Here is a 57,671-nt window from a genome sequence, read left to right on the forward strand (position 1 = left end):
ATTAAAGGTGATAACATCTTTAAACGACAAGCCTTCTTCTTTGTGTAAGCGTACCAGTTCGGCATAAACACGGATGGGGGTAACACCTGTTGCCAGGCCAAGCACTGCCTGCTCGCCTTTTGCCTGCTTATCGCGGATAAGTTTAGCTATCCTGCCTGCTACGGCAATGGATGCCTCCTGCTGGTTGCCATAAACGCTTACCGGCAGCTTCTCGTACCGGGTCTCTTCCAATAAATTTAATCGGGCCATAATTTTCTAAAGAACCTTTGTTATATATATGTTGAATTAAAAAAAGCGTATTAAAAAAAATCCCCGCCGAAACGAGGATTTTATCAAACCAATTAACAAAACTGTTTTAACCTCACCGACATAAGGCTAAAAAGAATTCTATTTAATAACAAGTTGTGCATTACTGGTACAAACATAATAAAACTTATTTTCAATAAAAAGAACTTTTTAAATTATTTTAATAAGTTATTTTTATGTTGCCTGTAGGTTAATATAAAACAAGAAAAGAGCTCCTGATGGGCAGGAACTCTGATCTAACCAATTATAAAACATAAATATGAGAAGAGAAGAGATGCAGGGGATGGGGTCGAACCATCCGCTTGCTGCCAGCCAGCGCCTGCGTTGTAGCTATTAAAAGCACCCTTTTATAAACTATCTGCCGCAAATATATAATTAATTCTATATTGTCTATGTATTTAGTAGAATAAAATAAGAATTTTTTTAATTCCATAACTGGTACAGTGTTTTTGCCTTTATTTTTTAAATCACTATCTTTATATCATGACTACAATGACATTACAGGTTCCCGATGCCCTTGAAAAAGAACATGACGAAACCGTACGGTTCCTTGCTGCCAAGTTGTATGAATCGGGTAAATTAACTTTAGGCCAGGCGGCAGAAATGTGCGGTATGCAGAAATGGGATTATGCCGAGATTTTGGTGAATTATGGTGTGCATTTTTTTGACGCAAGTGCAGCGGATGCTATAAATGATGCCAAAGGGATATAGCGTAATTATTACTGATACAAGTTGCTTTAGTTTATTGCAAAAGTTGGATGCGCTCGATTTGTTACATCAGCTATTCCCGGTTGTAATAACAACGCCTCAAATAGCCAGCGAGTTTAGATATCCCTTACCCGATTGGGTTATTATTAGGCCGGTGGTTAATGTTGCTCTGCAAAATGAATTCCTAAATTTTGTGGATTATGGAGAAGCAAGTGCAATAGCTTTGGCATCCGAAATAACCTTCGATTTTTTAATTATTGATGATGGCAATGCCCGGAGGTTTGCGGAAAAGCTTGGAATGCTGGTTAAAGGAACTATTGGCTTATTGGTAATCGCAAAAAGTAAAGGCCTTATTCCTGCATTGAGGCCTTATTTTGAACAAATACAGCAAACCAATTTTAGGATAGCAAAATCACTGATCGATTCTGTTTTACGGGAGACTGGTGAATAATAAAATCACCAATTTTCAATTGCTAACAAAAAAGGTGGCCTTATCACCGGCCACCTCTTTATAGGCTAACTAATATAAAGCTGCAATCAAACCAAATCAAACCTATCAAGGTTCATAATCTTGGTCCAGGCGGCAATAAAATCCTTAACAAACTTTTCGCCGCCGTCTGCACAGGCATAAACTTCGGCAATTGCCCTTAGTTCGGAGTTAGAACCGAAGATCAGGTCGACACGGGTACCGGTCCATTTAATTTCTCCTGTAGCCCTGTCCGATCCGGTAAACACCAGGCCGGCATCTGATGTCGGTTTCCATGTTGTCGATAAATCAAGCAGGTTTACAAAAAAATCGTTGGTAAGTGTTTCCGTGCGGTTGGTTAACACGCCATGCTGAGATCCGTTAAAATTGGTGCCCAGCACGCGCATACCACCAATCAAAACCGTTAGTTCCGGCGCGGTTAATGTCAGCAGCTGTGCCTTATCAACCAGCATTGCTTCGGCGGCGCTGGAATGCTGCGGGTTAAAATAGTTGCGGAAACCATCGGCACCGGGTTCAAGGTATTCAAATGATTCTACGTCGGTTTGTTCTTGTGATGCATCGGCCCGGCCCGGCGTAAAAGGAACGTTGATATCAAAACCAGCAGTTTTAGCCGCTTTCTCGATACCTGCGGATCCGGCTAAAACAATCAGGTCGGCAATAGAAACACTTTTACCATTGGTTTGCGCGCTGTTAAATTCACGTTGGATACCTTCAAGCGTTGATAAAACCTGCGCCAGTTGCGCTGGGTTATTTACTTCCCAATCCTTTTGTGGGGCAAGGCGAACACGTGCACCGTTGGCACCACCACGCTTATCAGAACCGCGGAATGTTGATGCCGATGCCCATGCGGTTGATACCAATTGCGACACAGGCAATCCCGAATCAAGAATTTTGCCTTTAAACGCAGCTATGTCACTATCATCAATTAGCTGATGGGTAACTGCAGGGATAGGGTCCTGCCATATCAATACTTCGGCAGGTACATCCGGGCCAAGGTAGCGGGCACGCGGGCCCATATCGCGGTGAGTAAGCTTAAACCAGGCGCGCGAAAACGCATCGGCAAACTCGCCGGGGTTTTCGTAAAAATGCCTTGAAACTTTCTCATATGCAGGGTCAACTTTTAAAGCGATATCTGATGTAAGCATAAATGGCGCGTGGCGTTTTGCCGGGTCATGCGCATCGGGTATTAAACCCGCGCCTGCATCGTCCTTAGGTTTCCATTGGTGTGCACCGCCCGAGCCTTTAGTTAGCTCCCATTCGTAGCCAAACAGGTTTTCAAAATAGTTGTTGCTCCATTGCGTAGGTGTGGTGGTCCATGCTCCCTCTAAACCGCTGGTAATCGTGTAACTTGCATTACCGCTGCCAAAACTATTTTTCCAGCCAAGTCCCTGCTCTTCAATAGCAGCGCCTGCGGGTTCTTTGCCTACGTATTGGCCCGGATCGGCAGCGCCATGCGTTTTGCCAAAGGTATGGCCGCCGGCTATAAGGGCAACTGTTTCTTCGTCATTCATCGCCATACGGCCAAAAGTTTCGCGAATGTCGCGTGCAGATGCAAGCGGATCGGGGTTTCCATTAGGGCCTTCGGGGTTTACATAAATTAAACCCATTTGTACGGCAGCAAGCGGGTTTTCCAGTTCGCGATCGGCTGTATAGCGGGCGTCGCCCAGCCATTCTTTTTCAGATCCCCAGTAAACATCCTCGGCCGGTTCCCAAACATCGGCACGGCCGCCGCCAAAACCAAAAGGTTTTAACCCCATCGACTCGAGGGCACAGTTGCCGGTAAGTATCATCAGATCGGCCCATGACAATTTTTTGCCATATTTTTGTTTTATCGGCCAAAGTAGTAAGCGTGCTTTGTCCAAATTAGCATTATCGGGCCAGCTGTTGAGCGGTGCAAAGCGCTGGGTGCCAAAACCTGCACCGCCACGCCCGTCAGAAACCCGGTATGTACCGGCGCTGTGCCAGGCCATGCGGATAAAGAAGGGACCATAATGGCCATAATCGGCCGGCCACCAATCCTGCGATGTAGTCATCAACTCAAAAATATCTTGTTTAACAGCATCCAGGTCCAGGCTTTTAAATTCTTCGGCATAATTGAATGCCTCGCCCATCGGGTTTGAAAGGAGCGAATTTTGGCGAAGAATGTTCAGTTTTAGCTGGTTAGGCCACCAGTCGCGGTTCCTGGTTCCGCTACCGGCGCTTTGCTTTAGGGCTCCGTTTAAAAACGGGCATTTGGCTGCAGCGCTGGGGCTGTTAACATCGCTTAGTTTGCTGTTATCTGCGTGGTTTTCCATAATTAATAGGTTGTATAAGTTTATGTTTAAAATTAAGAAAATCTAATTTGAGATATCTACTTAACGTTCATAAATAAGTAATCTTTTCTGCAAACAGCGATAGTATGCCTAACTGGTATGGCAACTGCGCCCCTGTCGCCGTCTCTTTGTTTTACAGCTTCGTCGATAAAAAAGTGCTCTATGTCGATGCACGCTTTGGTAGCTGCAATTTAAGCTGAAAATTTACCGTTAACCAGGTAATTAATTAAAGGTTTAAACATCAGCCTGTTTTACGTTTAACAAACTATTAATTTATGATCATACTACTTTGTGGCCTGTCGGGTGCCGGGAAAACAACCCTCGCCAAAAAAATGAAGGAAAATCTTAACCGGGTGGAAATCCAAACGGAGGTAATAGATGCCGATGAATACCGGCAGCAATTATTCCCCGATCTTAAATATTCAAGGGAAGACCGCTTTGAAAACATAAGGCGGTTGGGTTTTATAGCCAGCAAGTTTAGCAACCAGGGCATAGTTACTGTCATTAGCGCCATAATGCCCTATGAGGCCATGCGGAGCCAACTGATTAACGATTACGATGATGTTAAAGTAGTTCATATTGACTGCCCATTACCCATTTTAAAAGCAAGAGATACCAAAGGACTTTATCACAAAGCGCAGCTGCCTGCCGGCCACCCGGAACGGGTAGGCAATTTAACAGGCGTGAATGATCCGTTTGAAGCACCGGCAACGCCTCACCTTTATATTAACACCTATGCCCATGACATTACAGAATGTACGGTGATGCTGCTGGCTTTTATACAGCAAGAGCGTCATTTATTAAACCGGCAGTACATCGCCTGTTAAATATCTTAAAAATATAAACTCATAAATTAATACTCATGCAACATCAAACTTTAATCATCACCGGGATGCACCGTTCCGGAACGTCGTTGATAACAAACTGGCTTAACCGCTGTGGATTGCAAATTGGCGAAAGCCTGGTAGCCGCCGGCAATGGCAATGTTGAGGGGCATTTTGAGGATGTAGAATTTTTGAAGCTGCATGAGGAGATTTTAAATAACAACAGCCTTGATATATCGGGGCTGGTAGATGCCAAAAAGATAGAACTATCACCTTATCAGCTGGCTAAATTACAAGGCGTTATCAACATAAAACAGCAGCTGTATGAACAATGGGGGTGGAAAGATCCGCGTACCTGCCTGTTCCTGGATACTTACAGTAAGCTGCTACCCGAAGCCAAATACCTGGTAATCATGCGCGATTACAATGCTGTTATCAGTTCGCTTATAAAACGGGAGTTTGCAAACGTCGACAAAAAATATAAGGGTCGTAATTATCTTCAACAGATGATTTGGAAGTGTTGGCGCCGCAGCCGCCGCGAGGAAAGCTTTTATATGGAGCATGCCGAAACCTATTTAAAGGTGTGGATAAACTATAACGAAGAGATATTAAAGACCTTAAAAAGGTTACCGGCGGATGATTACCTGGTTATTAACTACGAACTATTGCTGGAGAAAGACGAGCAGGTTATTGAATTTTTAAAAAACAAGTGGAAGTTTAATTTAAACTACTTTGATTTTGGCCAGGTTTACAAAAATAGTTTAATGAGTGCGCCGCACGATATTGAGCGTTTTATACAAACCAAAACCTTACTGGTAAAGGCGCAATATCTTCAGTTGCGTATAGGCCATTATGTTAGGTTGGGGTAGGTTATTGATGTGCAGGTGTGCAGATTTCAGATGTGCAGATGATTGGTCTGAACTCGGATTAAGCAGATTCTTCAGATTTTTTTGATTTGATTTGCAGGAGGCCGAATGGTCAAAATTTCTAAAATCTGTGTAATCTGAAGAATCTGTTTAATTCTGGTTCAGTCAAATCACTAACAACAAAAAATTCGTGAAATTCGAATCAATTCGCACCATTCGTGTTAAAAAAATCATCCGCACATCTGAAATCTGCATATCAGTATTTGACAATAATTTTCAAATTTTCAAATCCTCAAATTTTCAAATTATCTCCAACCTGCACATCAGCATTATTTTTTATCTTTACCCATCCAAAAGTTTTTAGCGAATAATGAGTGAAGATCTGAATCAAAACGAGATACCTGACAATAACGACGACAAATTACATAACGTTACCTCACTCGACGGGTTATACGAAAACTGGTTTCTTGATTATGCCTCTTACGTTATCCTTGACCGTGCCGTACCACACATTAATGATGGTTTAAAGCCGGTACAGCGCCGTATCCTGCACTCCTTAAAGGAAATGGACGACGGGCGTTTTAATAAGGCCGCCAACGTAATAGGTAATACCATGAAGTATCACCCCCACGGTGATGCATCCATAGGTGATGCCATGGTACAAATAGGGCAAAAAAACCTGCTGATTGACTGCCAGGGCAACTGGGGCGATCCGGTTACGGGTGATTCGGCAGCGGCTCCGCGTTATATCGAGGCCCGCTTATCCAAATTTGCGTTGGATGTGGTTTTTAATGCCGATACCACTATTTGGCAGGCCAGCTATGATGGCCGTAATAAAGAACCTATTACCCTGCCCGTAAAATTCCCCCTGCTGCTTGCCCAGGGTGCCGAAGGTATAGCGGTAGGTTTGGCTACCAAAATATTACCGCATAATTTTATCGAGCTGATTGATGCATCAATAGCCGCCCTTAAAGGGGTGAGGCCTAATTTGCTGCCCGATTTCCCTACCGGGGGTATGGCCGATGCATCTGCTTATAACGAGGGCCAGCGCGGCGGCAAGGTAAGGGTACGCGCCCGCATTGCCGAGAAAGACAAAAAGACACTTGTTATATCCGAAATTCCGTTTAGTACCACCACCGGTGGCCTGATGGAAAGTATTGTGAATGCCAACGAAAAAGGCAAGATCAAGATTAAGAAGATTGAAGATAATACATCAAGGGATGTAGAAATTGTGGTGCACCTTGCGCCTGGTATATCCCCCGACGTAACAATCGATGCGTTATATGCATTTACCGACTGCGAGGTATCTATATCGCCCAATACCTGCGTTATCCAATCAGATAAGCCGCGCTTTATGAGCGTGAACGATATGCTTACCGAAAGCACGTTTTTTACAAAAGAGCTATTAAAACAGGAACTGGAGATAAGGCTGAAGGAATTGATGGAGAAGATCTTCTTCAGCTCATTGCTTAAAATATTTATACAGGAGGGGATGTACAAACACCCCGACTATGAAACATCGGGTAATTTTGAAACGGTGCTGGAGGTATTGAACCGATTGTTCGAGCCGTTCTTCCCGCAGTTTTACCGTACCATAGTAGCCGAGGATTACAAAAAGCTGATAGATAAACCTATGAGCAGCATCACCCGCTTTGACGTTAAAAAAGCGGATGAGCAGATGAAGGCCCTGGAAAACGAAATAAAGCAGGTAAAACATCACCTGAAACACCTAACCGATTATACCATTGCCTGGTTTGAAAAGCTGCGCGAAAAGTACGGGAAAGACAGGGGCCGTAAAACCGAACTGCGCACCTTCGATAAAGTGGAAGCTGCACAGGTGGCGTTGGCCAACATAAAATTGTACGTTAATAAAACCGATGGCTTTGTGGGCTCGGGCCTTAAAAAGGATGACGCGGTTGAGTACGTTGGCGATTGCTCGGATATCGACGAGATCATCGTTTTTCGTGCCGATGGCCGCTGCCTGATCACTAAAGTGCAGGATAAGGTTTTTGTGGGTAAAGATATCATTCACGTAGCCGTATTTAAAAAGAACGACGAGCGTACCGTGTATAACATGATATATAAAGATGGCGAAAGCGGCATTGCGTATATCAAACGTTTCTCGGTAGTAGGGGTAACCCGCGATAAGGAATACGACCTTACCAAGGGCACAAAGGGCACCAAAGTGCTGTACTTTACAGCCAACTCCAACGGCGAGGCCGAAATAGTGAATGTGCAGCTTAAACCACATTCAAAACTTAAGAAACTGCAGTTTGATGAGGATTTTGCTTCGATAGCCATAAAAGGCCGCGGATCGATGGGGAATATCATTACCAAGTACCCGGTTAAAAAGATAGTGCTGAAATCGAAGGGCATATCAACCTTGGCCGGCAGAAAAATTTGGTATGATGAGATCCTGAAACGCCTTAACGCCGATGGGCGGGGGAAATACCTGGGCGAGTTTGATGGCGACGACCGTATCCTGAATGTACTAAGTACGGGCGTGTATGAGCTTACTAATTTCGATCTGAACAATCATTTTGATGATAAAATGATCCTGATTGAAAAATATGATCCTAAAAAGGTTTTCTCGGTAATTCACCTCGATGGGAAATCTAAAAACTATATGGTTAAACGCTTCGTGTTTGAAACCATAGCTATAGGCAAACAGGTAAGCATCATCAGCGATGAGCCGGGATCAAAACTGCTTTACATCGCCAAAGCAAACCAATTGGTAAAAGTTGTACAGCTTAAAGGTAAAGAGCAAACGCCCGAAACCATTGAGGTAAACCTTGCCGACCTGATAGATGTAAAAGGTATGAAAGCCATGGGCAACCGCCTGTCGCAATTACCCATCAAATCTGTCGAGCTGATAGCTACTGAGGATGCTGCCGAGGAGTCGGTTGAAGAAGAAGATAGGGATGCAGAAGAATCGGTTGAAACAAACATTGAGGCAGCCGAAGCAGAACCTGAGACAGAACAGGTAAAACCGGAAACACCGGCAACGAAATCGGCCCCAAAACAGGTTGAATCTCCGAAAGAAGAATCACTCAAAACAGAATCGGCAAAATCACCGGAACCTGAAGCGGGCGAAGCCTCAAACGAAATATCGGATTCGCCTGCAAAACCGGCGCAAACTCAAACCAAGAAAATTGATTTCGAGATTACCAACCCGGATGATATTGATATAGACGATAAAGGCCAGTTAGGGCTGTTTTAAATTATTTAAGCCATCGGTTGAATTTGCAACCGGTGGCTTTTTTTAACAGTACTTTTTACATCTTCCTTGTAGCCACATACGCCACCAGGTATTGCGGTTCGGCTTTAGGGCCCGCCTTAAGTACACCTTGTTCTGCACCGGCAATTACCTGGTTTAACCGGGTAGCTACAAGGCCGGGAACGGTGGCAAGTACATCAGGTGCAAGCAAGGCCGATATTACAGGGTAGTATTTCTTTTCGATAGCTGCTTTTTGTTTATCGGCGGCTATGCTTACATTCCACAACTCGTCTTTAGCAAACCCGTATTCGCTGGCGCAATTGGTTAGTTCATATAAAAAATCCCTGGCCTGGGCCTCGGCAGACTTGGCGGCCATTATTTAGCTTTTTTATTGGGTACTATAATGTCCAGCTTGGCTTTGCTGGTTTTACCAGCCTGGTAATCAGACGGGGCTTTTTTACCTACCGGATTCGGCATGCTTTTTTTGTCTTTGCTCATGGTAGTATGGGATTTATAACCTGCCGGATGTATTTCTGGCTGTGTGTAGTAATCAAAGATGAACTAATAAAACGATGTTTGTGCTATGTTAAAATAATAATTAAATAATTAAACCATCTTTACTTTTAGATTAAAAAATAACAAAACTTATTCGTGGTTGATGTGTTGTTTGGTTCAATAATAAAAGGTAAACTGCACTCATGAACGCTGAACAAGAAAAAACAAGATATAACGAAACCGAACTACTGGAATTTAAAACACTGATACAGGGAAAAATAAAATCGGCCCGTGAAGAACTGCTCGATCTGACCTCTTCCATCAGTAATCCCAACGCCAATGGTACCGATGATACGGCCAGTTCGCACAACACTTTGGAGGATGGCTCGGCAACGCTGGAGAAAGAATCTATCAACCAACTGGCATCGCGCCAAAAGAAATTTATCGATCAGCTGGAAGCGGCCCTGGTGCGCATAGAGAACCGTACTTACGGCATTTGCCGCGAAACCGGCAAGCTTATCCAACGCGAACGTTTATTGGCTGTACCCCACACTACACTAAGCATGGCGGCTAAGCTGAAACAATAAGTTGTAGTAAGTTATTTGAAAAAATAAAGCCCGGATGGATAAACATTCGGGCTTTATTTTTTGATATAAATTCTTCCGTTTGCTATCCATATAATTTTCTGGTGTTTATTGAAATCAAATATTTTGACATCATTCCGGAATTGCCATATATTTATCAGCTAATAAATCATTATCACAATACCCGCTTAATAGTTTGCCTTAACGCATAAGCGGGTCCTAACCTTACCCGATGAAAAAATGGCCAATAATTATCATATGCTTTTCCTTTTTATTTCTGGGCGTTATTTGGTATATCGAATTTAAATATAAATTAGAATCGCTTGATTGGTTACTAACCAAATTGGCAGGTATGGCTGTTATATTTATCGCTTTGGTTTTTGTCGTGGTTAGTGAAAAAGAATCAAAATGGAATAAAATTTTAAGGATAAGTAATGTGCTTTTTTGGATGGTATATATGGGGTATAAAGATATATCCAAATACAACAATAATGTCCATCTGACTAAGTTTGGCTTGGTGTTTAATGATACCAGGCGGAGGTTGGGCGTACCCGAAATTCCAATTGATTGGAATGTAAAATACAAGTGGAACAGGTTTGTAGAATGGCAGGCGAAGGACACTACCATTGGACACCAATCGAAACGTATTATTATAGAAGATTCTGTTTGGAAAATAGAACTGGAGGATGATGAATATAAGCTTAAGCCCATTAATGGCCAGCCAAGGGATATGTCGATAAGAATCGAATACGCGCGTGGTAAAGCCAAAGACTCCATTTTTTATTATTTTAACCCGGGTGATAGCACCCGGTTAATTTCCAGGCAACAGGCTGATAGTATTTTTACAGCAGAAAAAATTAAAAAAGATTATCAGCGGTAATGTATTAAAGTACCCGGCTGATAGCTTTGAAGCAATATTGGCCATGTTTTTAATATTAAACAATATTTAGCGTAGTTTTATACAATTAGCCTGATACCATCATGAAAATCATAGCATCAATATTAATAGCCCTGGTTGCCATTGAACACATTTATATTTTATGGATAGAAATGTTTGCCTGGACAACCAAAGGCCGTGCAACCTTTAAAAGCTTCCCTGCCGAGTTGTTTGAGCCCACCAAAAATCTTGCAGCCAACCAGGGGCTTTATAATGGCTTTTTGGCCGCCGGGCTGATATGGGCGCTACTGATTGGCGATGCAGTATGGGCCAAAAATGTGGCCATGTTTTTTTTAGGCTGCGTAGTAGTAGCGGGCTTGTACGGTGGCTTTACAGCTGGTAAAGCTATTTTTATAAAGCAAATGCTGCCCGCCGCCGTAGCATTGTGCGCGGTAGTGATATGGATGTAGGTTAACCCTGTCTAGCTGCCTAATTACTAAACCTGTTATATTGCCCGCGCTCCATCCTGATATCCAGGCGCTGCAGCATGGCCGGTAAGTTGAACCCTTGTTGCTGATATTCGGCCTGCACCAATTCTTTCGCGTTTTTTAGTGCTTCTTCACTGGCCCATACAGCTATGGTTACGCAAATAAAGTTGCCCTCATCGTCGGTACGTTCGTAAGCTTCATCGCCAATAAAACCGGGAAGTTGTTTGATAAATGAACGATTGATATGCATGCGTTCGGTAAATTCCGCCTTTGCGTTTTGGGGCATTATGAAGCGGTCGATAAATATTTGTTCCATTTGATTTGTGTTATTAATTATGTTAAAAGAGTACAGGAATAACCCTGCCTGTTCATGATATGGATAACCTGCGGCAGGTTAATTTCCTGCTGCGCCGATTCAATACGCAGTATCCGGTCGCAATCCTCCAGGTCGAAATTGATGCGGCAATGGGGCAGATGTTGCAATAACAGGCTAATCAGCGTGGCAGCTTCGCATCCCTGCATTACATCGGTTTTAAATATTTCAACCTGGGTATTCATGCTCAATAAGCTATCTCTACGGTTGCCCGGTAAATTTCCTGGTTAACAAGGTTGTTTACCATATAGTGGCCTACATCCGCACGCGATACCTGGAGGCAATTTTTTAAAAACCGGTTTACAGCGGTGCGATAATTACCCGTTAAAGGTTTGTCGGTTAGCTGTGGCGGGCGGATAATTGTCCAGTCGGTGCTGCTTTCTTTTACGATAGCTTCCATCCGATGCAGGTCGGCATACATATGTTTAAGTAGCTTTTGAATTACATACCGGGCAACCAGGCGCACATACCAGGGAATCACGGGGCTTATTTCCAGCGCCGAAGCCGAGATACAAATGATGCGCTTAACACCATGTTGCTCCATTGCTTTTAAAAGGTTAGCGTTGCCCTGTGAGTAAAGAGCGGTAGGCTTATCGCTAAATAAACCACCGCTTACACCTAATGCCGATAGCACAATTTGCTTGCCTTTCATTTCAGCTGTAAAACTTTCAGGTCGCATGATGTCGCCCTGTATAATATTAAGATTGGGATGCATTAGCTGCAAGTTAGCCGGATTACGTACCAGCGCGGTAACCCGGTGGCCGGCCTGTAAAGCCTGCTCCACCGCCTGGCGGCCAATGCCGCCATTTGCGCCTGCAATAAATATGTTCATGGTCATATCAGTTAAATTTAAAAACGCTTAAAAAAATAATCAGCAAAAACAGCAGCAGCTGCAGCATGTGAAAGGCTTTGATGTTGCTTTTGATACGGGCAACTTCGGTTGTAAATACCAATTCGCCAGCTTCCAGTAACTTGCGAAGCTTTAAGCTCTGCCGACGCCCTATGAGCAGGCTATTGAGAATTACCAGGACCACCAGTGCAAACTTGATCCTGAACCAGAGCTGCTCGCCAAAAACGCCGTGGGTTAGGGCCATCATACCTATGCCGCTTGTGATGAGCAGGGCAGCGCCAATACCGGCCACACGTGGCAGCCTGGCCATCATGTTCAATAATGCATCGGGCCGGTCGCCCTGGCCGGCAAACTTCCAAAACGATGAGTAAGCCAGGTAATCAACCAATGTAGTACCGGCCATTAATACTAATGCTGTTAAATGCAGCACCAGGAAAGTGGGTAAAAGATAACTGATTTGCATATTTTAAACTTTTTGGTAGTAAATAATATACAATATTATACCATATGGTAGTATGTAACAAATAACTTTTGTCATTTTTTTATAATTTTGCTTCCAAATGGTAGTAAATCAAACAGTAGAATTAGTGAAGCGCTGGGGCGCTTACGAAGCGCAGCATCCCGGGGCCAGTATTGAAGATTTTTGCCGGTACCAGCTGGCCCAAAATGTTAAGCCCGAAAGCAACAGTACGCCAAAGGGCGACCTGCGCCCCGACCTGAACGGCCAGCTGGTGATCCTGTTGCGCCGGATTGGTAAATTCCATATCGCTTATTCAAACAAAGCGCTTGAGGGTACCGGGCTTGACCAGATGGAAGAATTTGGGATACTGGTAACTATTTATAACCAAAAGAACCCTATAAAATCAGAAGCCATATACAATAACATTATGGAATTATCCAGCGGCAGTAATATGCTGATCAGGCTAAAAAAACGGGGTTTGGTGAGCGAGTACGACGATGAGCAGGATAAACGGGTAAAACGCCTTAAACTAACCGCCAAAGGCGAGGCCACTTTATTAACTGCCAAAGAAGTTGTGCTGAAGGTAGCCCGAATGATGGTTAATGAACTGACCGACGAGCAAAAGCGGTTATGCATCCAGCTGCTTAGCCCGATTGACCGCCGTTTCTCCGGCCTGTTTCAAAAACAGCGTAATAAGTCGTTTGATGATATTTACCTTGAAAATATCAGGTAAGCCGTTTTTATCTATTGGAAGCGTTTTGGCGAAGTGTCTGTGATAAGTCTTGGTTTTAAACCAGTTCTGTTTCCCTGGCCTTTTTGCGGTATTCTGCGTTTAGCTTTTGTGGGGCCGGCAAGGCGGCTTTTTCATATTGCGTAGTTATGAGACTGCCTTTTGCCGCCGCGCCAATTACAATGGCGGCCGATACCAGCACAATATTTTTAATAATGTATTGACCCAGCAAAGTGGGTATAAATACAGATGCGCCAAAGGTTTCATGAGGGAAGAAAAATAAAGGTAAAAACGTACCTGCCATTTGAAAATACAACAATAACAGTGTAAGGCGCAACCATTTTTTAAATACCAGTCCAAAGCCAATAGTACACTCCCACATGGCCAGTAATGGTAACGAAATTTGAGGTTTAACCAACCCAAATGTTAGTGTGTAAATAGTTTTGCCGGCAATGCCCTCGGCTGGGCTTACTCCCGGAAAAAATTTAAGCAAGCCGAACCATATAAATATCAGGCCTAATGATATCCGTAAAATGTTTAAGCCATTTTGAGCTTTCCACGCTGCCAACTTCTTTTCCTGCGATATGATCAAACTAATTACCCGGTTATTTCTCATTATTATTTAAAGCCTCATTAACGCCTTTACTGGAATGCTGTGGCTAAAGATGCAAATAAACAGTCAATAAACTAAACGGAAAGCAAGTCGATTTAAATGAGTTTTACAGATCCTTTTTAAGTAAAGTTTTAACAACTGTCTTTAATGAGCTGTCGTATCTGATGAAAAATGGGATATGTTATTTAACTTAGCTTTATTGGCTTTTTTAACTATCACCTTATGGACTTTATAGCCTATCAGCAACTTTTTCAGGATATTTTAACGGATACCAATCCCAGGTTTCCTTATGATGACCCGCATTACCTGAATTATACCCGGCTAAATTGGTCGAGGCAGGAGCGGTGGCTGAAGGTGGGTGTGCTGAATGAAGAATTAGTTGAACTGATTACAAGTATCAGCACCAAACAAAACTGGACTATTATTACCGAGCCATGGTGTGGCGATGCATCCCACAGTTTGCCTTTTATTCAGCGGTTATCGGCTTTAAATCCGTTAATAAAAGTTGACTATCAATTAAGGGATAGCGAGCCATTTTTAATAAACAGTTACCTCACCAGGGGCAGCAAATCAATACCCAAACTGATTATTGCCGATGCTGAAAATACAAACCTTGCCGTTTGGGGCCCACGACCAGCCGGTTGCCAGCTGTTGTACGAGCAACTGGTGAAAGACCATGTTGTTATGGAGCAGCAAAAGATAGCTTTGCAACAATGGTACAATGCTGATAAGGGCGTGAGTTTGCAGCAGGAATTGGTTGTTATTTTTAAGGCTATTGGGGAATGACGTATATCGCATGGCGGAGACGACTCACCCCGACGACCCCGATAGATATCGGGGCGTCTGCCTCTCTCTCCGACTGCGTCGCATAGAGGGGCTAAAAAATTGTTTTTCTTTCCTCAACCCTCTTTGCGGCGTAAGCCGGAGAGAGGGTCGGCCAGCGCAGCGTAGCCGGGGTGAGTCGTGGCCCGCGTTCAAAGTCGGTATCTATTTTGAACCGAAACATGTAGAACTTTGCGAAACCCTGAAAAAAGAATGATAAGCTATCGAAAGACTTCCGAAGTTTTTAAAACTTGGGAAGTCTGGCATTTTTCAACTTGTCCCGGGCTACAAATTAACTCAATAACCCGCCCGTAAATGACACCTTGATCTTTGATTGAAAGTTTTCAATGATCTTGAAAATCTCTTTTAATGTAACCCGTTCAATTTTTGATAGTTGCGAGATATCGATATAGTTATCGGGTTCGGTATGGTCCTGGATGATTTGTTCGGTTTGTTTTTTTAGCCGTAGGTTCATCAGGAAGTAGTAGGATTGAATCAGCTCGTGATATTCCGATTCCGAGAAAACTCCTTTTGTCTTCAGCGCTTTCAAACGTTCGCCGGTATTTACTTCAAAAACGCGGTTTTTAAGGGCGTAAACCCGTACCAGGTCAACAATGGGGCTCATTGTTCTTTTAATATCAAACACTTCCCTGCTATCTTTTTTAAACGTGCGGATGGTATTGAAAAACGTTAACGGCGGCTCATATTGCAGGGCGTTTTTAGCCATGTGGAAGAATAGCTTCTCTAAAGGCTGCTGTAATCGCTCGTCTAAAAATTGGTGCAGTTCATCCATAATGGTGCTGTCGCCATAAATGCTGCGGCAATCAAAAAAGGTAGAAAAGTTGATCACCGTTTCGGGGATAGATTCGTCCATCCAGTAATCGTAATTGCGTTTCCAGTGCGATAGCGAGTGGGTCCATTTGGGGTTTTGCGCCATAAAATCGCCTGTGCAATATACAAAACCAATGTTATTCAAATCGTTTGATACACGACTGGCCAGGTCAAGGAAATAAGCACGCACCTCTTCGCGGTGCTCATTGGCCTTATCTTCGTAAATAATGGCGTTGTCCTGGTCGGTTTTAAAGGTTTGCTCTTTACGGCCTTCGCTACCCAGTACCATAAATACAAATTTGGCGGGTGGTGGCCCAATTTGGGCAATTACGCTTTCAATTACTTTTTGGGCAATGGTATCGGCAACGGTGGTTATAATCTGGTTCACAATTTCGGCGTTCACGCCGCGGCCCAACAGCTGGGTTACAAATTGGGGTACGCTTTGCCACTTGCGTTTTAACTCATCTGTTGATAGCGCCAGCTTAACCGATTGTATAAATACCATCGGCGACTGTGCCTGTTCGCTTAATAGCTTATTTCGGCTGATAAATCCAACATACCCGCCCGCCTTTTGGATCAGTATATACCGGGTTTTGGTTTGGAACATCATCAGCAAGGCCTCATAAACAAAGGCATCTGCGCTAATGCTCACTATTGGCGTATCCATCACAAGGTTTACAGCACAGGCGGTGTCATATTGCCTGGCTATCACTTTATCGCGCAGTGTAATATCGGTTACGTAGCCAACAATCTTTTGCTCATCGTTCAAAATAAAAAGGCAGCTGGTTTTTTGGGCAGCCATCAGCTGGGCTGCTTTGTATATGGGTGTGTGCCCCTGGCAGGCTATTACAGGCCTGTATTCAATGCTTTCTACACGGCGCGAGTATAATTGCTCAGATGCGATATAGCTTTCGGCAAACGATGCCGGTTGCTTAAAAAAATGGACAAACTCCTCATTTTGCATCCGTTTACCAAACTCGGCAGTAAAATGCAAAAAGAAATCTTCGTAGGTTTTGCACAGCAGGCGAAAATCTTTACGGTGCAAAAAATAAACCAGCGTTCCCTTTTTGGCAACAACTGTTCGTAACGATCGCCTCCTGTTTAGTAATACCGAAACGCCGCCGTAGCAAAAGCCGGGCTCGTGGTTTTCTATCAAACGCTTATTGCCTGTGCTATCATAAAAAAAAGATTCATAACTACCCCGTACAATAATATCAACACCTTTCATCATTGTAATATCCTGCTGGTAAATCACCACATCTTTTTGATAGCTTATTTCCTGCAACTGTTCGGCTACGCCTTGCAGTACCTCGGTGGGCAGGGCGTTAAAAGGCGTAATGGATGCCAAAAACTCCAGTCGGTTGTTCATAAGCTGTAAATGATGATGGCCATTAACAATATAAGCATTAATGCGGGCAATAAACAGCCCTTTCGTTGTTGGGCAGGATCGCGCTGCTGCTCAAAATCCTGGATTTGCTGACTGATGCTTTTATCAGATATTTCGCCGCGATTACGCAATTCAAAAAAACAAGCGGCTGTAGCCTGGGCATCATATAGTGCATTATGCTGGTTTTGCAAATCTGTATTAAACAGCATATAGTACAGTTCTTCCAGTCGTAAATGGCGCGTAAGCGAACTGTGCACCAGTTGAGTAGTGGCAACCATGGTGCAAAAAACAGGAAGGTTACCGAGCGGGTTTGCTATGCCCGAACGGTAATATGCCGCACCAAGCAGGTAATAATCCAGCCGGATAAAATGGCCTATCAGCATGGGGTTGTATTCCTGCACATCTGCTGCCAGTAGTTGTATCACTTCGGTTCGGGTTTTGCCGCTTAGTTTTAAAAATTCCGGTGTCAGGTGATGGATGGCCAGGGCTGCGGGAGTAATGGCGATTCCTTCGCTTTGGATATAATGGTCCTGTTGTTTGATCAGCTTTTGATGTTTATCGTAAATAAGCCAGGAAACCTGTAACGCGTGTGGCCAGTTTTCATCGGAACTGTAGGGCAGGTTCCACTTAAGTGGCAGGCCCGAGGCTTCTGTATCGATAAATAAAAAATAGTCGTTCAAGGTGTTTGCCGGATTGCTGTTTGCACTGGTATTCAAAAGTAATTAATTCCGGCAAAAGTTGATGGGAATAAAATGGCGGCGGCTTGAAAAGCCGCTGGTCATGCTGGTGTTTAATAATATGCTGAGCCTTAGTTAGCGGGAGCGACTACCCGGATTAGGATCAAAAGTGACATTTATAGGTGCGGTTGGCTTATATGGTATAGAATCAGGAAATACGCCCTAATTACTAATACGCACGTTATTGCCCTCCCTTATTCATCTTTTGGAAGCGTCCGCACAGAAATTATGCACACTATAGCACTTAGCAGCAGCAGGGTTAAAATCAGAGTTATCAATGGTATTAATTAATTGGTAATGATAAAGTTACACAAAAAATCAATATAGGTAAAATATTTTAATAAAAAAAACGTTGTCCTTTTTTTGCGCTAAGAAGATTACTTAGAATAGCCAACCGGGAGGACATGCTGAAAATGACCGTCAGGAGCCTGGAATTGGCTTTTTTACGGCGTAGGGCTATCGTAAAACCTTGCTTTTAGTTTATCTTTTAAATAAATTTCCAGGCCCTGCATTTGGCCGGCCTTGTAAATATCTTGAATACTTAGCTTATGTTTTTGGTTTTCAAGCTCAATAATTAGCGATGGAACTTTTTTTACAGCTATATAAATGCAATATATGCCCAGCAGTACCGGCAAAACCGGCAGTGCTATTGATTCTATATAGATGCGGTGTACGGTAGGATCATAAAAGTTTTGGTATACGCCTATGGTGTTGTACACTGCGAAAGCAATAAATAATACCCCGACGATTAAGGTAAGCGCTACGTTTTTTGTTTCGACAGCCCTGGCGAAGGTGGCTTTGTGGATGTCGTAATAATTGATGGTTTTGTAATTGAACCGGTTGCGCAGCAGGTGAACGCCCTGTGGGGATAAAGCAAAATCTTTTGATTGGATATCGTAATTGTTCATGGCAGGTTAGTTCACGGGCATTTTAATCAATATTCCATCTCCGGATAGGATGTGGTTTTAAATATAATGATTTACCCGGATTTAGCTAGGAAAACAGAATATATATGACCAGCGCTATGCTTACTAAACCTACTCCCCAAACAGATAACCGCTATACGCCAAACCTGTAGCTACACTCTTAAAATTATCGCCCGAGTTGAGGTTAACATGCGGAAACCTGTTTTTAAACAGCTTTTGAATACTGCCTACCAGCGATGTGCCGCCTGTTAAAAACAAACTATCAATATTTTCAGGATCGATGTTGTTTTGTTGCATGAATAGATCCAGGTACCCGGCAATCCGATCCACATCTTTGGCTATAATTTGTTCGTAATCAGTAAGTGATATTTCTTCATCAATATCAATATCCATGTTATGGTAACTAAACGCGGATGTATCTGCGTTTGAAAGTTCAATTTTTGCTTTTTCGATAGCCTGAAATACCGAGTAACCCAGGTTATTGTCTATAAGCGTTATCAGGTTTTTAAATTTCCGGTTGTTGCCCGAAAAATAGTAGTAATCTTCTATATCTTTTTTAATGCGGGGGCCATTAAAAAAGTTCATCTGCTCCCATGAACAAATGTTTGCAAAAAGCGAATTGGGAACGGTTAACACTTTACCGGGTGTGGCTTCATATTGCGTATGCTTGCCAAAATATGGCGTTCCTATATCCCACATAAAAGCCGAATCCAGGCTATCGCCGCCAACATAAATACCACCGTTGGCTATCATATCGTCCTTGCGGTTTTTGCTGCCAACTTTTTCCGGGTCGAGCACCAGATAGGTAAAATCTGTTGTACCCCCGCCCAAATCTGCCACCAATACATTTTCTTTTTTTGCCAGCGTTTTCTCGTAGGCAAAAGCAGCGCCTATCGGCTCAAACTGAAAGCGGACATTCGTAAAACCCGCAATTGCTGCGGCCTTGCTCAGCCTGGTTTGCGCCAGGGTGTCTTTTTGCACGTCGTCGTCATCAAAAAACACCGGTCGGCCAATTACCGCTGTGCGGCAATCCTCCCCGGTCAGTTCATCTGCCCGTTCTTTCAGTTCCTTTAAAATAATAGCCACAAGGTCAGATGCGTTGAACCTTTTGTTTTGAATGCGGGTTTCGGTGAAGCTGCTCCTTGATAAGATTTGCTTAACCGATTTGATGAACCGCCCTTTCATTCCATCATTCAGGTAAGCCGTAATGGCTTCGTCGCCTACTACGTAGTTTTTTACATCCCCTAAACCTGGTTGGCTATAGAAATAAATGAGCGATGGGATGATGATGGTATCATGAATTTTTTTGGTTTCCTGATCATAAATAGCCAAAGCCGAATTGGTTGTTCCAAAATCAATTCCGTATAAAAACTTATTCATAGCAATACAGGTAAAGCAGTAAAAATTTAAAGGGCGGCGAAAATATAAAAAAATAGTTTAGCAACGAAATTGATACCCCATGAAATATCATTTGCATGGTTATGCATGATGCCCGCCATTCAGCATAAAAAACCTGGATAACCAATTTATCACAAGCGCCGTATAAAAACCGGAATTATGGCCCGTACAGTTTGAAAAATATTACGATTTACAACATTGGTTTTCAAGAAATGCCTGGTGGCCTGGTTACAGTTTGCATATGAAAAATAAAAATTACCCTATTCGCTTTTTAGCCGTCGCAATGGTTATATCGTCTTTTACGATGTGTACCAAGATCATAAATAACATAGAAAGACCGGTTTTGGCGCCTCCAGGCAAGGATAGTATTAAGTTAAGTTCAGCAGTGGAGGTAGTTTCTAATTACACGTATACGGTGCAACCTAACGAATGGATGGTTGACGGCACTAAAATACCTGCGGGGGCTACTATATATATACCCGCTGGAACAAGGGGCGCCTTACTGCTTAAAAATATCAAAGGAACGGCAGAGGCCCCTGTTATCATTATCAACAAAGGTGGTAAAGTAACCTTTTCTACAGCTGTTACCGCTTCATACGCTTTTAAAACACAAAATTCTCAGTATTTTAAAGTGCTTGGAAACGGAGATCCCGGTATTACCTATGGGTTTGATGTAAACGGCGGCAACATTGGGATGACTATGGATGGCTTGAGCACCGATTTTGAGATAGCGAATGTTGAAGTACGGAATAGCGGGTTCGCGGGTATTATGGCAAAAACCGATCCATCGTGCGATGCTGCCACCTGGCGTGGCCACTTTACTATGAAAAATGTTAGTATTCATGACAATTATGTTCATAAAACGGGTGGCGAGGGATTATATATAGGAAATTCCTTCTACGCCAATGGTGTTTCAATTTCATGTGGTAAGGTTTTGCCTCATGATGTGGTAAACCTTAAGGTGTACCAAAACCTTACCGATTCTACCGGTAGCGAAGGTATACAGGTTGGTAGCGCTATTGCAGGGTGTGAAATATATAGCAACACGGTTAAAAATCCAGGGGTGAGCCCATTTTCGGCTTATCAGAATAACGGCATCCAGATAGGGGAAGGCACCGGGGGGAAATGTTATAATAACGTAATCAGAAATGCACCCGGCAATGGTATCATTGTTTTGGGCCTTGGCGACAACGTGGTTTTTAATAACTACATTCTTAACGCAAAATCGTATGGTATTTTTGCCGATTCCAGGTATACTCCGGGACCTGATTTTCAATTTATTAATAATACCATCATCGCTTCGGAGTTGGGAGGAATCAAATTAAACTCCGAAATTATCCCGATGAACACGGTTATCAATAACGTGATTATACAGTCGGCATCGGTGTTGCCAATAATCAGAAAAAACAGCAGTGTTAAGCTTACAGCCTCAAACAATTATATAGGTACTGATGTAAGCGCGTGCGAATTTGTAAATTATACCGGCGGCGATTTTCATCTGTCGTCGTCGTCGCCGCTTATCAATACGGGGGCAAACGTTTCATCATACGGCGTAAGCTTTGATTATTACGGTGCCAAGCGGCCCTCAGGTGTAACTTTTGATATTGGGGCTACGGAGTATTGAGGTTGATAGTTTGCCCGTGAACTTGCAATTTATGGTTTGGATCTGTACTCAATAATAACAGGGCGTATTGGGGACATGATTATCCAAAAAATGTTGATTCCTCATACCTCCATCCAATCTCAAATATTGCTAAATTACAATCCAAAATCATTCACAATGCCCTCGCTTAAAGCATATCAGCCTCAGCTAATTGTATTTCATTGTGGCCTGCCATTGAACCTGGTGTCAGTAGCAGATGTTGTTAAATGGGGCCATGGAATAACAACCAGCCATCCCAGCTATTTTTTTATTGAGCTTTCGGGAGCAACTACCATGGCTAAGCTAATCGATCTGATAGACAGCAAAATTAAACCTACGCCAGAGGCATCTGCTGCGAGGGTTTTGTTAGGTTTATTATTCCACAAGCTAAATAACCGCCTTTTAGATGCCCGGAAAGCCATAGAAACCATGAACACGATTAACAGCTGGCGGGTTCTTGATTCGTATGAACGGGGTTCAATCGATCAATTGGATGACGAGTTTGACGAAAAATTTATGATGCCTGCCCAGCACGAAGCAGAAGTAAGGATATTGGACTTTTTGGGCACTTACAAAGCATATTCTATTGATGATCCTGAAAGCTGGTCAAATGTGCCTGCCCAAGGCGATGCAAACGAGGCAACTCAAATTGAGTATATAAAGATAACTCCTGATGATCATACACCGTTGGATAGATATTCAAACCAGCAGCATGCCGGGCCGAAACAAGGGTTTATCCTGTCAAACTTAAAACCTGCGTTTATTGTATTTGTTAGCGTGGTGGTGATAGGTGGACTTTATGTACTTTTAGACGGGCAAACATCTCAAACAGAAAGGTTCAGCAATTCGCCTAAAATATGGCTTGTCCCTGTTTGCTTTTACATCGGGAGAATAGTTTATAAAACAGCCGGTAAAAATTAAAATACAGGGTGTTTTTTAACGCCTCACAATCCCATTGTTTGTAAGGATAACGCCCTGTTTTAATGATTATTGCGCTCGAAAAAATATAGTTTAAAAACGGCATTTTGATAGGTTATAGCTTCTATTTTTGGCTGCATATACCAAAAATACATCCAATATGATGCCTGAAAACAAACTCAGCCCGGCAAAAAAATCATCCAGATATGTACTTAGTTTCCGGGAGTTGGACAGGTCGATGCTCATGTTTGCGGGGGGCAAGGGTGCCAACCTGGGCGAACTTTGGCGGATTGAGGAAATACAGGTGCCCGGCGGTTTTTGCATTACCACCCAAGCTTATAAAAAAATAACCGGGAATAATCCGGAGCTTAACAGCTTGCTGGATGAATTAACACGTTTTAAGGCGGATGAACGTGAAAGTATCGGCACTGTGTGCACGAAGATCCGCGCGGTTATAGAAGGGGTAGCTATTCCCGGGGATATAGCACACGAAATTGCGGAGCACCTGTCAAAGTTTGGCAAAAAGGATGCCTTTGCAGTACGCTCGAGCGCTACTGCGGAAGACCTGCCAACAACATCCTTTGCAGGTCAGCAGGATACGTATTTGAATATTACCGGTGGGCAGGCAATCCTAAAGCACATTAGCAAATGCTGGGCATCGCTGTTTACAGATAGGGCGGTAATTTACCGTATCCAAAACGGTTTCGATCATCGTAAAGTGCAGCTGGCGGTGGTTGTTCAGCAAATGGTTTTTCCACAGGCGGCAGGGATTATGTTTACCGCCGACCCTATTACCGGTAATAGGAAGGTTTTATCCATTGATGCCGGTTTCGGCCTTGGTGAGGCCATGGTTGCCGGCCTGGTAAATGCAGATAATTACAAAGTATGCAATGGCGGGATTATCGATAAAAAAATCCCGGCAAAGAAACTGGCTACGTATGCCTTAAATGGTGGCGGTACGCGGGAACAGGAGATAGCACCCGAAATACAGAATAGTCAGACGTTGACAGATGAACAAATTTTACAACTGGAACGCGTCGGCAGAAGGATAGAAGAGCATTTTGGCTGCCCGCAGGATATTGAATGGTGTTTGGCCGAGGATGGATTTTATATTGTGCAAAGCCGGCCAATTACCACGCTATACCCAATCCCCGAAGGGAATGACCTGGAAAATCACGTCTATGTATCTGTCGGCCATCAGCAAATGATGACGGATGCTATGAAACCGCTAGGGTTGTCGCTATGGCAGTTAACAGCCTTTCGGCCGATGTTTAAAGCCGCCGGAAGATTGTTTGTGGATATTACGGAAAACCTGGGCACCCCCGCCGGCCAAAAAATGATAATAGATGCCATGGACGCACACGATCCACTGATTAAAGACGCGCTGATTACCATTGTAGAGCGGGGCGATTTCATAAAATCGTCGCCAAATGATAAACAGGAACCGGCTGCTATTATAAACAGTACAGGCAAATCGTTTGCAGATATCCAGGCACAAGTTAAAAATGACCCGGCGATTGTTGCTGATTTGATTAAAAATAACCAGCTATCGGTAAAAGAGCTAAAACAGAACATCCAGGCAATATCAGGACCGGACTTGTTTGATTTTATTATGCAGGATGATCAGCAGGCAAAAAAGAATTTGTTCGCCCCACAAAATAGGGGTGCAATTATGGCCTCTATGGATGCCTTATGGTGGATTAACGAGAAGATCAAAAAATGGTTAGGCGAAAAAAACGCGGCCGATACGCTTGCCCAATCGGCACCAAACAATATTACATCAGAAATGGGGCTGGAGCTATTGAACGTAGCAGACGTGATACGGCCTTATCCCCAGGTTATTGAATATTTACAACAGGCAAAGGATGATAACTTTTTGGATGAACTGATTAAGTTTGATGGCGGAAGGGAAACCCGGGAGGCTATTGATGCTTACCTGGACAAATATGGCATGCGCTGCGCCGGCGAAATTGATATTACCAAAGCCCGCTGGAGCGAAAAACCGGGCATACTTATCCCTATAATGCTCGGTAATATCAAAAACTTTGAGCCAGGGGCAGGCAGCCGGAAGTTTGAGCAGGGACGGCAGGAGGCTTTAAAAAAAGAAGCAGAAATATTAGAGAGGTTAAAGCAATTACCGGATGGCGACCAGAAAGCCTATGAGACAAAACAAATGATTAGCCTGCTCCRCAATTTTGCAGGTTATCGCGAGTATCCAAAATACGGGATAATCAGCCGTTCCTTTGTTTATAAGCAGGCTTTAATGAAGGAGGCCGAAAAATTGGTACAAGCGGGGGTAATTCATGACAAAGAAGATATCTACTATCTTACTTTCCAGGAGCTGCGCGAAGTGGTACGCACCAATAAATTAGATTGCCAACTAATTGGCAAACGAAAAGAGGAGCATAAAATAAATGAAAAACTAAGCCCGCCACGTGTTATCACTTCTGATGGCGAGATTATTACAGGGAAGTACAACAGGGAAAACCTCCCGGCCGGCGCCATTGCCGGCCTGGCAGTATCTTCGGGAATTATAGAAGGACGCGCACGCGTTATTTTGGAGATGGAAAGCGCCAGCCTGGAAGATGGCGATATATTGGTGACCACATTTACCGACCCCAGCTGGACACCGCTATTTGTATCCATCAAAGGCCTTGTAACCGAAGTTGGTGGCCTGATGACCCATGGCGCTGTTATAGCACGCGAGTATGGCCTGCCCGCAGTGGTAGGGGTGGAACAGGCTACCAAACTCATCAAAGATGGGCAACGCATTAGGGTAAACGGAACAGAAGGGTATATAGAGGTGCTTTAAACGCAGACCCTGGCAACTCATGATAACTAATTTGTGGCGCTGTTTTTGCCAGTCATTATTAAATAATATTAATTTATTAATGGATATATATAATATTTTTACCTCGAAAATCCCCGATTCGATGGATGAGTTTGACCCGAGAGGGAAAAAGTTGATAACTTTTTTAAACCCGCATTCCTATAAGTTAGCCTTTAATGCCCCTGAATTGTTCGAAAAGTTTGACTGGATAGCGCCCGACGGGATATTAATAGTGCTTATTTTAAATTTATTTAAAGCAACGCCTTTTAAAATAAAACGTTTTTCGTGCGACATGACTTCTGTGGCACCATTTGTTTTTGATATAGCTGTAAAAGATCAACTAAGTGTATATTTTTTAGGCGCCGATGAGGAAAGCATTACCGACACCGTTAAAACGTTTAAAAAAGAATACCCTTTGCTGCCCATAGCAGGCTACCGAAACGGGTATTTTGATACCTATGCCGACAGGTGGAGTGTTATTGATAACATAGTAAGCTTAAATCCAGATATTGTTTTTGTTGGGATGGGCGTTATTTTGCAGGAAACTATGGCGTTGAATTTACGAGCAAGGGGATTTGACGGCGCTATTTATACCTGCGGTGGCTTTTTACATCAAAGCAAAAACGAAATTAATTTTTACCCTAATTTTATAAGCAAGCTTAATTTACGGTTTTTCTATCGCAGTTATAAGGAAGGTGGCTTTTTTTCGCGCTCCATGAAAACATACCCTGCCTTTTGTTACCTTATGGCCCGCCGTATGGTTAAACAAACTTTTAATTTAAAATATAAATCCTGAAAGTAAATCAATTTCGTTTTCCGGCGTATATTCTCTCTTGGGGGTATATGATTCTCCTATCGGGAAAAGTTGGTTGTTTTTTGCCTCATGTTTTTGTGTAGGCCGTTTAAAACTTTATTTATGATAATAAAGTTGCTAACAAAAGCAACAGGTTATGCTACTACAGAAAGCGGGCTTTTAAGGGGGGCGGCAGATGGTGACGACATGGGGACTACCGTTGCAGCAGCTTGCGCCTGATTTTTTTTGAACGTAATTTTAAAACCCCGTTTCCAGTATTTTTCAAGTGTAATTACACTTAGCACATTAACAACTGATAGTAACAGGCCGAATTTTTTATTGTTCATGGTACAGTTATAATAAGACACCGTAATTTATACGGTGGTTATAACATAAAGGTTGCCATGAAAATAATTGTTAATAAAACAGGTCAGCTACCATTAAATGGTGCCCGCATCATTTTCAGTTTAATAATTTATTTATCGTTAACACCAGCTTATTTACGTCGAAGGGCTTAGGCATATAAGCATCATAATTAAAATTGACTAAATCAATTGCCGATTTGTGGTATGCCGACATTAGAATAACGGGGATATGACTGGTATCCTTATTGCTTTTAATCAATTTACAAATCTGGCCGCCGTTTAACCCAGGCATCATATAATCGGTTAATACCAGGTCGGGGCCGTGAATTTTGATTAGTTCGATAATATCATCCGTCCTGTCTACGCCTTGAACATCAAAATCGTATAAAATCAACGCAGTTTCCAATACGCTGCGGATATCGTCGTCATCTTCTATTATAAGTATTTGTTTAGCCATTGCAAATTACTGCGGCCTTAGTTGGCCTGAAAAATTGATTTTAAAGTGTGTACATCTATGGGCTTGGCCAAATAGGCCTCTACCCAGGGGTTACTCAATGATTTTAAAATGTTATCGCGATCAATAGACGACGATAACATATAAATTTTACTTTTATAAAGCGGGTCGATATTTAGCTTTTTATACTCATTTAAAAACTGCCAACCGTCCATCAAAGGCATCATAATATCAAGGAAAATATAGTCGGGCAGTTCGTTGGGGTGTTCGTCTACTAAAAACTTCAGCCTGTTTATAGCTGTCAATCCGCTATTGCAACTTTCAATATTGGAGTTATGTAAAACCCTTTTTACCACCAGTTTAAAAATAATGCTGTCGAGCTCTCCATCATCAATAACCATGATTTTGGGGGTTGTATCCATATTATCCATTGGATTTTTAAACGCCTAATCAGGTAATATGTTTTAAAAAGATAATTGTTGTTCTTTGGCGAAATCGAAATAGCCTTTGGGGTAACCCATCCCCGGGTAATAATTAAGGGCAAAAAAAAAGCCGCCCCCGTTTAAAGGACAGCTTTAATACCTGAAAAATGTTTGCTTAAGCTTCAATAAAAGCCAAAAGGTCTTTATTAATGGTGTCGGCTTCGGTAGCCGGCATGCCATGCGGGAAACCCGGGTAAGATATCAAGGTACCGTTTTTTAATAGTTTAGCAGCCTTCGCGCCCGAGATAGGGAATGGAACAATCTGGTCGTCTTCGCCATGCAAAACCAAAACCGGGATATCTACGCTTTTAAGGTCTTCGGTAAAATCAGTTTCCGAGAAGGCTTTAATACCGTCGTGCTGTGCTTTTACGCCGCCCATCATGCCCTGGCGCCACCAATTGTCTTGTATGCCCGGTTTTATGGTTGCGCCTTCGCGGTTATAGCCATAAAAGGGTACGGTAAAATCTTTAAAATATTGGGCGCGGTTAAATGCTGTGCCCTGGCGTATCTCGTCAAATATAGCCATCGGCACACCTTCAGGATTGTTTTCTGTTTGAACCATCAGGGGCGTAACTGCACTGATGAGCACAACTTTGGCCACACGGCTTTTGCCAAGGTTGGCAGCGTAATGGATAGCTTCGCCACCGCCAGTTGAGTGGCCTATGTGTACGGCATCTTTCAAATCCAATGCTTCGGTAAGTGCGGCTACATCGGCTGCATAGGTGTCCATATCGTGTCCGTTGGCAGTTTGGCTTGATCTGCCGTGACCGCGGCGGTCATGGGCAATTACCCGGTAACCYTTTTTCAGGAAAAACATCATCTGTGCGTCCCAGTCATCGCCAGATAATGGCCAGCCATGATGAAATACCAGCGGTTTTCCTGTACCCCAGTCTTTGTAATAAATTTCGGTTCCGTCTTTTGTGGTGATAGTGCTCATGTTTTTCAATTTTTAAGTAATGTATTTGTTTTGTGATACAAATGTGCAGCTTTTTGGGTTCAGCCGCACTTGATATAGATTAAGAAATGATCATTTCAATGCAAAATTTTATAAGTAGTCTTCAGCGGAAGTATTTTGACCCGGTAGCCCCGCCCTCGCCATTCAAAAATACGTAAAACTACCTACGTAAATACCGTATTTTAACGGGTATAATGCGTAAATCTATTGTCGATTTTTATTAAAAATATTTAACAAATACCATCATAACCTTAAAACTAATTAACATGCCCGCATTACCTCTTATCAAACTGAACAGCAACGGCCAGGCTGTAGAAAACTGGCAGGATTTTTTAATAGGCCAGGATTTATTAGATGAACCTTCCGACGGAGATTTCGGCCCTTTAACCTTGGCTGCTACCATCGCGTTTCAAAAAATGGCTGGCCTGCAGCCCGATGGCGTGGTTGGTAATAAAACCTATGGCGCCGCCATGCAAATAGGTTTTAACGGCGTACACGACGACCGCACAGGCAAGGAAGGCGCCGACTGGCCGCCAAAGCCCGATTTTAGTCCGTTAGTAAGCAATGCCCAGCGCCAGGCTGTTTTTGGCGAATTTACATTTGTGGCCGATCCGCAGCCGGGCGATAAAGAACATATCAGGGTAACTAATAACTGGGCAAAGGACAATATTATATCGGTGCCGGTGCCGCAGCTAAAAAACATTAGCGGCGGTAGTCATATCGAATTTCATAAACTGGCGGCCAAACAGCTCATTAAACTTTGGGCAGATTGGGATGCGGCAGGTTTGCTCCACCTCATCCTCATTTGGGACGGATCATATAACCCAAGGTTTGTGAGGGGCAGCACCAAAACTTTAAGTAACCATGCCTTTGGGTCGGCGTTTGATATTAATGCAAAATGGAATGCCTACGGGTCGCAACCCGCATTGGTGGGCCAAAAAGGCTGCGTGCGCGAGCTGGTGACCATAGCCAACGCCAACGGTTTTTATTGGGGAGGCCATTTTACCAAACAAGACGGAATGCACTTTGAAGTAGCCCGGATACAGGGGTAATAGCTTTGGAGTAGTAAGTAGTAAGTAGTAGGTAGTAAGTAGTAAGACAGAAAGCTACCGTCATTGCTTCGTGCCTCGCAATGGCGGATATTTGATATTGACAGTCAGTAACTTATGTACCTTGTAGTGACATGTCTTCAAGTTGTTGATTATCATTTTTTACCAAAGCTCTCGTCGTGCCCCAATCGTCAGCAGAACAGCTTCGGGCGAAAACGGGCAAAACAATGCGGGGCTGTGAGGTGGCAGGGCATAGGAAGTTTTTGCATGTGAGTGGGGAAAGTGCTTTGGGGCAAAATAATTCCAGCCCAGGTTTTGACCGTTTTGCAGTGCAAAGGCCAGTGCGGCAAAGAAGCATTTCTGATGACTTGATTTATTCGCTTGTTGTTGGCTTTTTTGGTGCTCATTGTCTCGCTACGCTTGGTCTTGGTTACTTTGTATCAAGACAAAGTAACAGCCCTCCCGCGGCAATTGAGCGGGCCGATGTGGTCGCTTTTAAAAAATATTTTCATTACCCAAACAATCGTAAAGCATAGTCCGGAGATTGCTTCGTACCTCGCAATGACGATCATGAGGGAGTTACGGTAAACAAACATGTCATTACTGTTTTTCGGTTCGGCTGCTGGGTACTCATTGACGGGTATTCGATATTGGTAATCAAATACTTGCGCTACGGAGGACTAACTCACCCTAAACCCTCACAAACCACTTCCCGTTAAACTTATAAACAACCCGTTTACTGCCAACCTTCCCATCATCCGATACTGCAGGCATCGAAATGGTGCCCGAGGCTTTATCATAATCTATGCTGAATTTCTGCTCGCCGTTCAACTCGTCAACCTTACCACATACCAACTCATTTTCAAGCGTTTTGCCAGTTTGCACCAGTTTGATGTTATCGTTAACACGGCCGTTCTCTATCGTCATAAACCGGAGGCTGTACTCGGTAAGCAGGCCGCCAAATGCTATGCGTTGGGCAATGTAATAGGTTTTGCCGCCAGCTGTCAGGGTGTTTATTTTGTAAATGGTGTAGTCGGGCACCAATTGGTACGGAGGCTTCACGTGCCTGGCCAGCACCTTGCCATTAGCCCTGTACTGGTACACATTATTATACCAGGGCATAGATCGCCTCCTGTTCCTGTCGTACGAGTAAATGCGCAGGTTGCCATCGTCCGAGGTCGAGATATATACCGCGCTCGTTTCGCTCAAATTTTTAAACGGGTAACTGATCGTTTTGGGCAGCTGCCGGGTATATTTCATCAGCAGCCTTTCAAAAAGCTCCATCCTGGCTTCCTGTTGGTCATCAGTGTACCGTTCCGGCACATTTTCGTAAACATCGGCCAGCTTCTTGTCTACAGCCCTCAAACTCTGGCCAAAGCAACGCGTTAAAGTAAGCAGGAATAGTAAGGTTAGGGATATTCTCATGAGTTTATTGGTGATGCTAATAAACGCATTTGTTTTTAAAAAAATATTTGAGGGCAACTAACGTATTCTAAAGCTTATGCAATTGCTTTGATATACTTTTTCTCGTCAATAAATTTGGATACATTTTTTAGTATATTTCTAACATACGCAATCACTTGTTTTTTTATAGTCAAAATTTCGTCAATGGTATATTCCTTACCACAGTCACAAAATGAAATAGTACCGTGTGCTAAATCATTTCTTTTGTTTTTAACAAGATATAATTTGTTGCCATCATCAGTTGTATGATGTGTTTTTGCAGAAAAACCATATGTCTTTGAAAATTCCTTTACCTTTCTTGAATCGACATTACCGCTTATGGTTTTTGCTGAATTGAAAGTCATATTAATAATATCTTCCTCCATCGTAGCGATGGCTTCAAATATTTTTTCCGCTACGTAGGGCTGTGACTTAAAATTCTTATAATTTAGTTCAATCCACTTTTTTTTAATTTCGTCGCTAACCTTACCGTACTTAACATTTTCCTTGTTTAAAGAATTATAAATTTCTTCAATGGATTGTTTTATTGAAGATTCAACAATATTATATAAGAGTAAAAAAGCGTTTGCCTTTAGGATTTTACTCAACTCGCTATCTATAGGTTTATATTTATTTTTTGCTTTTTTGGGGAAAAGTAATTCAGCTTGATTAACTATAATATCCGAAATAAAGTCAAAATATATGTCAATTTCTTTGACACGACTTTCAAATTGATTGATAACATCTTTCATATTATTTCATCAAATTGTCTCGTACGAATTCTATTCTACCCTTAATCTTAGGTCTTGAATTGCTTGCATCTGAACGAGTATGTGTCTTAAATTCCTCAGAGTCCATCCAATCTAAGCTTGTTGGAACTAAATTTGGGACTACTCTTAAAGCCAAATTTACCCCCACAGATAAAGCTTCAAATCGAACTCTTGGTGTCGTTCTAGAATTAGTACCCTTTGTAAAGCCATTTGGGAAATATCTGTTTACGAAGGCTAACATGTCAGTAAACTCTTTTCTAAGTCTGTCTTCATCAAAATTGTCTTTATTTTCTTTAATATAATCATTCAGGAACTCATCAACCCGGTGTTTAAATTTCATGTAGTTGTCTGAATACGCAAAAAATCTGAGTACAAGCTCTTGGGCTTCTTCTCTTTTTCTAACCTTTTCGCTAATAGGACACAATTTTGTAAAGAGTTCATTTTGGGAGCATTCTGTGACGAAGTCATAAAATCGTCCAGCAAATACGCCTTTCCGTACCTCCATTTTTCTTAAAATGTCACTACCTGTATTAATCCTCTCAAATAGGTCATTTGTAACTTCAGCATTAGCTTTCTCTGTAAGCTCGATCATTCGTAAAGTTTTACGTTTAAATCGTCTTTGCCGTGAAAGTATCAGGTCGCTAAAGTTCGTACCATTTAAATGAGTGAGCTTTTCTAAGTTTCTTAACGTGAGGGTGTCGTTTAAATAAGCAGCAAGACTTCTAATTCGTTGTGAACCATCAACAATTTCAAATCGTTCACCTCTATCAGCTGTGAAGATATAAGGTATCGGCAATCCTATTAAAATTGACTCGATAAATTTAGATTGTCTATTCTCATCCCAAACGAAATCCCGTTGATATGTTGGTATAAATAATTCGTTTAAGTCGTCATCAATAAAGTCTTCATATTTTTGTACTATAACCTCAATTGGGTACTCTTTGGTGTCATAGTCAGCAAAAACTTGTTGAGCGAGGATCTGTTCTTCCGCAATTTCTTGCTCTTTCTGTGTGATAGGTTTTTTAGGCATTATAAAGCATTTTTTTTGATTAATGAATCAAGTATGATAGCAACCAATTTCGGGGGAACTGCATTTGCTATCATCGTATGTAGATCTCCTCTTTTTGCCACATCGGTAAATTTAAAAAAATCGGGAAAGCCTTGTATTCTTGCGGCTTCGTGTGGCGTAATTACTCTTTTTTGCAAAGGATGGATATAGCGTCCTTGTCCCATTGAGCCAAAACCGCTTGTTATAGTTTGTGCAGGTTTGTCCCAACGCATTCTGCCGTAGCATGATTTGTAGCTGTGGCTTTTAAGCTTATGGCAATCAGGTCTAAACTCATCAGGTAAGTCATATAAATTATTTTCAAAAAGCAATTCAATACGTGCCTTATTTATTTTTTGCGTTATTGACGGAGAGTGGAAAATACCTTCTTTTATGGTATGCTCATTAACAATATCTTTAATATAATCCGATAATTTAGACGACTCCTGAACCAATTCACTTAAATCAACATCTATTCCTTTTTTAAGAATCGCAATTTGAAAATGTCGTTTTCTGGATTGAGCAAGGCCATATTTAGACGCGTCTAAAATTTGTGAGTGTATTGTATAACCCAAGTTCTTTAATGCTTCATCTGCCTTTTGTACAACACCGTCTTTGTCATGAATGACAGTTGATACATTTTCTATAATTGCAATTTTAGGCCTTATAAGTTCGACAAATCGTATAGCATTTAAATACAAATTATTTCTTGGATCACTTCTCCTTGTATGATTATTAAGATTAGAGTGACCTTGACAAGGTGGCCCCGCGACCAATATTTGAACACCTTTGTATGTTGATTGGGTTTTACGTTCCCTTTCGTCAGGCTTTTGTCCTATATTAATAGATACCAATTCATTAATATCCATGTTTTTTATCGCATCGCGATCGCCGCCAAAATTAGTTTTATAAATTTCCAAAGCAGGTGCGTCCGTGTCAACCGCTAATTTTATAGCGGTATTGTATCCGTTAGCTTTTAGAGCTTCCTTAATTCCTAATGTCATACCGCCACAACCACTATATAAATCGATGATTTTTATTGCCGGTGCTGCATTATCAAGATCTTCTGATACGGTGCTACGTATCCAATTTACATCACATAAAACTTTAACATCGTCAGTTAATGGTACTTGTTCAATTTTTTCACTCTCTAATACTAACATCTTTTTTCCTCAATTACAATGTTACAAAATTGAAACGATTATAATTGACATCAGTAGTTCAAATAATCATACTTTCAAAGAAAAAACGCTATTATCTAAGCCGTTCCAAGTGTGTAATTTTCAGCATACTTAATTACCGTTCCCAAACATTCGTCAATGTTTTTCTTTATCTGTCGGTCACCAAATCTTAAAACTTTGTAACCCATGCTTTCCAATAATTTATTATCGGCAAAATCTTTTTGTATGTTACGCTCAATTTTAGGAATCCAAAATTCTCTGTTACTTTTTATTTGATTTTTCCTCACTCCCCAGTCGTAACCGTGCCAAAATTCGCCGTCAATAAATATAACCAACTTATATTTCGTTAGCACTATATCCGGCGTGCCCGGTAGTTTATTGTAATGTTTTCGGTATCTTATTCCTAAATTCCACAAAGCTTTCCGCATTAGAAGTTCGGGTTTAGTGTTTTTACTTTTAACTTTAGACATTAATTTACTTCGAACTTCTGTTGTTGAGAACCCATTACTCTTACTGAACTTTGGAACTTTAATGACTGATTGACTATCATCCATAACATCAATGTTTAATTAAATACAATGCTTGGGTATAGTTTGTTCCAAATGCAGTTTTACGCATCATTTTTTTGTTTATAACAACTGCTCAATTAAATGTTTTCAAATGGAAAAACTTAAGAAGTTAAAGCCAAAAATCGAGACAAGTAGTTACAACTATTTTATCATTCCTTGAACGGGTTTAGTATATTCGTAAAACATGGCACAGAAATCAAAAAGACCAGTTTCAAAAGGAGAACGTTTAGGATGGGAACCTCTTGACAAAGTAAAGCCAGTATCTCTTTCTTCTATGGTAATTGTAGGTCGCCGTGTTGAATCCTATCCAACTAAGCAAAGGCAAGTTCCTTTTTTGATTCCCTAATGCATTAAAAACCTACCTCACCTTCCCCACCACCTTCACCTTCCCCACAACTTTCCCCATCGATTCCACCTTTTCCCAAGCATCCAGCTTAGCCAATACCTCAGCCTGGATAACCGCCGGTTTAGTGGCCGCTAATAATTCCGTATAAATTTCCAATAACTTTTTTAACCCGTTGGCGGGCTTGTCGCTTAAGCGGGCCAGGCAGGCGTTCAGGAGGGTTTGCAGGGCCTGGTTGTGGGGTTTGGATGCCTGGAACAGGTTGGCTTGCAGGAGGTCGGTAAAGCGTTTAAAGGGGGTTAGCTCGATGGATTGGTGGCGGCCAATGATGTCGCCAATTTGTTGGCTGCTGATGGTGTTTTGGGTTACGCCGTGTATCCACAGTTCGGCGGCGTAAGCGCGTACGGTTTTATCGCTGCTGACCATGGCCGATGCTACCAGCAGATGCGCCATGGGGCCGTAAACGGTGCCGAGGGCCATCATGGCCTCGAGGGCGTGGATGACGAGGCGTTTGTCGTTTTCGCTGTCAAAATCCGGGCTATCCAACGATGTGCTGATGACCCTTGCCAGCCATACTTCGGGGTGGTTGGGGTTTAAATTAATTAAGCGCATCACATCATTATCCCCACCCCAGGCGTATTTGGCGTTGATGATGGCTATATCATATACCGATGGCTCAGCGATGATTTTTGCGGGCAGCAGTTTGGCAAACAGGTTTTTAATGGCACTTATTTTCTTTGGCGTATCGCCAAATTCGATAATTATTTTGCTGCGTTTGGCTGGTGTATCTATGTTTTTGCTGGTGGCGTAGTCCCACTTTTTATAGGTGTAGGCCTCTACAACCGATGTCCAGTTAAAATTGCCGGTAAGGTAGTCGGCCGGGAGGCTGCTGTAGGCAAACCATTGCGGGTTTGGCGGTTGTTTGGCGCGGGTAAGGGCGGCCACCAGCCACACGGGTTTATATTTATAGTTTTCCTGCGGGTAGTAGTCGCCACCCAGCATAAAGCTGATGATCTGGCGGTATTCGCCGGTTAATTCGCGGGCGGCCAGGTCAAGGGCTTCCTGGTGATGTTCGGTTGAGCAGCGGGATACTGCCACCTGGAAATCGATATCGGCAGGCGCCACATTGGCCACCTTGTATTTAATAAGCCGCTGCACCAGCGCCAGGGGCGATACCCAGCAAGGCTCGTGCGTTGGGGTGGACAGCATGGGCAGGCTCAGTTTACGCTCGAGCATAAAAAAGGCGGCCAACAGCAAGTGTTTATGTGTTTTGTAGCTTGAGCCACGGTTCCAGCTTTTGATGTTATCTATCCGGCTGATGTACCTGCCCCACATCTCGTGCTTTTTAAACGTTTCCATAAACGATTCGCGAAGCAGGTTCAATTCGGTTGTTTGTAAGGGGTAAAGCTCAACCAGCAGGCGGCTATAGTCGGCAAAAAAGGTGGCCAGCATATTATCCAGATAGCCCATGGTACTGGTAAAATCGGACGAGATCACCTTGCAGGCCCGCTGGAAGGCGGGGATAAGCTTGCTGATGTTTTTGGCCGTCATTTCGCCCTGGAAATGCAGCAGGGCGGCAGGCAGCAGGTCGAAATGATAAGGCTGATTGTTATCAAAGGCCTGGCTGGCTAAAAATACCAGTTCGTCAAAGGTTTGAGGGGAGGCTATTTGTACAAGGGCCTGTTGGGGTTCGGGTTGTTCGTGGGGATGGTTTGCTTCTGCCGGTACTTCTTCGGTGTTATCCAAAAAGGCGGTTAACAAACTGCGGGCGTCAAAAAGTAGTGCATCCTGGTAAGCGGCCAGGGCGGCTTTCAACTCTTCAGACGCAGGGTCGCCGTATTTTTGCAGCAGTTTGGCCGCGCGAACCTGCAGATTATTATCCTGGTGAATAAATGCCTGGCAACTGATGGCCATGATGGTTTCGGCTTTGTCTTTGTACTTTTTGGCCAGCTTATCCAAAGCCATCAGCGTGGTAGATACGGTGGCTTTTGACTCGGACGAGAGCAGCAGCGGCGCATGATCTAAAAACGCGTCGATGTTAAAACCGGCATCGTCGCAAATATCCTTTAAATATTTTATGGCCGTATTTACGGGTTTGCTGTGTGGCGAATTGAGGAGGTGCAACAAATCGTCCTGCAAGGTTAGTAGCTCCGTTTTTGACGGCTCCAGGTGCATAAAAAGGGAGACGAACCAGTTGGCTGCATGTTGGGCGAAGTTGCTGTTCGCTGCTTTTAACGACTCCCCTAAAACGCGCTGCCTGTCAATCCGGCCGGCATCGCTTTGGGTTTTAAAAGCATATGTCCAGATGCCTTCGGCGGGTACCCCGGGCAGGTTGAAAGGTTTGTCGGCAAGGTGCACGTCCGATTCATGTTCAAAAAGATACCAGATGTGTTCGGCCAGGATAATCTTTTTGGATAAAAGGTTATCGGGCATATAGGTTCTTTTATGCACACTTCTTAGGCTATAAAGATATTCTGGGAGTAGTTTTGCGATCATGGCAGGACTAAGGTTGATGTAGTGATGCTCCACCAGTTCCACGTACCAGGCATAATCCAAAAACCAGGAAAAAGAGCCGTTATTACCGTGCCCGTTTATAAAATCGCTGAACCAGGTGGGACAGTACCAGGGCAGTATGGCATCTAATACTCTTTTATTGAGCGCCCCGCCGGGCATCTGCGTAAAATCTTTTTGGTTGTGGCATACAAAACCCGCTATGCCCAGTATTTCGCGTTGCGGATCGGTCCATTTAACCCGGTAGTGGCCCGAGCGGTCTTCCTTGTACTCCGAATAAGTTTTATACAGCTTTTTTAATTCGGGCACCAGCTGCTTTTTTTGCGCTTTATCAAGTGTTTGCGAAAAGGGGATAATTTTGGCTTCCTGCCCTTTCTCTAAAATGCGGGTAAAATCCTCAACTACGCTCATGGTGGTATTAGTTGGCCAGCTTTTTTTTAACTGCTAAAATATGTTTGCAAATGCCCCGCTCGCCCTGATTTTTGCTAAACCAGGTACAGGTGCACTGGGCTTTATCGCCGTTTAATACAACCATGTGGTGCACGCCGCTGCCCTCTACACGGGCCTCTACCTTATCGTCCTGCTGTTTGGTTATCTGTACCTTGCCTTCTTGCAACAGCTTTTCGGCATCTTTTAAGCGCGGGTTAAGGCTCATGATGCGGCTGAGCTTAAAGGGCAGGCGGCGGTAAAAAAAGTTGTTCTCGTCCAGATCGTACCCCAGCAAGCCAATGGCCGAGAGGCGGCCGGTAATGTTATCCACCTTTTGCAGATCGAGCCCCTCGTTTACAGCCAGCAGGGTAGGGTTAAACTCCTGGTTGGCATAGCTGTAATTATCCAGTGATTCTACCCAGTTATCGGGCACATCCTCTATCAATGACTCCAGCGCCGCACCCTCGCCCGAGAAGCCCCGCCAGGCATCCCGTGAAATGGACAGGCTAAACCGTACCGCCCCAATATAAATTTGCCAGGTGGTTGATTGCATGGTAGCATGCGGAAACACTCTTAACTCATCGGCAATGGCCAGCAAAGGCTCTATCAGTTTTAAGCGGTGCACACCGCCAACCGTAATGGCATCACCCGATTTTACAGGCGAAAACATGGGTTTGCCGCCGCGGGTTATCAAGTAATAATCTGTTTTGGGTTTGCCCGGCGGGATGGTTTTAAACAGCTGTAAGGCCTGCAGCCGGTTAAAGCTGTGCACCTTCTCGGATTCGGCCAAAAACATTTGTACCGAGGTAAGGCCCTTGATCCATTTGGTGGGCAAGGGCACTTTGCGCTCCACCACCTTTTCGCCCTCGCGGTGCAGGGCCACTTCTTTTTGCCCTACGGATAGCAAAACCTTCTCGCTGCGGCGGATATTGCTCAGCGCCGCCAGCATGGGCTGGTTAAAATCTACATTGGTGGTGCCGTTATCCAAAAACTCGCCATCGTGCCCATCGCCCAAAATATCAACCCGGGCATACACCCCCGCGCAATGCGAAAACCCCTCAAAGCGGATTTTCTCGTTACCGGCCGTTACAATAGGGTCTTTAAGCATAGCCAACTCAAACGGCGACAGGCTAAAGCTTGATTTTACCACGTTGGATAGTGTAAGCAGGCAACGGGCCACGGTATACGGGTCGGTTAGTTGCCCCCAGAAAAAGCAGGGGGCATTATTTTTTTGCACCTCGCTGTATTTGGCCAAAAAAAGCTCATCGGTTAATGTCGACTTTTTTAGGGTTGATGGCTGGCTATATTGATAGGTTATCGTTTCGGACATAATATTGTTTAGGCTATGCTGCGAAATAAAATTAGTAAAATAATTTCGGCGACGGAGAGAAAGGGGGGATAAAATTTTACGTTGGCCGATGATGGCCAGTGCCTTGAATGTTGCCGATTGCTAAAACGATTTTTAGCTTATCCTATAATTTATCACGATGTTGTGTTATGACCGTTTTCGCGTTAAGGACTGCAATGGATACCGGCCCGGGGGAGAGGGCCTGGGCGTTGGCCGGGCCTAAGGCCTTGTGCGCGTATGAATGAAAGGCCTGGCCCCAACCTCTACCGGTTGGGGAAACGCCCATAGCTTTTTTTGATGTGGTTTGACCAGTAAACGGCGCTTTGAAAAAAATGTAAATTTTTTGAATTTTTTTGCAAAAAACTAAGTTAAAAATTGATCTTTTTTACCTGTTTTGTGCAGTAATTTGATGCTTTTTTACCATCATTACCGCATCGAAAAATAAAAAATAAAAGGGTATTAGGGGAAGAGATTTGCAGTTGATTTTCCCCTCCCCGAACACCCAATCAGGCTCGCCCAAAAGGGACAACCTGTATAAGCCGTTTATTATTTTACGCGCTCGATATATTCGCCGGTGCGGGTGTCAACTTTTACTTTATCGCCCTGGTTGATGAATAATGGTACTTTTATTTCCACACCGTTTTCGGTAGTTGCAGCTTTTAACGCACCCGATGATGTATCGCCTTTAACGGCTGGTTCAGAGTAGGTAATCTCCAACTCAACAAAGTTAGGTGCCTGTGCCATAATAGGTTCTTCGCTCTCGATGGAAACGATCACATTCATCCCCTCTTTTAAAAACCTTGCCGATGGGCCAAATAACGATTTTGGGATACTTAACTGATCGTAAGTGGTATTATCCATAATCACCATATAATCGCCTTCTTCGTACAGGTATTGGTAATCATTGGTTTCTACACGGCAAATTTCAACCTGTTCGTCGGTTGCCAAACGGGCCTCTACAATTTTTCCGGTTTTTATGTTGCGAAATTTATCTAAGTAGAAAGCTCCGCCTTTACCGGGTGTACGATGCAGTACTTCGGTAACTGTTACCAATTCGCCGTTGTAGCGTAAAATGTTTCCTACTTTAATTTCAGATGCCTTTGCCATGAAAATATAATTATAAAATTTGTGCGCAAAGATATACGCTTTTTTGAGTATTAACGGCTTAATTAACCCCTATTTAACCACAATGGTTTTGCTTTGGGTAGTATGCGCGCTAAAATAGCCTAAAACTGTTGGCGTAATATTGCCTGGCGGATCGGCAGGGGTAACCCCACCCCCAGGGCCGTTATCGCCTTGTTGCATCAGCGTAAACCAATAGGTGTAAACAGGTTTATCTATACATTGCATTTCAACGGTTACGGTGTCACCGGCGTAAATGCCAAAATCCCGGTCGCTGTTGTTATCGGTGCGCAAATCGATACTAACGGTACGGCCATCGTTAAAATCGTCATTAAAGGCATAAATTAGTTTAACCTGTACGTTGTTTACAAACATTACAAAACGGTATTGATTTGCTACCCCGACTGGGTCACGGTAATGAACGGTGATATCTTTTTTATGCTTGCTGGTATTAAATTCATTGTCTTTTGATGTCAGCGAGTCTAACGCGATTGGTGCCTGCATTGCCGAGGTGGCGGTATAAGTTTTTGCACCAGTTGTTACCGTCATGGCGTAGGTGCTTCCGGGTATGCCAGAAAGAGTACTGGCCGTATAGGTGCCTGGCGTGCCTTCTGTAAACACGTAGTTTTTGCCGGCCTGGTCGGTTACGGCAACAGTAGCCCCTGTAACCGGAGGATAGGTATTGGTGCTTGAAAACGGCACATTTTGGCTCAATTTGATAGTTTGGGCGCCGGTAGCATTGGTAATGTTGCCTTCAATAACCAGTTTGCCGGTATTGTTGCCCAGGTTAAGGTCAATAACTTTGGTACACGAGTAAAGGAGCGGTAAGGCAAATAAAAATATGATATAGAGTTTGAATGTTTTCATGGGGGATTAAAATTTAAAGTTCCAGGTAATTGATGGTATCTGGGTGGCAAAAATGCTGGTTTCGGCAGCCTCGGTTGTGTTGGGGCTGGTTTTGCTGTCGCGGAAAGTGATGCTATAAGGATCCCTGTGTGCATACACGTTGTAGATGCTAAACGTCCAGCTTGAATGATAGCGCTTGTGTTGTTTCCCCTCCAGCGTAGCGCCAATATCTAGTCTATTGTTGTTTGGCTTGCGGTAGCCGTTACGTTCCGAATAGGAGAAGGTGGTTAATCCGCCTACACTATATTTGCCTGTTGGATAGGTAACGGCGCTCCCCGTTTGGTAAATAAATGAACTTGAAAAAGATAAACGTTTGGTAAGCTGGTAAATGCCAACCACCGATAGGTCATGTGTACGGTCTTGCCTTGACGGGTAATAACGGCCGTTGTTGATAGCTGCAAATTTATTCTCGGTACGTGATAGGGTATAACCTATCCACCCGTTAAACCTACCATATTTTTTCTTCAAAAATAACTCAATACCATAAGCCCGGCCCGAGCCGTAGGTGAGCAGCGATTCTACATCCTGGTTGGCTATTAGCTGCGCGCCGTCTTTATAATCAATTTGGTTTTGCAGCCACTTGTAATAGGCTTCGGCCGAAAACTCAAACAGGTTATCTTTGAAATTGCGGAACCATCCGGCTGACACCTGGTCGGCAATTTCGGGTTTGATATTGTTGCTGCTCATCACGTAAAGGTCAGTTGGCGAACTGGTGGTTGAGTTAGTGAGCAGGTGTATGTTTTGCGTATTGCGGTTATAGGACACTTTAACGGAACTGGCATCATTTAACTGGTAACCGGCAGATAGCCGCGGCTCCAGGTTAAGGTAGCTTTTAACGGTTGAACCAGAACCGTATCTCGCAGAATCAGCAGCCTTGCCCGTGGCATCATACGATTTAAAGGTACCAGGGCCAATAAGGGAAAAGGAGCTAAGCCTTACTCCATACAATACACTTAGTTTGTCGCTAACTTTCCAATCATCGCTGATGTAGGCCGAGTTTTCATAGCCAAAACGCTTTTCGATGCTTTTGGCGTTGAAACTGGACGAAGCATCGGTAGTGATATCGCCGGGAGCTATGCTGTGGTGCAATATGTTGATGCCGAATTTAAGCCGGTGCTCATTATTAACCGCGTATTGCAGGTCTTCCTTTAAATTGAAATCGGTGATTTGCGAGGTGGCCTTAAAGCTGTTATCGCTTAAAAAGCTCTGTATGGCGTAATTGTAATTACTAAAAACTACCGATGTATTAGAAAATAGCTTACTGGTAAAAATATGGTTAAACCTTACGGTGCCTGTGGCGTTGCCCCAGTTGGTGCCAAAAAGGTTCTTAAGCCCCAGTACRTCTTTACCAAAATAACCAGACAGGAAAATGGTATTATGATCGTCAAAATGGTAATTGACCTTGGCGTTAAGGTCATAAAAGTAAAGCTTACTGCCTTTGATGGTCGAATCTTTAGAGGCCTTTAAAAAGAAATCGATATAGGTTCGCCTGGCGCTTATCATGAATGATCCTTTGTCTTTAACCAGGGGGCCTTCTACTTTCAGCCTCGACGCGATAAGACCCAGGCCGCCCTGAATGGTAAAATCCTTATTGTTGCCATCATTCATCTTAATATCAAGTACCGACGACAGGCGGCCACCGTATTCGGCAGGCATGCCGCCTTTGTACAGGCTAACATCTTTTATGGCATCGGAGTTAAAGGTGGAGAAGAAGCCAAACAAATGCGATGCGTTATAAACCGTGGCTTCATCAAGCATGATCAGGTTTTGATCAGAAGCGCCGCCCCGTACATAGAAGCCGGAGTTTCCCTCGCCGCCCGATTTTACCCCCGGCATCAGGGTTATTGTTTTTAAAATGTCCTTTTCGCCCAATACTACCGGCACCTGGTTAATCTGGGTCATATTTAATCGTTCAACCCCCATTTGTGGCGAAGCTATCTGATCGTTATTGGGCCGGTTGGCATTGATAACTACTTCCTGCAGTTCGCTTTTGGGGGACAGGGAAATGCTGATAGGCAGGTCATGCTGAAGCGAAACCTGTTTTGAAATGGTTTCATAACCTATGTAGCTAAACAGCAAGGTATATGAGCCATCGGGTACAGATAGGGAGTAGAAGCCATAATTATTTGTAGCTGTACCCACCGAAGAAAGCTCTTTAACCCTTACAGATGCGCCAATAAGTGTTTCGCCGGTTGCAGCATCTTTGATGGTGCCGCTGATGATATGCCTTTTTTGAGCAAAAGCCGATAAGGCGAATAATGAAAATAGAAAAACAAGTAGTGATTTGGTCATTTAAAATGTTTTAAACAGGTTACCCCGGGTTTCCGGCAACAGGTTGTTTGCTGAATATCGATCAAAAAACAAACGCTGCTATCTGTCCTTTAAGACGACCGGAGAGCCAAAACATTTCATGAATTTGTAAAAAAAAATACGGGCCTGCTTATCTTGCTATCTGCCAGGTAATTAATTGAATACGCCGGCGCTATAATAAGGTAATCCTGCGGCTCCTGATTTTATGCACGATTGGTATACTTTCGCGCACTTTTGTTATCTTTTTACACACTTTTGGTATACTTTTAATCACTTTTGATATAGTAATAAAAACTGTTTTTACATGTAAGCTATCGTAGATAAGATTGCTATGTGTTTTTATTGGAGATTGGCTTTTTAGTGTAAATTTTCCGGAACGGAAAAACGGGCCATTTTTTTGTTTGGATACGAGATACTGAAAATTTGGCAAATCTCCGGCAAAAAAATCGACATATATGCAAGCCGCGACAAATACAGCTGATCTGAAACCGGCTAACCGGCTTACCGGTAACTCCCCAACCGTGTCGTTATTACACAATCATAGTAGAAGTATTTCTACAAACTATTAAGAAAGTAAAAATAAAGTCCCGTTTTATTTATTTTAATTAAGATGTAACCATTGGTACTGTTATTGAGTATAAATTAATATCCTTCTCAAAGGATTGTTTTTCATAGGTAGATGTAGGGCCGATCAAAAAACTGCGAGAGTTTTTCGGCCCTTTTTTATGAAATATGGTTTTTAGGAGAAATAATTTACCTTAATTTAAATGAACCGAATTTTAACTTTAGCTTACGTTTGGCTTCAGGCCCATTAACATACCAGGCGTCAAATAGCGAATCTCCGTTATTATCTCTGTAGTCAATCCAAACAGTGCTGGAATTTGTCATGGTTATCCAATCAATCTTGCCCGGACTTTCGACGTCTGCTATTTTTTTGAATGTTTCGAGATCATTCCCCGAGCAATACGGTTTTCCTGCGCCTTCGGTACTGTAAGCAACAGCCTGCTTGTCGATGATGACTGATTTACCTGCTCTTTCAGATTTTTTAAATATATCCAGGTAATAAAAGAATTCTTCAAATGCTTTTTTATCGTCGTTTAAATTCCTGTTGTGGATTTGCCAGTGCCAGCCACCCGCCAGTCCGTAGTGCTCTTCCAGGTGTCCCAATATCCATGTATTAAAATACGTAAAATCCGGGCAGCCTTGTTTCTGAAGCTGGTCTGCCCTGGCAGCAAAGGTGTAGCCTTTGATAAAACCATTTAGCGTTTCAAAAGTGTAGTCATTTCCCAGGAACATCGCAGTCCGCTTTTGCATGTGCTCCAGGATATCATAAATGTTGTCCATGATATTCATTAAATCCTGTATTTAGTGAGGCACATCGCATTTAAGATTAAATAGGTATCAATGGTATCAAGTTATTAGATATTCATGAAAAGGCGCCAAGCCGCAAAGAAAAAATAAGCAAATCACTTTGCGTCATTGCGTGAAATAAATCTTATAAACTTAAAATGCGATTGCCTTGTGTATTTAGTAAGTAATTTACTGAATATTTAATTTGCAGGCAACGTTTTTCGGCTTTTTATTGAAACAAAGGGATACCCCCAATTAACTATTTGACTGTATCAACGCCGTTACCGCCGCCCGGTAAGCTTCGCCTATGGGAATCTCTTTTTCATCAATAATTACGGCCGTTTTATTAATAGCCTCAATTTTTTGGGTATTAATAAAAAATGACTTGTGAATGCGCATAAAATGCGATGGCCATTTTTGTTCTACATTTTTAAAGCTGAGCCGCACAATGGCGGGCTTTTTATGGCCTGTAAAGTATATTTTAACATAATCCCGTAAGCCTTCCAGGTACAAAACTTCATCAAAAGTAATTTTAACAACGGTGTACCCGGCATTTATATAAGTATAGTTTAGGGTGGGCGGGTTTAGCGCGGACTTTAACGCCTTAAGCTCGGCAAGCTCTTTTGCCTTGTTACAGGCCTGCATAAACCTGTCCAGGGGTACTGGTTTGGTAAGGTAATCAACCACGTTTAAGGCAAAGCCATCTAAAGCATATTGCTTGTAGGCCGATACAATGATAACCAACGGCTTTTTTATTAAGCTGTTTATAAACTGAAGCCCCGTCATGCCGGGCATCTGGATATCTACAAATATTAAATCGACGTCGTTTTCCTGCATGGCTTTATTGGCCGAAAATCCATCGTCGCAGGCTGCCTGCAGGTTTAAAAACGGAATTTTACTTATGTTATCGGCAAGTAAACTTAAGGCAAGCGGCTCGTCATCAATTGCAATACAATTTATCATGCATCTAATTTTAGTATCAGGTTAACCTCAAAGCAATTGTTTTCKCTTTTGATGCTTAACTGATGTTTGTTTTCATATAACAGGTTTATTCTGCGGCTCACATTAGCTATGCCTATGCCCGACGATTCGTCTTTTTGCCCGGTATTTAATGCGTCATATTTATTGATAACGGTAAAATTTAAAAAACGCTCATCGGTAACTAACTCAATGATAATGCGCGGGTCATCTATCGAACCCACCCCATGCTTAAAGGCATTTTCAACAAACGGGATTAACAGCATCGGTTCAATCAGCTGGTTTTTATTCAGGATGGTAAATGAAGTTTCTACCTTAACTTTTTTACCAAACCGCTGCTTTTGCAAATCAATATAATGATTAAGGTATTCCTCTTCTACCTTAATATTCACTTTCTCTTCATCGGTATGGTAAAGCATGTATTTCATTAAGCCCGAAAGTTTCATCACCGTAGGTTCCAGTTCGGTGCTATTTAACCTTACCAGCGATACAATGTTGTTAAGTACATTAAATATAAAATGCGGGCTTATTTGCGACCGTAAAAAGGACAGCTCGGTTTTTAATTTCTCTTTATCCTTTTCGCGCAGTTTTTCCTGGTAGTCAAGCAAGCCGTTTATAGTAGTGTAGGCCAGGCTTGCCGCCATGGTGAGTAAAAACGCGGGCAGGCGCAGCCAGCTGGTGCGCAGCAGGCCATAAGGCAGGTCTATCTCCAGCCAGTTATAAATATAATGATATACAAACAGGTAAATGGCATAAATTGAAAGTACGCCCAGCACATAGTAAGGGTATTTACCCTTCATGAACAAATGAGGTATAAGAATTAAGCTGTTAAAATAAAAAGCCGCTATCCAATACACGTATCCCGCGTAATCAAGCTTAATAAACCCGCTCATTTCTTTGCCTGTAAACGTGCGGGATGGCAATACGTTAATTGAATGCATGATGTATGGTAAAGCCATCAGAACAAGCCAAACGCATACATGCGCCCAAATCCTGAATTTTTTATTGTACAAATTCAAACCTATTATATTGTTTTTATCATGCATGGCTAAAGTACATTTATAAAAGGTTTAATGAAATTATATACATAAATGCAGTATTATTTTTACAATACAAATAGTACACAATCGATTGTTGATGTTTAAACATGTGATTGCCTGGCTGGTACATACTAATTCATTGCGAAATATCCACGCAAAAGCTGTTATTGCTAAAATTGTCCAGCCTTTATACGTGAAACTGGTTTTAAATCGGTTTTGTGGCAGTTTTTTAAACTCTTGCTAATATATAACATCCCCGCAGGTTCTGGTATTCCAGCACCCCAAAAAGCAAAAATATTTTTGTCGCATTATTTACCTGTTTGGTCTTACAATAGGTATGTTTTGTCGCTTTATTAAAATCTATAATTCTATTATTTTATTATTTGTGAACAATTATAATAAACCGGGGCATTTACCTGGGGCGCGCAAATCGTGTGGCCTCTTTTACATAAGTAAACATTTTTAAGGGGAGCCTTTTGTGCTCCTGATGATCGGGATAAGGAATTAGCGATACACGTGTATTGATAAACTGATTTGACGGTTTTGCGCAGCTAAAACTTCAAATCATCAAGGTTGATAACATCGGTATCTGAAGAGCTTAAATGATTTAGTAAACGTGTCATTTGAGAATTAGTTGATCAATATCACTTGAGAAATGATATTGGATTTGCGTTCCGGGGTGAGATCCGGAACGCATTATTTAACAGCTGATTAAGAGATGATTACGCGTTCTGTTTGCAATCAATAAATAACCAAATATATATCAATTAAATCTCAAATTCATGTTTAAAAGTTTACTCCTAAAAGGGAGGTTCCTGGGTGTGCTGTTATGCTGCCTGGTATCTTCGGTGGTAGTTACTGCCCAAACAAAGTACAAGGGAAAGGTTATCGCCAGCGATGACAAATTACCTATTATTGGCGCCTCGGTACGGGTAAAAGGTGCCGCAACCGGTGCTATTACCGATGTTAATGGCGATTTTACCCTCTCGTTAAGTCCGGGCAACACGCTGGTCATATCCTATATAGGTTATGTTACCAAAGAAGTAACCGTTGGTACCGACGTTAATTTAAACATTACCCTAATTGCCGGTAACAATACCTTAAACGAGGTGGTGGTAACAGGTTACGGCAGCCAGCGAAAAAAAGACCTGGTAGGTGCGGTGGCCGTAGTTGATGTAGCCGCCGCCAACAGGCAGCCAACATCATCGGTAGAAAACCAGTTGCAGGGCCAGGCAGCGGGTGTTACCGTTATTGCATCGGGGCAACCGGGCGAAAACCCTTCAGTAAAAATTCGCGGTGCCAATACGTTTGGCAACAACCAGCCGCTGTATGTGGTTGATGGTGTACCTACTACAAACGTAAGCGACATTAACCCCAATGATGTAGCCAGTATGCAGGTATTAAAAGATGCAAGTTCGGCATCAATATACGGGGCGCGCGCGGCTAATGGTGTAATTGTTATTACCACCAAAAAAGGTACCGGTAAGGTAAGCGTATCATATGATGCTTATTACGGTACCCAGGTACCTAAAGGCGGCAATGTGTTTAACCTGTTAAATCCGCAGGAAATGACCAGCCTCAGAACGCTGGCCATACAAAATACCGCTGCTTTAAAAGGAATACCGGTTGATTTAAGCAGCAACCTGTATGGCCCCAATGGCAATGTATTGCCCGATTATATTAGCGCGGGCAGTACGGGCCCTTATGGCGTACATGCAGGCGACCCGGCTGTCGATCCATCAAAGTATAACGTTAACCCGTTTTATACCTCCGGCGATCCATCTGGCTTTTACCGTATTACAAAGGCCAACAAAGCAGGTACCGACTGGTATCATGAAATATTTAAATCGGCCCCTATACAAAGCCATAACCTGGCTTTAAGCGGCAGTTCAGACCTGGCCACTTACTTGTTCTCTATGAACTATTACAACCAGAAGGGTACCCTGATAGATACTTATGATAAGCGTTATACCGTAAGGGCAAATACCAGCTTTAATGTATCTAAACACATCAGGGTAGGCGAAAACTTATCATACTCGGTAACAGAAAATCCCCTGATCAATGAAAATGACGAGGGTTCTGGTATTGGTATGGCTTTTCGCGAGCAGCCTATAATTCCTGTATATGATATTGCAGGTAACTATGCCGGTTCAAATACAGCAAACTTAGGTAACGCCCGTAACCCGGTGGCTATACAGCAACGTACAGGCAATAATTACGGAGCGTACAACAGGCTGTTTGGTAATGCCTTTGCCGAGGTTGATTTCCTGAAATACTTTACCTTACGCACCCAGTTTGGCGGCGAGTATTATTCCGATTATAACCACAGCTTTACTTACCCGGAATATGAGAATTCTGAAAACAATACCACAAACTCATACTCCGAGAACTCATTTAACGGGTACAATTATACCTGGACAAATACTTTAACCTATCACCAAACCATTCGTAAGCACGATATTAAATTATTGGTAGGTACAGAGAATTATAAAAACAGGTACGAAACCCTGGGTGCTACAAATACAGGTTACTTTACCTTTGATAAAAATTATACCACTATAACAACAGGTACCGGTACGCCAACTGCTTATAGCACCATCCAAAGAGATAAGCTACAATCGTTGATTGCGCGTTTAGATTATACTTTTAACGATGAGTTCCTGTTAAATGCCACGCTCCGTCGTGATGGTTCATCAAGGTTTTTAACTTACCAATATGGCTGGTTCCCGGCAGTAAGTGCCGGCTGGCGTATATCGCAGGAGAGTTTCCTGAAAAAAGCAACATGGATAAGCGATTTGAAGATCCGTGGTGGATACGGTGTAATGGGTAACCAGATCAATGTCGACCCATCTAACGCCTTTACCACATTTGGCGCAATTAAAACCAATTCATACTATGATATTGCCGGTACATCAACCAGTACAGTTGCCGGTTTTACCCAAACCAGGATAGGTAACCCCGATGCCAAATGGGAGCTTGATAAAAACTTAAATATTGGTTTTGATGGTTCGTTTTTTAACCAGAAATGGGATATATCTGCCGATTATTACAAAAAGATCATTACCGGCTTGTTATTCAATCCAAACCTGCCGGGTACTGCAGGCTCGGCCACAGCACCATACAGCAACGTTGGAGCTATGAATAATACGGGTTTGGATATTGCCATCGGCACGCATCAAACCCTGGGTCATGATTTGAAAATGAATGCTTCATTAACGTTTACTACTTATCATAACGTTATTAAGGCCGTTACCGTAGGGCAGCCTTACTTCGACCAAAACTCAGGCCGTTTTAATGGCAGCTCCATTATACGCAACCAGGTAGGTGGCCCTGTGGGCGGTTTCTTTGGTTACAAAACTGATGGTTTCTGGAATTCACAGGCCGAAATTGATGCTGCCAATGCAAAAGCAGGGGGCACTTATCAAACCGATGCCGCTGTTGGCCGCTTTAAATATGCCGATGTAAATGGCGATGGTAAAGTAGATGCCAGTGACCGTACATTGCTGGGCAACCCTAACCCTAAATTCACCGGCGGTTTCAACCTCGATTTTACGTATAAAAACTTCGATCTGAATATGTTCTGGTATGGCTCATACGGCAACAAAATTTGGAATGATGTAAGATGGTGGACAGATTTTTACGCCAATTTTGCGGGCGCAAAAAGCAAAACAGCTTTGTATGATTCATGGACGCCTACCCATATGGATGCCAAAGCACCTATACAGGAAATTGATGGCTCATTTAGTACCAACACTGTACCCAACTCTTATTATGTAGAAAACGGCTCATACCTGCGTTTAAAAAACCTGCAAATAGGTTACAAGTTTGCACCTAACCTGATCAAATCAATTGGTTTAAGCAGCGCACGTATTTACTTATCAGGAGCTAATTTAATTACCATAACCAAGTACTCTGGCGTTGACCCCGAGATTGTGGGTGGCGGTACCACCAGTAATACCAACAGCAGCACCAACTTTGGTGTTGATAGGGGTAACTACTCGCCAAGCCGTACTTATTTATTAGGTGTACAAGTTAAATTTTAATTAAAGATTTTATGAAAAATATCATACGTTTATCAGTTTGTACTTTAGTTATAGCTGGTATAGTTCAAAGTTCATGCAAAAAGTCGTCTCTTGACCAACCTGCTTTGGGTGCGCTAAGTACAGCCCAAATAACAACCGCGGCAGGTGTAGATGGCCTTTTGATTGGTGCATATTCGGCGCTTGACGGCCAAAAAGGCGGCAACGTTGCTTTTGGTGGCGGTAATCCCTGGGAATCATCACCCGATAACTGGATATATGGCAGCGTGGCCGGTGGCGACGCTCACAAAGGCAGTTCCGGTATCGATCAGCCTGCCATCAACTCTATAGCAACATTTACGGTTGATGCTAGTAACGGTTTTTTAAATACCAAATGGATTGCCGATTATGAAGGTGTAACAAGAGCAAACAACGTGTTAAAAGCAGTAACGGCTGTTACAAGCATATCTGCCGCCGATAAAGCAAATATTATTGGCCAGGCCAGGTTTTTGCGCGGTCATTATTATTTCGACCTGAAAAAGATGTTTGGCAATGTGCCTTATATCGACGAAACCACAGCCAATTTTGTGCAACCTAATACCGCCGATATATGGCCAAAAATAGTTGCCGATTTTGCATTTGCCTACGCAAACTTACCTGCAACCCAAACACAGGTTGGCAGGGTAAACAAATGGGCAGCGGGCGCTTACCTGGCTAAAACCTACCTGTACCAAAAAGATTATACCAATGCCGATAAAACATTTACCGAGGTTATTACAGGCGGAACAAACTCGGCAGGTGTTGCTTACGGTTTAACGGATAATTACGAGGATAACTTTAACGCAGCAACCAAAAACAATAAAGAAACTGTTTTTGCTATTCAGCAGGCAGCAAATGATGGTACCGGTACTATTAGCGAGGCCAATAACGGCGATATGCTGAACTACCCGTACAACAGCCCTTTTGGATGCTGCGGGTTTTTTCAGCCTACCGAAGATCTGGCTAACTCATTCCGTACCGATGCTACCGGCTTACCTTATTTAGATGACTACAACAGCCACGCTGTAGTTAACGATCAGGGCGTTGCATCAACTGCCGCTTTTACACTTGATGCCGGCAACCTTGACCCACGCTTAGACTGGACAGTTGGCCGCCGTGGTATTCCGTATCTGGATTGGGGCAATCACCCTGGTCAAAACTGGATCCGTGAGCAAAGTTCAGCTGGCCCGTACTCGCCTAAAAAGAATGTTTATTACCAGGCCACAAAGGGTACCCTGGGCGATAGCCATACCTGGGCACCGGGTAATGCAAACCAGGTTAACATTATTCGCTTTGCCGATGTATTGTTAATGGCGGCCGAGGCAAAAGCACAATTAGGCACCGGCGATTTGGGTTTATCATACGTAAACCTGGTACGTGCAAGGGCAGCTAAACCGGCAAGTATAGTATATACTTATAAAGATGCGGCCAACCCAATGGGCGGCTATACTACAACACCGGCTGCCAAATATGTAGTAAATCAATACCCGGCAGGTTATTTTACGGGTAAAGACCTGGCCTTAAAAGCCATTTATTTTGAACGGAAGCTGGAGTTAGGTATGGAAGGCCATCGCTTTTTTGATATCGTTAGGTGGGGTACAGCCCAGCAATCATTGGCTACCTATTTTGGCTACGATGGCAAAAATATAACCGACGTTACCGGCGCACATTTCACAGTTGGTAAAAACGAGGTTTATCCAATTCCGCAGGCACAAATCGACCTGGAATCAACCGGATCTTCTTCTGCTTTGAAACAAAACCCAGGTTACTAACATTGTTTATTTTTGATAAAACAGAAAGAGGTGGCATTAGCTGCCTCTTTTTGTATGTAAAAATACAGGCACATTCATCAACAAACTTTAGCAGGCAGTTATGAGGTTTAGCAAACATTACATTTTAACATCAACCTTATTTTTATTTACAGCATTTGTTTGCTTCGTCTCGGTTAATTGTAAAAGCCCCCAACCGCAGGTGGTTGCAACCGATGGAAAAAGCTTGTCTGTTACCTATTGTAAAAGCTGCCATCAATATCCCGAACCACGGCTGCTTGACCAGGAAACCTGGACAAAACACGTACTACCCGCAATGGCCCCGCGTTTGGGCATAAAAGTGTATGCCGATGACCAATATGTAAACGACCTGTCGGCAAAATCGGCAGTATCCTATGACGATTGGTTAAAAATTGTTGATTACTATACCAAAGCATCACCAAAGAAATTGATGCCCGCAAGGGTCCCTGTTGCCCCGTTAAAAGACTGGGGCAATTTCAGTTTAATAAAGCCTGCCCACGATGTGCCTTTGGCAACAACTACCATGGTGGCATTTGATACCGCCGGACAGCGTATTTATACCAGCGACAGGATGAGTAGCAGTATTTTCCAATGGTCAAACCAACTGAAGCTATTATCAACCGTTAAATACCCTTCGCCAGCGGTTGATGTGCAATTTGGTAAAGATGATAAGGGTATCGGGCAAAGTGTTTTTACATTCATCGGTTCGATGGATGCTGTTGATATAGCTAATGGTTTTGTAAAACAAGTGGATTTAAAATCCATAAACTATCAACGGGAAATTCAGATTGCCGATAAATTGCCAAGGCCAATACAATCAGTATCGGGCGATATTAATAAAGACGGTTTGCAGGATTGGGTGGTATGCGGGTTTGGCCATAATTTGGGTGGCTTGTACTGGTATCAGCAATTGGCCGGCAACCAGTTTGAAAAACACACCATCAGCACCATGCCCGGTGCCGAGCATGCCGTTATTAGCGATTTTAACCACGATGGCTGGCCCGATGTAGCGTGTTTATTTGCGCAGGCTGATGAAGGTGTGTGGCTGTTTTTGAATGACCATAAAGGAGGTTTTACAAGCAGGAACATTTTGAGGTTTCCGCCTATGTATGGCTCAAGCAGTTTTCAGCTGGTCGATTTTAATAACGACGGGCTGCCGGATGTTTTATACACCAGTGGCGATAACAGCGACTATTCAAAAATATTGAAGCCCTTCCACGGCGTTTACATATACCTTAACCAGGGCAATTTTAAATTTAAGCAAGCCTATTTTTACCCTGTAAACGGAGCCACCAAAGCCATAGCCGCCGATTTTAACGGTGATGGCAAGCTGGACATAGCGCTGATTGCCTTTTTTTCGGATCTGAAGAAAAATCCCGGCGAAGGTTTTACTTATTTTGAACAGGACAGCCCCATGCATTTTATACCTCACAACCTGCCCATATATAACCAGGGGCGATGGATTTGTATGGATGTTAAAGATTATAATGGCGACGGCAGCCCGGATATTATTTTAGGCAATTTTTCGATGGGTTTTATTAACGATGATAGTATAAAACCCGGCTGGAATACCCGCACGCCGTTTGTGATATTAAAAAACAATAATAAATTTTTAAGTAGGAAGCTCTGAAATTAGAAAAAGACCGTCATTGTTTCTTGTCTTGCAGTGATATAATCTTAAGTTATTGATCATTAGTATTTTTTACTGAAGCTCTCGTCGTCTACAAATCGTCAGCAGAACAGCTTCGGGCGAAAACGGGTAAAACAATGCGGGGCTGTGCGGTGGCAGGGCATAGGCAGTTTTTGCATGTGCGTGGGGAAAGTGCTTAGGGGCAAAATAATTCCAGCCCAGGTTTTGACCGTTTTGCAGGGCAGAGGCCACGAGCGCAAAGAAGCATTTCTGCTGACTTGATTTTTGGTTACTTTGTATCAAGACAAAGTAACAGCCCTCCCGCGGCAATTGAGYGGGCCGATGTGTTCGCTTATAAAAAATATTTTCAGTACCCAAGCAACCGTAAAGCATGTCGGGGATTGCTTCGTACGTTGCAATGATGGTCGCGAGGGAGTTGTGGATTAGCACAACTTGTCGGCTTAATCACTGGGAGACTTTTTAAACAGCTTCAATCACCCTAATCCCATCCTCACCGGCAATAATAGCTTTGGTAGCCATCCCATAAAACAAAGAATGCTCAACAACACCCGGTATCATTTTTACCTTGATGTTTAACTCATCCAGCTGTAAAAGCTCCGCGAAAAATATATCAACCAGCATATTACCATTATCTGATACTACCGCGCCATCCTTCTGGCTGCTCATGCGCTGATTAATTTTGGCACCCGGGAAATCTGCTGCCAGACGTTTTAATACAATTTGCAACGCGGCGGGCAAAACTTCAATAACCAGGGGGTAGGTAGTATTCAGCTTATCAGTATATTTTCCCGCATCACCAATCAGCATAAACTCATCGGCCATTGATGCCAGGATCTTTTCGGTAGTGTGGATGCCGCCGCCACTTTTAAGAGCGTTCAGTTGTTTATCAAACTGGTCGCATCCGTCAAAATAAATATCAAGGCGGTTTAACAGTGCCGGTGCCATTACCCTTAAGCCGTTTTTGGCAAGCATAGCGGTAGTTTTAAAAGATGACGACGTGAAGGTAACCGATGTTGCAAGTTCATCATCGGCAGCTGCCAGGGTAACCAGGTGAGCAATGGTGCTGCCGGCCCCTAAACCTATGGTTTGGTGTGGTTTAATAAATTTTAGGGCTGCTTTTGCCGCCTCAAGTTTTAAATCGTTCATAGCAAAAAAAGAAGAGTCAAGAATTAAGATTGAAAACAATAATAGCGTAATTTATACTTAATTTTAACAATTAAACTTCAAGTAAATCGCCAACTTTTGTCTTTATTTGATATTTTGCGCTTATCTTGACTCTTAATTCTTGACTCTTGTATCTTAATATATCCTTAAATTTAAATTAATATCATTGGCGTTACTTTACCCCTATAAAAAAGGCTTGTGAAACAGTATTCGGATGCTCAACTTTTATTGGAACTGCAAAGCGGTAATGATAGTGCATTTCAGGAAATTTACGAGCGTTACGCTGATAAATTGATAGCCTTTGCCCTTAAAAAAACGCAGCATGAAGATGAGGCGATGGATATGGTGCAGGAACTCTTCCTCTCGGTATGGAAAAACCGCTACACCATACAGGTAAACGGTCCACTGGAGGCTTACCTGGTTGTATCGGTAAATTACATGGCCTACAAGTGGTTCAAAAAGCAAAGCAAACAGCCTCAGTCATTAAATGATTTTATGGAGTTGCCGGATATGGCCGAGGATAGTACTGCCCAAAAACTGTCATTTGCCGAACTAAGCTTTTTAATAAACCGCGAAATTGCCGACATGCCCGAAAAAATGCGCCAGGTTTACCTGTGCAGCCGCGAACAGGATATGAACGGGCAACAAATAGCTGCAGAATTAGGTATATCGCACCAAACCGTGCGTAACCAGATTAGCAGTGCCCTGGGCCGGTTAAAGAAGACCGTTCACCATTATTATAACGTTATCCCGCCCGATAATCTGAGCGAATTTTTGCTGCTGATAATTTTTTTACGGTTGTTATAGTACACAGTCCTTCCTGCTGTCACTTGGTAAGTATAAAGGCTTATAAGTGAAAGAAAAGGAAATCAAAAAACTACTTGATAAATTTAACGAAGGCAAATGCACCGACGAAGAGTTAGCGTACTTGCAAATGCTGATGCAGGATTTAAACCGCCGGCAGGATGCGCCGCAACATGTGGGGCATTTAAAGCAGGCCCTTTGGGAAAAAATACAAGCGCAAACCGTTAACCAGCCCCGCATAACCCGTTTAAACACCGCCTGGGTAAAAGTAGCCGCTGTTGTTTTAATTACTCTTTTTGCCGGTATTTTGGGTTACCGCATGTTTACAGGCCCTAAACCAGCAGATGTAATAGCCTACCAGGTAATTACCGCGCCCAAAGGGCAGATGAAAAAAATATTATTGCCCGATAATACCCTTGTGCAACTAAACGCGGGCAGCGCCATCAGGTGCCCGGTTAAATTCGGCGCTGCCGTAAGGGAGGTAACTTTGCTAAATGGCGAAGCCTTTTTTGATGTAAAGCACGATGCTACAAAACCTTTCCTGGTACACACGGCCGGTGTTACCACACAGGTGTTAGGTACCTCATTTAATATTAAATTTTATCACGAACTGCCAACCATACAGGTGTTTGTAAACAGCGGTAAGGTTGAAGTACATGACAGGCAGCATACTTTGGGTATGTACACACCGCAGCAGCAGGTAACTTATAACAAACAAAACCAAAATTTTTCAAGACAAACCATTATAGGCGACCACGCGCTAAGCTGGATGCATGACGACCTTATTTTAGATAATGTTGAATTTAAAGAGGTAGCTGTTTACCTGCAAAACAGGTATAACGTCAATTTTAAATACGCGGGTAAAAGGCTGAGCAGGCAGCACTATTCGGTTAGGTTTTCAAATAAGTTAACCATTAACCAGGTGCTTGATATTTTGCAGTTTATTGATGGCCGTAAATACCGGCTTAACGGGGATGTAGTAAATATTAAATAATAGATATAAAAGAAAACCAATGCCTGCTACTAACAAGCACTGGCTTATTAAGTGTAACTGCCCAGACTAAAACCAGACAGGCGGTT

At 42.9% G+C, this 57,671-nt stretch carries 51 protein-coding genes and 1 pseudogene; 21 read left to right on the forward strand and 31 right to left on the reverse strand.

Translation table 11 applies throughout. The features are described from left to right. Positions 1–249: pseudogene (locus AC1DU2_RS25315) on the reverse strand (glucosamine-6-phosphate deaminase); the annotation flags it as partial. 540 nt (positions 250–789) lie between these two features. On the opposite strand from AC1DU2_RS25315, the gene AC1DU2_RS25320 reads away from it, so the two are divergent. Then, positions 790–1,017 carry a UPF0175 family protein gene (locus AC1DU2_RS25320; protein WP_477368275.1) on the forward strand — a complete coding sequence of 76 codons (228 nt, stop codon included), beginning with the start codon at positions 790–792 and terminating at the stop codon, positions 1,015–1,017. Then, on the forward strand, positions 998–1,465 hold the full coding sequence (locus AC1DU2_RS25325; protein ID WP_477387842.1) for a PIN domain-containing protein: 468 nt from the start codon (positions 998–1,000) through the stop codon (positions 1,463–1,465). Before AC1DU2_RS25320 ends, AC1DU2_RS25325 begins: the two co-directional genes overlap by 20 nt. Before the next feature lie 86 nt (positions 1,466–1,551). Here the strand turns inward: AC1DU2_RS25325 and katG are convergent, their stop codons facing one another. After that, positions 1,552–3,795, reverse strand: coding sequence for a catalase/peroxidase HPI (katG, locus tag AC1DU2_RS25330; protein ID WP_477387844.1), 2,244 nt, complete (start codon positions 3,793–3,795; stop codon positions 1,552–1,554). A gap of 293 nt (positions 3,796–4,088) precedes the next feature. Here katG and cysC point away from each other — a divergent pair, with 293 nt between their 5' ends. The 3 genes from cysC (at position 4,089) to AC1DU2_RS25345 (ending at position 8,723) form a co-directional block, all read left to right on the forward strand. After that, entirely contained in the window at positions 4,089–4,640 is a 552-nt protein-coding gene (gene cysC / locus AC1DU2_RS25335; protein ID WP_477368265.1) for an adenylyl-sulfate kinase, read from the forward strand. Between the two features lie 35 nt (positions 4,641–4,675). Then, positions 4,676–5,506, forward strand: a complete 831-nt coding sequence (locus AC1DU2_RS25340; RefSeq protein WP_477387846.1) for a sulfotransferase — start codon at positions 4,676–4,678, stop codon at positions 5,504–5,506. 367 nt (positions 5,507–5,873) lie between these two features. Beyond that, positions 5,874–8,723, forward strand: coding sequence for a DNA gyrase/topoisomerase IV subunit A (locus tag AC1DU2_RS25345; RefSeq protein WP_477387848.1), 2,850 nt, complete (start codon positions 5,874–5,876; stop codon positions 8,721–8,723). Positions 8,724–8,778: 55 nt separating this feature from the next. Here AC1DU2_RS25345 and AC1DU2_RS25350 read toward each other — a convergent pair whose 3' ends face one another. Together AC1DU2_RS25350 and AC1DU2_RS25355 are read right to left on the reverse strand one after the other, a co-directional pair. Then, positions 8,779–9,096: a hypothetical protein gene (locus tag AC1DU2_RS25350; protein WP_477368256.1), complete on the reverse strand. Its 318-nt coding sequence runs from the start codon at positions 9,094–9,096 to the stop codon at positions 8,779–8,781. Further along, the gene (locus AC1DU2_RS25355) at positions 9,096–9,218 is read right to left on the reverse strand and encodes a hypothetical protein (RefSeq protein WP_477368253.1); all 123 of its coding nucleotides are present in this window, start codon (positions 9,216–9,218) and stop codon (positions 9,096–9,098) included. Before AC1DU2_RS25355 ends, AC1DU2_RS25350 begins: the two co-directional genes overlap by 1 nt. A 200-nt stretch (positions 9,219–9,418) precedes the next feature. Here AC1DU2_RS25355 and AC1DU2_RS25360 point away from each other — a divergent pair, with 200 nt between their 5' ends. The 3 genes from AC1DU2_RS25360 to AC1DU2_RS25370 all read left to right on the forward strand — a co-directional run bounded on the left by AC1DU2_RS25360 (position 9,419) and on the right by AC1DU2_RS25370 (position 11,146). Continuing rightward, positions 9,419–9,802, forward strand: a complete 384-nt coding sequence (locus tag AC1DU2_RS25360) for a TraR/DksA family transcriptional regulator (RefSeq protein ID WP_090645387.1) — start codon at positions 9,419–9,421, stop codon at positions 9,800–9,802. A gap of 349 nt (positions 9,803–10,151) precedes the next feature. Then, the gene (locus AC1DU2_RS25365; RefSeq protein WP_477387850.1) at positions 10,152–10,679 is read left to right on the forward strand and encodes a hypothetical protein; all 528 of its coding nucleotides are present in this window, start codon (positions 10,152–10,154) and stop codon (positions 10,677–10,679) included. Positions 10,680–10,780: 101 nt separating this feature from the next. Beyond that, the gene (locus tag AC1DU2_RS25370; RefSeq protein ID WP_477387852.1) at positions 10,781–11,146 is read left to right on the forward strand and encodes a DUF1304 domain-containing protein; all 366 of its coding nucleotides are present in this window, start codon (positions 10,781–10,783) and stop codon (positions 11,144–11,146) included. A gap of 19 nt (positions 11,147–11,165) precedes the next feature. Here the strand turns inward: AC1DU2_RS25370 and AC1DU2_RS25375 are convergent, their stop codons facing one another. The 4 genes from AC1DU2_RS25375 to AC1DU2_RS25390 are packed head-to-tail and all read right to left on the reverse strand — an operon-like array spanning position 11,166 to position 12,850. Beyond that, positions 11,166–11,480: an antibiotic biosynthesis monooxygenase family protein gene (locus AC1DU2_RS25375; protein ID WP_477387854.1), complete on the reverse strand. Its 315-nt coding sequence runs from the start codon at positions 11,478–11,480 to the stop codon at positions 11,166–11,168. A gap of 17 nt (positions 11,481–11,497) precedes the next feature. Next, positions 11,498–11,722: a hypothetical protein gene (locus AC1DU2_RS25380; protein WP_477368241.1), complete on the reverse strand. Its 225-nt coding sequence runs from the start codon at positions 11,720–11,722 to the stop codon at positions 11,498–11,500. A gap of 2 nt (positions 11,723–11,724) precedes the next feature. Further along, positions 11,725–12,369 (reverse strand): NAD(P)-dependent oxidoreductase, encoded by a 645-nt coding sequence (locus AC1DU2_RS25385; protein WP_477368238.1) that lies wholly within the window; start codon positions 12,367–12,369, stop codon positions 11,725–11,727. 7 nt (positions 12,370–12,376) lie between these two features. Further along, entirely contained in the window at positions 12,377–12,850 is a 474-nt protein-coding gene (locus tag AC1DU2_RS25390) for a hypothetical protein (RefSeq protein ID WP_477387856.1), read from the reverse strand. A 97-nt stretch (positions 12,851–12,947) separates the two neighbouring features. Between AC1DU2_RS25390 and AC1DU2_RS25395 the strand changes: the two genes are divergently transcribed. Continuing rightward, on the forward strand, positions 12,948–13,580 hold the full coding sequence (locus AC1DU2_RS25395; protein WP_477387858.1) for a MarR family winged helix-turn-helix transcriptional regulator: 633 nt from the start codon (positions 12,948–12,950) through the stop codon (positions 13,578–13,580). A gap of 55 nt (positions 13,581–13,635) precedes the next feature. On the opposite strand, the gene AC1DU2_RS25400 is transcribed toward AC1DU2_RS25395, so the two are convergent. Further along, positions 13,636–14,193, reverse strand: a complete 558-nt coding sequence (locus AC1DU2_RS25400) for a DoxX family membrane protein (RefSeq protein WP_477368229.1) — start codon at positions 14,191–14,193, stop codon at positions 13,636–13,638. A gap of 219 nt (positions 14,194–14,412) precedes the next feature. Between AC1DU2_RS25400 and AC1DU2_RS25405 the strand changes: the two genes are divergently transcribed. Then, entirely contained in the window at positions 14,413–14,976 is a 564-nt protein-coding gene (locus tag AC1DU2_RS25405; RefSeq protein ID WP_477387860.1) for a thioredoxin family protein, read from the forward strand. A 328-nt stretch (positions 14,977–15,304) separates the two neighbouring features. Here the strand turns inward: AC1DU2_RS25405 and AC1DU2_RS25410 are convergent, their stop codons facing one another. The 4 genes from AC1DU2_RS25410 to AC1DU2_RS25425 form a co-directional block, all read right to left on the reverse strand. Beyond that, on the reverse strand, positions 15,305–17,212 hold the full coding sequence (locus AC1DU2_RS25410; RefSeq protein ID WP_477387862.1) for a DUF294 nucleotidyltransferase-like domain-containing protein: 1,908 nt from the start codon (positions 17,210–17,212) through the stop codon (positions 15,305–15,307). Beyond that, positions 17,209–17,946 carry a 3'-5' exonuclease gene (locus tag AC1DU2_RS25415; protein WP_477362371.1) on the reverse strand — a complete coding sequence of 246 codons (738 nt, stop codon included), beginning with the start codon at positions 17,944–17,946 and terminating at the stop codon, positions 17,209–17,211. Before AC1DU2_RS25415 ends, AC1DU2_RS25410 begins: the two co-directional genes overlap by 4 nt. A 464-nt stretch (positions 17,947–18,410) precedes the next feature. Then, complete coding sequence (locus tag AC1DU2_RS25420) at positions 18,411–18,875, reverse strand: hypothetical protein (RefSeq protein WP_477387864.1); 465 nt, start codon at positions 18,873–18,875, stop codon at positions 18,411–18,413. A 129-nt stretch (positions 18,876–19,004) separates the two neighbouring features. Then, positions 19,005–20,273, reverse strand: coding sequence for an Hsp70 family protein (locus tag AC1DU2_RS25425; RefSeq protein WP_477387866.1), 1,269 nt, complete (start codon positions 20,271–20,273; stop codon positions 19,005–19,007). Between the two features lie 259 nt (positions 20,274–20,532). Here AC1DU2_RS25425 and AC1DU2_RS25430 point away from each other — a divergent pair, with 259 nt between their 5' ends. The 4 genes from AC1DU2_RS25430 (at position 20,533) to AC1DU2_RS25445 (ending at position 26,477) form a co-directional block, all read left to right on the forward strand. After that, entirely contained in the window at positions 20,533–21,915 is a 1,383-nt protein-coding gene (locus AC1DU2_RS25430; protein WP_477387868.1) for a right-handed parallel beta-helix repeat-containing protein, read from the forward strand. Positions 21,916–22,071: 156 nt separating this feature from the next. Continuing rightward, positions 22,072–22,854, forward strand: a complete 783-nt coding sequence (locus tag AC1DU2_RS25435; protein ID WP_477387870.1) for a hypothetical protein — start codon at positions 22,072–22,074, stop codon at positions 22,852–22,854. A 157-nt stretch (positions 22,855–23,011) separates the two neighbouring features. Continuing rightward, positions 23,012–25,663: a phosphoenolpyruvate synthase gene (gene ppsA / locus AC1DU2_RS25440; RefSeq protein WP_477387872.1), complete on the forward strand. Its 2,652-nt coding sequence runs from the start codon at positions 23,012–23,014 to the stop codon at positions 25,661–25,663. A gap of 79 nt (positions 25,664–25,742) precedes the next feature. After that, positions 25,743–26,477, forward strand: a complete 735-nt coding sequence (locus AC1DU2_RS25445; RefSeq protein WP_477387874.1) for a WecB/TagA/CpsF family glycosyltransferase — start codon at positions 25,743–25,745, stop codon at positions 26,475–26,477. A 152-nt stretch (positions 26,478–26,629) separates the two neighbouring features. On the opposite strand, the gene AC1DU2_RS25450 is transcribed toward AC1DU2_RS25445, so the two are convergent. The 4 genes from AC1DU2_RS25450 to AC1DU2_RS25465 all read right to left on the reverse strand — a co-directional run bounded on the left by AC1DU2_RS25450 (position 26,630) and on the right by AC1DU2_RS25465 (position 28,712). Then, positions 26,630–26,821 carry a hypothetical protein gene (locus AC1DU2_RS25450; RefSeq protein WP_477387876.1) on the reverse strand — a complete coding sequence of 64 codons (192 nt, stop codon included), beginning with the start codon at positions 26,819–26,821 and terminating at the stop codon, positions 26,630–26,632. Positions 26,822–26,936: 115 nt separating this feature from the next. Beyond that, on the reverse strand, positions 26,937–27,296 hold the full coding sequence (locus AC1DU2_RS25455; protein ID WP_477387878.1) for a response regulator: 360 nt from the start codon (positions 27,294–27,296) through the stop codon (positions 26,937–26,939). A 17-nt stretch (positions 27,297–27,313) separates the two neighbouring features. Further along, positions 27,314–27,715 carry a response regulator gene (locus AC1DU2_RS25460; RefSeq protein WP_477362354.1) on the reverse strand — a complete coding sequence of 134 codons (402 nt, stop codon included), beginning with the start codon at positions 27,713–27,715 and terminating at the stop codon, positions 27,314–27,316. Between the two features lie 175 nt (positions 27,716–27,890). Further along, on the reverse strand, positions 27,891–28,712 hold the full coding sequence (locus AC1DU2_RS25465; RefSeq protein ID WP_477362352.1) for an alpha/beta fold hydrolase: 822 nt from the start codon (positions 28,710–28,712) through the stop codon (positions 27,891–27,893). Positions 28,713–28,996: 284 nt separating this feature from the next. Here AC1DU2_RS25465 and AC1DU2_RS25470 point away from each other — a divergent pair, with 284 nt between their 5' ends. Continuing rightward, complete coding sequence (locus AC1DU2_RS25470; protein WP_477387880.1) at positions 28,997–29,782, forward strand: M15 family metallopeptidase; 786 nt, start codon at positions 28,997–28,999, stop codon at positions 29,780–29,782. 176 nt (positions 29,783–29,958) lie between these two features. Then, positions 29,959–30,315, forward strand: coding sequence for a hypothetical protein (locus tag AC1DU2_RS25475; RefSeq protein WP_477387882.1), 357 nt, complete (start codon positions 29,959–29,961; stop codon positions 30,313–30,315). Between the two features lie 154 nt (positions 30,316–30,469). On the opposite strand, the gene AC1DU2_RS25480 is transcribed toward AC1DU2_RS25475, so the two are convergent. The 13 genes from AC1DU2_RS25480 to AC1DU2_RS25540 all read right to left on the reverse strand — a co-directional run bounded on the left by AC1DU2_RS25480 (position 30,470) and on the right by AC1DU2_RS25540 (position 47,025). After that, positions 30,470–31,204, reverse strand: coding sequence for a hypothetical protein (locus tag AC1DU2_RS25480; protein ID WP_477387884.1), 735 nt, complete (start codon positions 31,202–31,204; stop codon positions 30,470–30,472). Between the two features lie 74 nt (positions 31,205–31,278). Continuing rightward, a complete protein-coding gene (locus tag AC1DU2_RS25485; RefSeq protein ID WP_477387886.1) occupies positions 31,279–31,974 on the reverse strand; it encodes an MAE_28990/MAE_18760 family HEPN-like nuclease in 696 nt (231 codons plus the stop codon). A 1-nt stretch (position 31,975) separates the two neighbouring features. After that, positions 31,976–33,022 (reverse strand): DUF262 domain-containing protein, encoded by a 1,047-nt coding sequence (locus AC1DU2_RS25490; protein ID WP_477387888.1) that lies wholly within the window; start codon positions 33,020–33,022, stop codon positions 31,976–31,978. After that, complete coding sequence (locus AC1DU2_RS25495) at positions 33,022–34,200, reverse strand: DNA cytosine methyltransferase (RefSeq protein WP_477387890.1); 1,179 nt, start codon at positions 34,198–34,200, stop codon at positions 33,022–33,024. The genes AC1DU2_RS25490 and AC1DU2_RS25495 overlap by 1 nt, the downstream gene beginning before the upstream one ends. A gap of 95 nt (positions 34,201–34,295) precedes the next feature. Next, complete coding sequence (locus AC1DU2_RS25500) at positions 34,296–34,772, reverse strand: very short patch repair endonuclease (RefSeq protein ID WP_477387892.1); 477 nt, start codon at positions 34,770–34,772, stop codon at positions 34,296–34,298. Positions 34,773–35,145: 373 nt separating this feature from the next. Next, positions 35,146–38,052 carry a DUF6493 family protein gene (locus tag AC1DU2_RS25505; protein ID WP_477387894.1) on the reverse strand — a complete coding sequence of 969 codons (2,907 nt, stop codon included), beginning with the start codon at positions 38,050–38,052 and terminating at the stop codon, positions 35,146–35,148. A 7-nt stretch (positions 38,053–38,059) separates the two neighbouring features. Further along, the gene (locus tag AC1DU2_RS25510; protein WP_477387896.1) at positions 38,060–39,400 is read right to left on the reverse strand and encodes an SWIM zinc finger family protein; all 1,341 of its coding nucleotides are present in this window, start codon (positions 39,398–39,400) and stop codon (positions 38,060–38,062) included. Positions 39,401–39,964: 564 nt separating this feature from the next. Continuing rightward, positions 39,965–40,525 (reverse strand): elongation factor P, encoded by a 561-nt coding sequence (gene efp, locus AC1DU2_RS25515; RefSeq protein ID WP_090648241.1) that lies wholly within the window; start codon positions 40,523–40,525, stop codon positions 39,965–39,967. A gap of 69 nt (positions 40,526–40,594) precedes the next feature. Next, entirely contained in the window at positions 40,595–41,407 is an 813-nt protein-coding gene (locus AC1DU2_RS25520; RefSeq protein WP_477387898.1) for a DUF4249 domain-containing protein, read from the reverse strand. Positions 41,408–41,413: 6 nt separating this feature from the next. Then, positions 41,414–43,738 carry a TonB-dependent receptor gene (locus AC1DU2_RS25525; protein WP_477387900.1) on the reverse strand — a complete coding sequence of 775 codons (2,325 nt, stop codon included), beginning with the start codon at positions 43,736–43,738 and terminating at the stop codon, positions 41,414–41,416. Positions 43,739–44,509: 771 nt separating this feature from the next. Beyond that, complete coding sequence (locus AC1DU2_RS25530; RefSeq protein ID WP_477387902.1) at positions 44,510–45,100, reverse strand: hypothetical protein; 591 nt, start codon at positions 45,098–45,100, stop codon at positions 44,510–44,512. A 261-nt stretch (positions 45,101–45,361) separates the two neighbouring features. Beyond that, a complete protein-coding gene (locus AC1DU2_RS25535) occupies positions 45,362–46,069 on the reverse strand; it encodes a LytR/AlgR family response regulator transcription factor (protein WP_477387904.1) in 708 nt (235 codons plus the stop codon). Beyond that, positions 46,066–47,025, reverse strand: a complete 960-nt coding sequence (locus tag AC1DU2_RS25540) for a sensor histidine kinase (protein ID WP_477387906.1) — start codon at positions 47,023–47,025, stop codon at positions 46,066–46,068. Before AC1DU2_RS25540 ends, AC1DU2_RS25535 begins: the two co-directional genes overlap by 4 nt. An 881-nt stretch (positions 47,026–47,906) precedes the next feature. On the opposite strand from AC1DU2_RS25540, the gene AC1DU2_RS25545 reads away from it, so the two are divergent. From AC1DU2_RS25545 to AC1DU2_RS25555, 3 genes are all read left to right on the forward strand, one after another. Further along, on the forward strand, positions 47,907–51,167 hold the full coding sequence (locus AC1DU2_RS25545) for a SusC/RagA family TonB-linked outer membrane protein (RefSeq protein ID WP_477387908.1): 3,261 nt from the start codon (positions 47,907–47,909) through the stop codon (positions 51,165–51,167). 11 nt (positions 51,168–51,178) lie between these two features. Then, entirely contained in the window at positions 51,179–52,954 is a 1,776-nt protein-coding gene (locus AC1DU2_RS25550; RefSeq protein WP_477387910.1) for a RagB/SusD family nutrient uptake outer membrane protein, read from the forward strand. A 100-nt stretch (positions 52,955–53,054) separates the two neighbouring features. Continuing rightward, complete coding sequence (locus tag AC1DU2_RS25555; RefSeq protein WP_477387912.1) at positions 53,055–54,602, forward strand: FG-GAP repeat domain-containing protein; 1,548 nt, start codon at positions 53,055–53,057, stop codon at positions 54,600–54,602. 480 nt (positions 54,603–55,082) lie between these two features. Here the strand turns inward: AC1DU2_RS25555 and rpiA are convergent, their stop codons facing one another. Further along, complete coding sequence (rpiA, locus tag AC1DU2_RS25560; protein WP_477387914.1) at positions 55,083–55,769, reverse strand: ribose 5-phosphate isomerase A; 687 nt, start codon at positions 55,767–55,769, stop codon at positions 55,083–55,085. Positions 55,770–55,985: 216 nt separating this feature from the next. On the opposite strand from rpiA, the gene AC1DU2_RS25565 reads away from it, so the two are divergent. Both AC1DU2_RS25565 and AC1DU2_RS25570 read left to right on the forward strand, forming a co-directional pair. Next, the gene (locus AC1DU2_RS25565; RefSeq protein WP_477387916.1) at positions 55,986–56,594 is read left to right on the forward strand and encodes an RNA polymerase sigma factor; all 609 of its coding nucleotides are present in this window, start codon (positions 55,986–55,988) and stop codon (positions 56,592–56,594) included. A 46-nt stretch (positions 56,595–56,640) separates the two neighbouring features. Further along, complete coding sequence (locus AC1DU2_RS25570; protein ID WP_477387918.1) at positions 56,641–57,585, forward strand: FecR family protein; 945 nt, start codon at positions 56,641–56,643, stop codon at positions 57,583–57,585. The last annotated feature ends 86 nt before the right edge of the window (positions 57,586–57,671 follow it).

This window comes from Mucilaginibacter sp. P4_C11 (assembly GCF_056402115.1).

Bases quoted from the DNA above. Each gene is read 5' to 3' on its own strand.
- AC1DU2_RS25320 (WP_477368275.1), top strand. From the start codon at position 790: ATGACTACAATGACATTACAGGTTCCCGATGCCCTTGAAAAAGAACAT.
- AC1DU2_RS25325 (WP_477387842.1), top strand. From the start codon at position 998: ATGATGCCAAAGGGATATAGCGTAATTATTACTGATACAAGTTGCTTT.
- katG (WP_477387844.1), bottom strand. From the start codon at position 3,795: ATGGAAAACCACGCAGATAACAGCAAACTAAGCGATGTTAACAGCCCC.
- cysC (WP_477368265.1), top strand. From the start codon at position 4,089: ATGATCATACTACTTTGTGGCCTGTCGGGTGCCGGGAAAACAACCCTC.
- AC1DU2_RS25340 (WP_477387846.1), top strand. From the start codon at position 4,676: ATGCAACATCAAACTTTAATCATCACCGGGATGCACCGTTCCGGAACG.
- AC1DU2_RS25345 (WP_477387848.1), top strand. From the start codon at position 5,874: ATGAGTGAAGATCTGAATCAAAACGAGATACCTGACAATAACGACGAC.
- AC1DU2_RS25350 (WP_477368256.1), bottom strand. From the start codon at position 9,096: ATGGCCGCCAAGTCTGCCGAGGCCCAGGCCAGGGATTTTTTATATGAA.
- AC1DU2_RS25355 (WP_477368253.1), bottom strand. From the start codon at position 9,218: ATGAGCAAAGACAAAAAAAGCATGCCGAATCCGGTAGGTAAAAAAGCC.
- AC1DU2_RS25360 (WP_090645387.1), top strand. From the start codon at position 9,419: ATGAACGCTGAACAAGAAAAAACAAGATATAACGAAACCGAACTACTG.
- AC1DU2_RS25365 (WP_477387850.1), top strand. From the start codon at position 10,152: ATGGCTGTTATATTTATCGCTTTGGTTTTTGTCGTGGTTAGTGAAAAA.
- AC1DU2_RS25370 (WP_477387852.1), top strand. From the start codon at position 10,781: ATGAAAATCATAGCATCAATATTAATAGCCCTGGTTGCCATTGAACAC.
- AC1DU2_RS25375 (WP_477387854.1), bottom strand. From the start codon at position 11,480: ATGGAACAAATATTTATCGACCGCTTCATAATGCCCCAAAACGCAAAG.
- AC1DU2_RS25380 (WP_477368241.1), bottom strand. From the start codon at position 11,722: ATGAATACCCAGGTTGAAATATTTAAAACCGATGTAATGCAGGGATGC.
- AC1DU2_RS25385 (WP_477368238.1), bottom strand. From the start codon at position 12,369: ATGAACATATTTATTGCAGGCGCAAATGGCGGCATTGGCCGCCAGGCG.
- AC1DU2_RS25390 (WP_477387856.1), bottom strand. From the start codon at position 12,850: ATGCAAATCAGTTATCTTTTACCCACTTTCCTGGTGCTGCATTTAACA.
- AC1DU2_RS25395 (WP_477387858.1), top strand. From the start codon at position 12,948: ATGGTAGTAAATCAAACAGTAGAATTAGTGAAGCGCTGGGGCGCTTAC.
- AC1DU2_RS25400 (WP_477368229.1), bottom strand. From the start codon at position 14,193: ATGAGAAATAACCGGGTAATTAGTTTGATCATATCGCAGGAAAAGAAG.
- AC1DU2_RS25405 (WP_477387860.1), top strand. From the start codon at position 14,413: ATGGACTTTATAGCCTATCAGCAACTTTTTCAGGATATTTTAACGGAT.
- AC1DU2_RS25410 (WP_477387862.1), bottom strand. From the start codon at position 17,212: ATGAACAACCGACTGGAGTTTTTGGCATCCATTACGCCTTTTAACGCC.
- AC1DU2_RS25420 (WP_477387864.1), bottom strand. From the start codon at position 18,875: ATGAACAATTACGATATCCAATCAAAAGATTTTGCTTTATCCCCACAG.
- AC1DU2_RS25425 (WP_477387866.1), bottom strand. From the start codon at position 20,273: ATGAATAAGTTTTTATACGGAATTGATTTTGGAACAACCAATTCGGCT.
- AC1DU2_RS25430 (WP_477387868.1), top strand. From the start codon at position 20,533: ATGAAAAATAAAAATTACCCTATTCGCTTTTTAGCCGTCGCAATGGTT.
- AC1DU2_RS25435 (WP_477387870.1), top strand. From the start codon at position 22,072: ATGCCCTCGCTTAAAGCATATCAGCCTCAGCTAATTGTATTTCATTGT.
- AC1DU2_RS25445 (WP_477387874.1), top strand. From the start codon at position 25,743: ATGGATATATATAATATTTTTACCTCGAAAATCCCCGATTCGATGGAT.
- AC1DU2_RS25450 (WP_477387876.1), bottom strand. From the start codon at position 26,821: ATGAACAATAAAAAATTCGGCCTGTTACTATCAGTTGTTAATGTGCTA.
- AC1DU2_RS25455 (WP_477387878.1), bottom strand. From the start codon at position 27,296: ATGGCTAAACAAATACTTATAATAGAAGATGACGACGATATCCGCAGC.
- AC1DU2_RS25460 (WP_477362354.1), bottom strand. From the start codon at position 27,715: ATGGATACAACCCCCAAAATCATGGTTATTGATGATGGAGAGCTCGAC.
- AC1DU2_RS25470 (WP_477387880.1), top strand. From the start codon at position 28,997: ATGCCCGCATTACCTCTTATCAAACTGAACAGCAACGGCCAGGCTGTA.
- AC1DU2_RS25480 (WP_477387884.1), bottom strand. From the start codon at position 31,204: ATGAGAATATCCCTAACCTTACTATTCCTGCTTACTTTAACGCGTTGC.
- AC1DU2_RS25485 (WP_477387886.1), bottom strand. From the start codon at position 31,974: ATGAAAGATGTTATCAATCAATTTGAAAGTCGTGTCAAAGAAATTGAC.
- AC1DU2_RS25490 (WP_477387888.1), bottom strand. From the start codon at position 33,022: ATGCCTAAAAAACCTATCACACAGAAAGAGCAAGAAATTGCGGAAGAA.
- AC1DU2_RS25495 (WP_477387890.1), bottom strand. From the start codon at position 34,200: ATGTTAGTATTAGAGAGTGAAAAAATTGAACAAGTACCATTAACTGAC.
- AC1DU2_RS25500 (WP_477387892.1), bottom strand. From the start codon at position 34,772: ATGGATGATAGTCAATCAGTCATTAAAGTTCCAAAGTTCAGTAAGAGT.
- AC1DU2_RS25505 (WP_477387894.1), bottom strand. From the start codon at position 38,052: ATGAGCGTAGTTGAGGATTTTACCCGCATTTTAGAGAAAGGGCAGGAA.
- AC1DU2_RS25510 (WP_477387896.1), bottom strand. From the start codon at position 39,400: ATGTCCGAAACGATAACCTATCAATATAGCCAGCCATCAACCCTAAAA.
- efp (WP_090648241.1), bottom strand. From the start codon at position 40,525: ATGGCAAAGGCATCTGAAATTAAAGTAGGAAACATTTTACGCTACAAC.
- AC1DU2_RS25520 (WP_477387898.1), bottom strand. From the start codon at position 41,407: ATGAAAACATTCAAACTCTATATCATATTTTTATTTGCCTTACCGCTC.
- AC1DU2_RS25530 (WP_477387902.1), bottom strand. From the start codon at position 45,100: ATGGACAACATTTATGATATCCTGGAGCACATGCAAAAGCGGACTGCG.
- AC1DU2_RS25535 (WP_477387904.1), bottom strand. From the start codon at position 46,069: ATGATAAATTGTATTGCAATTGATGACGAGCCGCTTGCCTTAAGTTTA.
- AC1DU2_RS25545 (WP_477387908.1), top strand. From the start codon at position 47,907: ATGTTTAAAAGTTTACTCCTAAAAGGGAGGTTCCTGGGTGTGCTGTTA.
- AC1DU2_RS25550 (WP_477387910.1), top strand. From the start codon at position 51,179: ATGAAAAATATCATACGTTTATCAGTTTGTACTTTAGTTATAGCTGGT.
- AC1DU2_RS25555 (WP_477387912.1), top strand. From the start codon at position 53,055: ATGAGGTTTAGCAAACATTACATTTTAACATCAACCTTATTTTTATTT.
- rpiA (WP_477387914.1), bottom strand. From the start codon at position 55,769: ATGAACGATTTAAAACTTGAGGCGGCAAAAGCAGCCCTAAAATTTATT.